Annotated in this window: 56 protein-coding genes (2 of these 56 running past the window's edge); 26 read left to right on the top strand and 30 right to left on the bottom strand. The window is 69.3% G+C overall.

Features of this window, described 5'->3' with window-relative positions:
* Together QZH52_RS20945 and QZH52_RS20940 are read left to right on the top strand one after the other, a co-directional pair.
* Positions 1-480: the 3' portion of a HEAT repeat domain-containing protein gene (locus QZH52_RS20945; RefSeq protein WP_301812523.1), read on the top strand. Its footprint begins 165 nt before the window's first position; 480 of the gene's 645 nt are visible here — the last part of the coding sequence; its start codon lies beyond the left edge, outside the window; it ends in the stop codon at positions 478-480.
* A 66-nt stretch (positions 481-546) separates the two neighbouring features.
* Positions 547-2,889: a fatty acid cis/trans isomerase gene (locus tag QZH52_RS20940; RefSeq protein WP_301812522.1), complete on the top strand. Its 2,343-nt coding sequence runs from the start codon at positions 547-549 to the stop codon at positions 2,887-2,889.
* On the opposite strand, the gene cueR is transcribed toward QZH52_RS20940, so the two are convergent.
* The 4 genes from cueR to QZH52_RS20920 all read right to left on the bottom strand — a co-directional run bounded on the left by cueR (position 2,867) and on the right by QZH52_RS20920 (position 7,612).
* Positions 2,867-3,280, bottom strand: coding sequence for a Cu(I)-responsive transcriptional regulator (gene cueR / locus QZH52_RS20935; RefSeq protein ID WP_301812521.1), 414 nt, complete (start codon positions 3,278-3,280; stop codon positions 2,867-2,869). The two genes, QZH52_RS20940 and cueR, sit on opposite strands and share 23 nt — an antisense overlap.
* A gap of 2 nt (positions 3,281-3,282) precedes the next feature.
* A complete protein-coding gene (locus QZH52_RS20930) occupies positions 3,283-5,520 on the bottom strand; it encodes a heavy metal translocating P-type ATPase (protein WP_301812520.1) in 2,238 nt (745 codons plus the stop codon).
* Between the two features lie 104 nt (positions 5,521-5,624).
* A complete protein-coding gene (locus tag QZH52_RS20925) occupies positions 5,625-6,899 on the bottom strand; it encodes a c-type cytochrome (RefSeq protein WP_301812519.1) in 1,275 nt (424 codons plus the stop codon).
* An 8-nt stretch (positions 6,900-6,907) separates the two neighbouring features.
* A complete protein-coding gene (locus tag QZH52_RS20920; protein WP_286536451.1) occupies positions 6,908-7,612 on the bottom strand; it encodes a c-type cytochrome in 705 nt (234 codons plus the stop codon).
* Between the two features lie 108 nt (positions 7,613-7,720).
* Between QZH52_RS20920 and QZH52_RS20915 the strand changes: the two genes are divergently transcribed.
* Positions 7,721-8,404 (top strand): DUF1345 domain-containing protein, encoded by a 684-nt coding sequence (locus QZH52_RS20915; RefSeq protein ID WP_301812518.1) that lies wholly within the window; start codon positions 7,721-7,723, stop codon positions 8,402-8,404.
* Positions 8,405-8,409: 5 nt separating this feature from the next.
* Here the strand turns inward: QZH52_RS20915 and QZH52_RS20910 are convergent, their stop codons facing one another.
* From QZH52_RS20910 to QZH52_RS20900, 3 genes are read right to left on the bottom strand one after another with little or no spacing between them, the layout of a single operon-like run.
* Positions 8,410-9,336 (bottom strand): DMT family transporter, encoded by a 927-nt coding sequence (locus tag QZH52_RS20910; RefSeq protein WP_301812552.1) that lies wholly within the window; start codon positions 9,334-9,336, stop codon positions 8,410-8,412.
* 47 nt (positions 9,337-9,383) lie between these two features.
* Positions 9,384-9,881: a methylated-DNA--[protein]-cysteine S-methyltransferase gene (locus QZH52_RS20905; protein ID WP_301812517.1), complete on the bottom strand. Its 498-nt coding sequence runs from the start codon at positions 9,879-9,881 to the stop codon at positions 9,384-9,386.
* A 5-nt stretch (positions 9,882-9,886) separates the two neighbouring features.
* Positions 9,887-11,440 (bottom strand): DNA-3-methyladenine glycosylase 2 family protein, encoded by a 1,554-nt coding sequence (locus QZH52_RS20900; RefSeq protein ID WP_301812516.1) that lies wholly within the window; start codon positions 11,438-11,440, stop codon positions 9,887-9,889.
* Between the two features lie 112 nt (positions 11,441-11,552).
* Here QZH52_RS20900 and QZH52_RS20895 point away from each other — a divergent pair, with 112 nt between their 5' ends.
* From QZH52_RS20895 to vapC, 6 genes are all read left to right on the top strand, one after another.
* Positions 11,553-12,935 carry a phosphomannomutase/phosphoglucomutase gene (locus QZH52_RS20895; protein WP_301812515.1) on the top strand — a complete coding sequence of 461 codons (1,383 nt, stop codon included), beginning with the start codon at positions 11,553-11,555 and terminating at the stop codon, positions 12,933-12,935.
* 13 nt (positions 12,936-12,948) lie between these two features.
* Positions 12,949-14,304 (top strand): 3-deoxy-D-manno-octulosonic acid transferase, encoded by a 1,356-nt coding sequence (locus QZH52_RS20890; protein WP_301812514.1) that lies wholly within the window; start codon positions 12,949-12,951, stop codon positions 14,302-14,304.
* A 145-nt stretch (positions 14,305-14,449) separates the two neighbouring features.
* Entirely contained in the window at positions 14,450-14,884 is a 435-nt protein-coding gene (locus QZH52_RS20885; protein ID WP_301812513.1) for an NUDIX hydrolase, read from the top strand.
* Between the two features lie 57 nt (positions 14,885-14,941).
* The gene (locus QZH52_RS20880; RefSeq protein WP_301812512.1) at positions 14,942-15,331 is read left to right on the top strand and encodes a VOC family protein; all 390 of its coding nucleotides are present in this window, start codon (positions 14,942-14,944) and stop codon (positions 15,329-15,331) included.
* A gap of 67 nt (positions 15,332-15,398) precedes the next feature.
* The gene (locus QZH52_RS20875) at positions 15,399-15,629 is read left to right on the top strand and encodes an antitoxin (RefSeq protein WP_301812511.1); all 231 of its coding nucleotides are present in this window, start codon (positions 15,399-15,401) and stop codon (positions 15,627-15,629) included.
* Entirely contained in the window at positions 15,629-16,042 is a 414-nt protein-coding gene (gene vapC / locus QZH52_RS20870) for a type II toxin-antitoxin system tRNA(fMet)-specific endonuclease VapC (RefSeq protein WP_301812510.1), read from the top strand. Before QZH52_RS20875 ends, vapC begins: the two co-directional genes overlap by 1 nt.
* A gap of 3 nt (positions 16,043-16,045) precedes the next feature.
* On the opposite strand, the gene QZH52_RS20865 is transcribed toward vapC, so the two are convergent.
* Both QZH52_RS20865 and QZH52_RS20860 read right to left on the bottom strand, forming a co-directional pair.
* Entirely contained in the window at positions 16,046-16,255 is a 210-nt protein-coding gene (locus QZH52_RS20865; protein ID WP_286523014.1) for a hypothetical protein, read from the bottom strand.
* A 56-nt stretch (positions 16,256-16,311) separates the two neighbouring features.
* Positions 16,312-17,142 (bottom strand): isocitrate lyase/PEP mutase family protein, encoded by an 831-nt coding sequence (locus QZH52_RS20860; protein WP_301812509.1) that lies wholly within the window; start codon positions 17,140-17,142, stop codon positions 16,312-16,314.
* A 174-nt stretch (positions 17,143-17,316) separates the two neighbouring features.
* On the opposite strand from QZH52_RS20860, the gene QZH52_RS20855 reads away from it, so the two are divergent.
* The 5 genes from QZH52_RS20855 to QZH52_RS20835 are packed head-to-tail and all read left to right on the top strand — an operon-like array spanning position 17,317 to position 21,852.
* Positions 17,317-18,183, top strand: coding sequence for a branched-chain amino acid ABC transporter permease (locus tag QZH52_RS20855; protein ID WP_286523011.1), 867 nt, complete (start codon positions 17,317-17,319; stop codon positions 18,181-18,183).
* A complete protein-coding gene (locus QZH52_RS20850) occupies positions 18,183-19,190 on the top strand; it encodes a branched-chain amino acid ABC transporter permease (RefSeq protein WP_301812508.1) in 1,008 nt (335 codons plus the stop codon). Before QZH52_RS20855 ends, QZH52_RS20850 begins: the two co-directional genes overlap by 1 nt.
* Entirely contained in the window at positions 19,183-19,947 is a 765-nt protein-coding gene (locus tag QZH52_RS20845; protein ID WP_301812507.1) for an ABC transporter ATP-binding protein, read from the top strand. Before QZH52_RS20850 ends, QZH52_RS20845 begins: the two co-directional genes overlap by 8 nt.
* Positions 19,934-20,641: an ABC transporter ATP-binding protein gene (locus tag QZH52_RS20840; protein WP_301812506.1), complete on the top strand. Its 708-nt coding sequence runs from the start codon at positions 19,934-19,936 to the stop codon at positions 20,639-20,641. Before QZH52_RS20845 ends, QZH52_RS20840 begins: the two co-directional genes overlap by 14 nt.
* A 47-nt stretch (positions 20,642-20,688) precedes the next feature.
* Positions 20,689-21,852, top strand: a complete 1,164-nt coding sequence (locus QZH52_RS20835; protein WP_301812505.1) for an ABC transporter substrate-binding protein — start codon at positions 20,689-20,691, stop codon at positions 21,850-21,852.
* 18 nt (positions 21,853-21,870) lie between these two features.
* Here QZH52_RS20835 and QZH52_RS20830 read toward each other — a convergent pair whose 3' ends face one another.
* From QZH52_RS20830 to QZH52_RS20805, 6 genes are read right to left on the bottom strand one after another with little or no spacing between them, the layout of a single operon-like run.
* A complete protein-coding gene (locus QZH52_RS20830) occupies positions 21,871-23,430 on the bottom strand; it encodes a TolC family outer membrane protein (RefSeq protein WP_301812504.1) in 1,560 nt (519 codons plus the stop codon).
* Between the two features lie 50 nt (positions 23,431-23,480).
* Positions 23,481-23,819, bottom strand: a complete 339-nt coding sequence (locus QZH52_RS20825; RefSeq protein ID WP_286523000.1) for a rhodanese-like domain-containing protein — start codon at positions 23,817-23,819, stop codon at positions 23,481-23,483.
* Positions 23,820-23,832: 13 nt separating this feature from the next.
* Positions 23,833-24,519, bottom strand: a complete 687-nt coding sequence (locus QZH52_RS20820; RefSeq protein ID WP_301812503.1) for a protein-L-isoaspartate O-methyltransferase family protein — start codon at positions 24,517-24,519, stop codon at positions 23,833-23,835.
* Between the two features lie 19 nt (positions 24,520-24,538).
* On the bottom strand, positions 24,539-27,847 hold the full coding sequence (locus QZH52_RS20815) for an efflux RND transporter permease subunit (protein ID WP_301812502.1): 3,309 nt from the start codon (positions 27,845-27,847) through the stop codon (positions 24,539-24,541).
* A gap of 12 nt (positions 27,848-27,859) precedes the next feature.
* Entirely contained in the window at positions 27,860-29,047 is a 1,188-nt protein-coding gene (locus QZH52_RS20810) for an efflux RND transporter periplasmic adaptor subunit (RefSeq protein ID WP_366919310.1), read from the bottom strand.
* A gap of 8 nt (positions 29,048-29,055) precedes the next feature.
* Entirely contained in the window at positions 29,056-29,733 is a 678-nt protein-coding gene (locus tag QZH52_RS20805; RefSeq protein ID WP_286522995.1) for a TetR/AcrR family transcriptional regulator, read from the bottom strand.
* Positions 29,734-29,831: 98 nt separating this feature from the next.
* Between QZH52_RS20805 and msrA the strand changes: the two genes are divergently transcribed.
* From msrA to QZH52_RS20785, 4 genes are all read left to right on the top strand, one after another.
* Positions 29,832-30,383, top strand: coding sequence for a peptide-methionine (S)-S-oxide reductase MsrA (gene msrA, locus QZH52_RS20800; RefSeq protein WP_301812500.1), 552 nt, complete (start codon positions 29,832-29,834; stop codon positions 30,381-30,383).
* A 124-nt stretch (positions 30,384-30,507) separates the two neighbouring features.
* Positions 30,508-30,891 carry a hypothetical protein gene (locus QZH52_RS20795; protein ID WP_286536472.1) on the top strand — a complete coding sequence of 128 codons (384 nt, stop codon included), beginning with the start codon at positions 30,508-30,510 and terminating at the stop codon, positions 30,889-30,891.
* Positions 30,892-30,969: 78 nt separating this feature from the next.
* The gene (locus tag QZH52_RS20790) at positions 30,970-33,081 is read left to right on the top strand and encodes a TonB-dependent receptor (RefSeq protein WP_301812499.1); all 2,112 of its coding nucleotides are present in this window, start codon (positions 30,970-30,972) and stop codon (positions 33,079-33,081) included.
* Positions 33,082-33,262: 181 nt separating this feature from the next.
* Complete coding sequence (locus tag QZH52_RS20785) at positions 33,263-34,219, top strand: AEC family transporter (RefSeq protein WP_301812498.1); 957 nt, start codon at positions 33,263-33,265, stop codon at positions 34,217-34,219.
* 7 nt (positions 34,220-34,226) lie between these two features.
* Here QZH52_RS20785 and pdxH read toward each other — a convergent pair whose 3' ends face one another.
* The gene (gene pdxH, locus QZH52_RS20780) at positions 34,227-34,874 is read right to left on the bottom strand and encodes a pyridoxamine 5'-phosphate oxidase (RefSeq protein ID WP_301812497.1); all 648 of its coding nucleotides are present in this window, start codon (positions 34,872-34,874) and stop codon (positions 34,227-34,229) included.
* Positions 34,875-34,915: 41 nt separating this feature from the next.
* Between pdxH and QZH52_RS20775 the strand changes: the two genes are divergently transcribed.
* Positions 34,916-35,485, top strand: coding sequence for a nucleotidyltransferase family protein (locus QZH52_RS20775; RefSeq protein ID WP_301812496.1), 570 nt, complete (start codon positions 34,916-34,918; stop codon positions 35,483-35,485).
* 2 nt (positions 35,486-35,487) lie between these two features.
* Here QZH52_RS20775 and QZH52_RS20770 read toward each other — a convergent pair whose 3' ends face one another.
* Complete coding sequence (locus tag QZH52_RS20770) at positions 35,488-36,024, bottom strand: superoxide dismutase family protein (protein ID WP_301812495.1); 537 nt, start codon at positions 36,022-36,024, stop codon at positions 35,488-35,490.
* Positions 36,025-36,031: 7 nt separating this feature from the next.
* The gene (locus QZH52_RS20765; RefSeq protein ID WP_301812551.1) at positions 36,032-36,694 is read right to left on the bottom strand and encodes a gamma-glutamylcyclotransferase; all 663 of its coding nucleotides are present in this window, start codon (positions 36,692-36,694) and stop codon (positions 36,032-36,034) included.
* Positions 36,695-36,814: 120 nt separating this feature from the next.
* Between QZH52_RS20765 and QZH52_RS20760 the strand changes: the two genes are divergently transcribed.
* The 5 genes from QZH52_RS20760 to QZH52_RS20740 all read left to right on the top strand — a co-directional run bounded on the left by QZH52_RS20760 (position 36,815) and on the right by QZH52_RS20740 (position 41,877).
* Complete coding sequence (locus QZH52_RS20760) at positions 36,815-37,354, top strand: OmpA family protein (RefSeq protein ID WP_301812494.1); 540 nt, start codon at positions 36,815-36,817, stop codon at positions 37,352-37,354.
* Positions 37,355-37,469: 115 nt separating this feature from the next.
* The gene (gene edd, locus QZH52_RS20755) at positions 37,470-39,308 is read left to right on the top strand and encodes a phosphogluconate dehydratase (protein WP_301812493.1); all 1,839 of its coding nucleotides are present in this window, start codon (positions 37,470-37,472) and stop codon (positions 39,306-39,308) included.
* Positions 39,299-39,940, top strand: coding sequence for a bifunctional 4-hydroxy-2-oxoglutarate aldolase/2-dehydro-3-deoxy-phosphogluconate aldolase (eda, locus tag QZH52_RS20750; RefSeq protein ID WP_301812492.1), 642 nt, complete (start codon positions 39,299-39,301; stop codon positions 39,938-39,940). The genes edd and eda overlap by 10 nt, the downstream gene beginning before the upstream one ends.
* Positions 39,941-39,951: 11 nt before the next feature.
* The gene (locus QZH52_RS20745; protein ID WP_301812491.1) at positions 39,952-40,677 is read left to right on the top strand and encodes a haloacid dehalogenase type II; all 726 of its coding nucleotides are present in this window, start codon (positions 39,952-39,954) and stop codon (positions 40,675-40,677) included.
* A gap of 93 nt (positions 40,678-40,770) precedes the next feature.
* The gene (locus QZH52_RS20740) at positions 40,771-41,877 is read left to right on the top strand and encodes a calcium:cation antiporter (RefSeq protein WP_301812490.1); all 1,107 of its coding nucleotides are present in this window, start codon (positions 40,771-40,773) and stop codon (positions 41,875-41,877) included.
* A 19-nt stretch (positions 41,878-41,896) separates the two neighbouring features.
* On the opposite strand, the gene gloA is transcribed toward QZH52_RS20740, so the two are convergent.
* The 12 genes from gloA to QZH52_RS20680 form a co-directional block, all read right to left on the bottom strand.
* A complete protein-coding gene (gene gloA / locus QZH52_RS20735; protein WP_301812489.1) occupies positions 41,897-42,331 on the bottom strand; it encodes a lactoylglutathione lyase in 435 nt (144 codons plus the stop codon).
* Positions 42,332-42,373: 42 nt separating this feature from the next.
* Complete coding sequence (locus QZH52_RS20730) at positions 42,374-43,075, bottom strand: glutathione S-transferase family protein (RefSeq protein WP_301812488.1); 702 nt, start codon at positions 43,073-43,075, stop codon at positions 42,374-42,376.
* A gap of 94 nt (positions 43,076-43,169) precedes the next feature.
* On the bottom strand, positions 43,170-43,856 hold the full coding sequence (locus QZH52_RS20725; protein WP_301812487.1) for an ABC transporter ATP-binding protein: 687 nt from the start codon (positions 43,854-43,856) through the stop codon (positions 43,170-43,172).
* Positions 43,857-43,917: 61 nt separating this feature from the next.
* A complete protein-coding gene (locus QZH52_RS20720; protein WP_301812486.1) occupies positions 43,918-45,510 on the bottom strand; it encodes an ABC transporter permease in 1,593 nt (530 codons plus the stop codon).
* Positions 45,511-45,551: 41 nt separating this feature from the next.
* Positions 45,552-46,601, bottom strand: coding sequence for an extracellular solute-binding protein (locus tag QZH52_RS20715; protein ID WP_301812485.1), 1,050 nt, complete (start codon positions 46,599-46,601; stop codon positions 45,552-45,554).
* 161 nt (positions 46,602-46,762) lie between these two features.
* Positions 46,763-47,569 carry a c-type cytochrome gene (locus tag QZH52_RS20710; protein WP_301812484.1) on the bottom strand — a complete coding sequence of 269 codons (807 nt, stop codon included), beginning with the start codon at positions 47,567-47,569 and terminating at the stop codon, positions 46,763-46,765.
* A complete protein-coding gene (locus tag QZH52_RS20705; RefSeq protein WP_301812550.1) occupies positions 47,569-49,191 on the bottom strand; it encodes a cbb3-type cytochrome c oxidase subunit I in 1,623 nt (540 codons plus the stop codon). Before QZH52_RS20705 ends, QZH52_RS20710 begins: the two co-directional genes overlap by 1 nt.
* Positions 49,178-49,735 (bottom strand): cupredoxin domain-containing protein, encoded by a 558-nt coding sequence (locus QZH52_RS20700; RefSeq protein ID WP_301812483.1) that lies wholly within the window; start codon positions 49,733-49,735, stop codon positions 49,178-49,180. The genes QZH52_RS20705 and QZH52_RS20700 overlap by 14 nt, the downstream gene beginning before the upstream one ends.
* Positions 49,736-49,826: 91 nt before the next feature.
* Positions 49,827-49,991: a hypothetical protein gene (locus tag QZH52_RS20695; protein ID WP_301812482.1), complete on the bottom strand. Its 165-nt coding sequence runs from the start codon at positions 49,989-49,991 to the stop codon at positions 49,827-49,829.
* Positions 49,992-50,002: 11 nt separating this feature from the next.
* Entirely contained in the window at positions 50,003-51,295 is a 1,293-nt protein-coding gene (locus QZH52_RS20690; protein WP_301812481.1) for a c-type cytochrome, read from the bottom strand.
* A 5-nt stretch (positions 51,296-51,300) separates the two neighbouring features.
* Positions 51,301-52,032: a c-type cytochrome gene (locus QZH52_RS20685; protein ID WP_436411613.1), complete on the bottom strand. Its 732-nt coding sequence runs from the start codon at positions 52,030-52,032 to the stop codon at positions 51,301-51,303.
* A gap of 133 nt (positions 52,033-52,165) precedes the next feature.
* Positions 52,166-52,708, bottom strand: coding sequence for a PaaI family thioesterase (locus tag QZH52_RS20680; RefSeq protein ID WP_286522958.1), 543 nt, complete (start codon positions 52,706-52,708; stop codon positions 52,166-52,168).
* Positions 52,709-52,761: 53 nt separating this feature from the next.
* Here QZH52_RS20680 and QZH52_RS20675 point away from each other — a divergent pair, with 53 nt between their 5' ends.
* Together QZH52_RS20675 and QZH52_RS20670 are read left to right on the top strand one after the other, a co-directional pair.
* Positions 52,762-53,226 (top strand): MarR family winged helix-turn-helix transcriptional regulator, encoded by a 465-nt coding sequence (locus QZH52_RS20675; RefSeq protein WP_301812480.1) that lies wholly within the window; start codon positions 52,762-52,764, stop codon positions 53,224-53,226.
* Positions 53,219-54,365, top strand: partial view of an MFS transporter gene (locus QZH52_RS20670; protein WP_301812479.1) — the 5' portion only. The gene runs 110 nt beyond the window's last position; 1,147 of the gene's 1,257 nt are visible here — the first part of the coding sequence; it begins with the start codon at positions 53,219-53,221; its stop codon lies beyond the right edge, outside the window. Before QZH52_RS20675 ends, QZH52_RS20670 begins: the two co-directional genes overlap by 8 nt.

The following is a 54,365-nucleotide window of genomic DNA, read 5'->3' as shown; positions in this document are numbered from 1 at the left end:
CGAAACGGCGATGCCCGGATCCGCGAGAAGGCGGCGCAGGGCCTCGCCGAGATCGCCGACCCGCGGGCCGCCGACGCCCTGCGCGCCGCGCTCGCCGACAGCGATCCGCTGGTGCGCGGTCGCGCCGCCCAGGCGCTGGCCGCGATCGGCACGCCCGATTCGCTCGACGCGCTCGCCCGGACCTTCGACGACCATCCCGACGAACTGCGGACCCCGCACACGCTCGCCACCTACGTGCTGATGGCGCGCGGCGCCGATGCGCTGCCGGTGATCGCCCCGCTGCTGGATGCGCCTGCGCCGCTGACCCGCCAGCGCGCCTTCGCGGTGCTGCAGGCGGTGGTCCCCATGCTGCCCGGCGTCGATGAATGGGGCCCGCTCTGGCGCTCGCTCGGCGCCTTCGACCCGGACGACCCCGACGCCGCCGCGCGCAGCGCCGCCGCGGCGCAGTGGCGGCGATGGATCGAGGCCCGCGAACCCTAGCGCCGCCCAAGCAGCAGGGGTGGCGGGTACATTGCGTGATCCACCATCGAAGCCGAAGGCCAACGCATGCGTCGTGTCGCGTCCCTGATCCTGGTCGTCCTGCTCGCCGCCTGCACGACCGTCGCGCTCCAGCGCTTCGACGAACTCTACGGGCCGGCCGACCCGACGCGCTTCGACCACCCGTTGGCCCCGCCGCCCGGCGAGTCCTATGCGCAGACCGTGCAGCCGATCCTCGACCGCCGCTGCGTGGTCTGCCATGCCTGCTACGACGGCCCCTGCCAACTCAAGGCGACGGCCTGGGAGGGGCTGGCGCGCGGTGCCAGCAAGACCCCGGTGTATGACGCCTCGCGTCTGCTGGCGGCGCAGCCGACGCGGCTCTTCGTCGATGCGCAGCAGCCCTCCGAGTGGCGCGACCTGGGCTTTTTCCCGGTGCTCAACGAGCACACGCCCACGCCGGAGGTCAATCGCACGGCGGGCCTGATGCACCGCCTGCTGATGCTGAAGGAAAGGCACCCGCTGCCGACCCGGGGCACGGTGGGCGGCGGGCTCGATTTCTCGATCGATCGCGCCGCGATGTGCCCGGCGGGCGCCGAGATCGACGACTACGAGCGCAAGGCGCCGCTCGGCGGCATGCCCTTCGGCCTGCCGGGGCTGAGCCCGTCCGAGCTCGGCGTGCTGACCCGCTGGATCGAGCGCGGCGCGCCCTTCGAGGGCGCGCCGGCGCTGCCGCCGCTGGCTCGGCAGGGGATCGCGATGTGGGAGCGCTTCTTGAACGGCGATTCGCTGAAGGAGCGGCTCTTCAGCCGCTACGCCTACGAGCACCTGTTTCTCGCCCACCTGTATTTCGACGACGATCCGCAACGGCAGTACTTCAAGATGGTGCGATCGGCGACGCCGCCGGGCGAGCCGGTGCAGTTGATCGGGAGCCGCCGCCCGGTCGACGCCCCGGGCGTCGAGCGCGTCTACTACCGCCTCGTGCCCGAGCGCGAGACCATCGTCGCCAAGACCCACATGCCCTACGCGCTCGGCGCGGCGCGCATGGCCCGCTGGCGCTCGCTGTTCCTCGACGCGCCCTACACGGTCGATCGGCTCCCGGGCTACAGCGCCGACACCGCTGCCAATCCCTTTTCGACCTTCGCCGCGTTGCCGGTGAACGCGCGCTATCGCTTCATGCTCGACGAGGCGGAGTTCACGATCATGGGTTTCATCAAGGGTCCGGTGTGCCGCGGCCAGATGGCGCTCGATGTGATCGAGGATCGCTTCTGGGTGACCTTCCTCGCGCCCTCGGAGGGCAACGACCAGGCACAGGCGGACCTGCTCGCGCAAGACGCCAACCTGCTGCGGCTGCCGACCGGCCGCAGCACCGAAGAGGTGGTCACGCCGTGGCTGCACTATGCGCGGCTCGAGAACGAGTACCTGCGCGCCAAGTCGGCGTTCCTGGCCCGCAGCCTGGGCAGCCCGCAGAACCTCGACCTGCGCCTGCTGTGGGATGGCGATGGCCGCAATGACAACGCCGCGCTCACCGTGTTCCGGCACTTCGACAGCGCCAGCGTGGTCAAGGGGCTGGTCGGCGAGGCGCCGAAGACCGCCTGGGTCATCGGCTATCCGCTGCTCGAACGCATCCACTACCTGCTGGTCGCCGACTACGACGTCTTCGGCAACGTCGGGCACCAGCTCAACTCGCGCCTCTACATGGATTTCCTGCGGATGGAGGGCGAGTTCAATTTCCTGGTCCTGCTGCCGCAGGCGCAGCGGATCGCGACCCGCGACCTCTGGTATCGCGCCGACAGCCAGGCCACGCGCGAACAGGTCTATGGCGGGCCGTCGACCACGCTGGCGCTTGACAGCGGCATCCGCTACCAGAGCGCCGATGCCCGGCTCGAACTGCTCGGCATGATCAAGGCGCGGCTGGCGCCGGTGCTGGACCGGGGCTTCGAACTCGACCGCGCGCCGCCGGACTGGCGGGCGCCGCTGCAGGAACTCGGCGCGGTACGCGGCGCTTCGCTGCAATGGCTGCCGGAGGACGCCGCACTGGTGGTCGAGGCGCCCGGCGGCGCGCCGGCCACCTTCAGCCTGCTGCGCGACACCGGGCATGCAAGCGTGTCGCACCTGCTCGGCGAGCGCAAGGAGCTTCGCCCCGACGAGAACGCGTTGACGCTGGTGCCCGGCGTGATCGGTGCCTATCCGAACGTGTTCCTGCGCGCCAGCCCGGCGCAGCTGCCGGCCATGGCCGAGGCGATCCGCGGCCTGAAGTCCGAGGCGGACTATGCGGCCTTCGCCGAGCGCTTCGCGGTGCGGCGCACCAACCCCGGCTTCTGGACCGTCAGCGATGGGCTGGTCGAGCGCTACCGGCGCGACCAGCCGCTGCAGGCGGGCGTGCTCGACCTCAACCGCTACGAGAACCGCTAGCGCCCAGTTCGTCGAGGATCGGGCAGTCGGGCCGATGGTCGCCATGGCAGCAGTCCGCAAGGCGCTCCAGCGTCCGCTTCATCGCCGTCATCTCCTCGATCCGCCGGTGCAGGTCGGCCGCATGGTCCAGGGCGATGCGCTTGACGTCGGCGCTGGCGCGGCCCTTGTTCTGCCACAGCTTCAGCAGCTCGGCGATCTCGGCCATGCTGAAGCCCAGGTCGCGCGCCCGCCGGATGAAGCGCAGCGTGTGCACGTTGCTGTCGGTGTACTGCCGGTAGCCGGCATCGGTGCGGGCCACGTCGGGCAGCAGGCCGAGCGATTCGTAGTGCCGCACCATCTTGGCCGACACCCCCGAGCGGGCCGCCGCCTCGCCGATGTTGAAGGGTTCCATGGCTACCCGACCTGTCCTTTCCAGCGCCGCAGCAGCAGCGCATTGCCGACCACGCTGACGCTGCTGAAGGCCATCGCGGCGCCGGCGATGACCGGGTTCAGCAGCCCGAAGGCCGCCAGCGGAATGCCGACCACGTTGTAGGCGAAGGCCCAGAACAGGTTCTGGCGGATCTTGGCGTAGGTGCGGCGCGAGATGTCGATCGCATCGCTGACCAGCGCCGGGTCGCCGCGCATCAGCGTGATGCCGGCGGCGTGCATCGCGACATCGGTGCCGGTCGACATCGCGATGCCGACGTCCGCCGCGGCCAGTGCCGGCGCGTCGTTGATGCCGTCACCCACCATGGCGACGCGCATGCCTTCGGCCTTCAACTGTTCGATGATGGCGGCCTTGTCCTCCGGCAGCACCTCGGCGCGCACCGTGTCGATCTTCAGCAGCCGGGCCACCGCCTCGGCGCTGCCGCGGTTGTCGCCCGACACCAGCGCGGTGCGGATGCCTTGCGCATGCAGCCGCGCGATGGCGGCCGCGGCGCTGGCCTTGGGTTGGTCGCCGAAGGCCAGCAGGCCGACCAGGGTGGGGCGGTCGCCCAGGTCGGCCAGCCAGGACACGGTCCGGCCTTCGGACTGCAGCTGCTGCGCCCGCTCGCCGAGCCTGCCCAGCGGCACCGAGAGCTCGCGCATGTAGCGGCCGCTGCCCAGCCGCAGTTCGCGCCCGCCGACCTCGGCCGCGACGCCGCGCCCGGCCACTGCGCGCACCGCGTTCGCGCGCCCCGGTTCGATGCCGGCCTCGCGAGCCGCCGCCAGCACCGCGCGGGCGAGCGGATGCTCGCTGCCCGACTGCAGCGCTGCGCTGGCCCGCAGCAGGCCATCGCGATCGCCGTCGACCGCCTCGCAGGCCACGAGTTCGGGTCGGCCCTCGGTCAGCGTGCCGGTCTTGTCGAAGGCGACGACGCCGACCCCGTGCGCCACTTCCAGCGCCTCGGCGTCCTTGATCAGCACGCCATGGCGGGCGGCGACGCCGGTGCCGGCCATGATCGCGGTCGGCGTCGCCAGCCCGAGCGCGCAAGGACAGGCGATGACCAGCACCGCCACCGCGTTGAGGATGGCGCTTTCCCACGCGCCGGTGCCGAGGCCCCAGGCCAGGAAGGTCAGCAGCGCGATGCCGATCACCACCGGCACGAAGACGCTGCTCACGCGGTCGACCAGGCGCTGGATCGGCGCCTTCTTCGCCTGCGCCGACTCGACCAGCCGGACGATCCGCGACAGCGTCGTCTCGGCGCCGATCGCGGTGGTTCGCACCAGCAGCAGCCCTTCGCCGTTGACCGAGCCGCCGGTCACGGTGTCGTCCACCTGCTTGGCGACCGGCAGCCCTTCGCCCGTGATCAGCGATTCGTCGACGTCGCTCCGGCCTTCGACCACGCGGGCGTCGACCGGCACGCGCTCGCCCGGCCGGATGACCACCAGGTCGTCGATGCGCACTTGCGCCAGCGCCACGTCCTGCTCGACGCCGCCGCGGCGCACGCGCGCATGCTCGGGGCGCAGCGCGTGCAGCGCGCGGATCGCCTCGGTGGTCTGGCGCTTGGCCCGCGTCTCGAGCCACTTGCCGAGCAGGACCAGGGTGACGACCACCGCCGAGGCCTCGAAGTACAGGTGCGGCGGCATGCCATGGCCGGCATGGGCGAAGAGCAGGTACACGCTGAGCCCGTAGGCGGCGCTGGTGCCGAGGGCCACCAGCAGGTCCATGTTGCCGGCGCCGGCCTTCAGCGCCTTCCAGCCGGCGCGGTAGAAGCGGGCGCCGAGCCAGAACTGGACCGGTGTCGCGAGCACCAGCTGCATCCAGGCGGGCAGCATCCAGTCGCCGCCGAAGAGCAGCCCGGCCATCGGCAGCACCAGCGGCGTCGACAGGATCGCCGCGGTGGCGACCCGCCAGCCTTCGTTGCTGCGGCGTGGCGGCGCGGCCGCGGCCGCGTCTGATGTCGGCGCTTCACCCTCGAGATGCGCCTGTCCGACGCCATAGCCGGCTTTCTCGATGGCGGCACGCAGGCTGGCGAGCGCCACCGAGCCGTCGGTGTGCACGCTCGCCTCCTCGGTCGCCAGGTTGACGCTGGCCTCGGTGACGCCGGTCACGGCGCCCAGGGCCTTCTCGACCCGTGCCACGCAGGATGCGCAGCTCATGCCCTCGATCGGCAGCGACCATGCCTGCAGGCCGGTCGCGGCGGCCGGCATCGCCAGGGTGGTGTTCATTCGGAAATCCTGTCCTTCACAAGCCGCCTTCGCGGGATGAAAGGAAGTGTCAACCTTACCATGATGGAAAGGTCAAGCGGGCGGCCGTCGCTTTCCGAGAGGGCTCAGCGGCGCATCATTTCGCGCGCGCCGACCGCCGGCGCGTCGTTGCCCCACGAGCCGCGCACGAAGGTCAGCACCGCGGCGACCTCGTCGTCGTCCAGCGCTTGGTTGAAGGGCGGCATGCCGTAGGGGCGTGGGTTGCCCGCGGTGGCCGGCAGGAAGCCGCCGTGGCGAACCACCTGGATCAGGTTGGCGGTCGATGCCATGAGCACGGCCCGGTTGCCGGCCAGCGGGGGATAGGCGCCCAGGGCGCCCTGGCCGACATCGCCGTGGCAGTAGGCGCAGCGCTGGTCGTAGATCTTGCCGCCGCGTTCCATCACGCGGGCATCGCGGCGGATGGGCGCGCCGCCCGCCGTTGCCGCCTCCGACGCCGGCAGCTCCTTCAGGTAGACGGCCATCGCCTGCAGATCCGCTTCGTCGAGGTACTGGGTGCTGCGGAAGACCACGTCGGCCATCGGCCCCATGACCGAGCCGCGCGGCGAGGTCCCGGTCTTGAGCAGCGCCACGATGTCGCGCGGATCCCAGTTGGCGACGCCGGCTTCGCGTTTCGAGGTGAGCGAGGGCGCATACCAGTTCTCGACCGGGATCAGCCCGCCAGAGAGGCCGAGCTTTTCTTCGGTTGCGCCGAGCACGTTGCGCGTGCCGTGGCAGGCGATGCAATGGCCCAGGCCCTCGACCAGGTAGGCGCCGCGGTTCCATTCGGCCGGCCGCGCCGGATCGGCGACGAAGCCGCCCGGCGTGAAGGACAGCGCCCGCCAGACCGCCAGCGCGGCCTGGGTGTCGTAGGGGAATCGCAGCTGGTGCGCCAGGTTGGGCGTCGGGGCGGGCGCGACGCTTCGGAGGTAGGCGAAGAGGGCGTCGGAATCCTCCCGCGTGACCCGTGTGAAGTTCGGGTAGGGGAAGGCGGGGTAGAGCAGGCGCCCGTCCTTCGAGCGGCCGTTGTGCATCGCGCGCCAGAAGTGCGCGGCATTCCAGCTGCCGATGCCGGCCTGGGGGTCGGGCGTGAGATTGCTCGAGAACACCGTGCCGAACGGCGTCTCGATGCCGACGCCGCCGGCATAGGCGGCGCCGCCGCGGGTCGTGTGGCAGCCGGCGCAGTTGCCGGCCAGGGCCAGGTAGCGGCCGCGCTCGACCTGCGCCGCGCTTGGCGTGACCGGGGCGGCGGCCATATCGGCGGGCAGCGGATCCTCGCCGCGCGTGTTGAGTGCCACCACGGCCACCACGCACAGCAGGGCGAGGCTCGCCAGGACGGCCAGCAGGATGAGGAGACGTCGCATGGCGGGCTTCATCGGTCCAGGGCGCTGCAAGGGATCGGCAGGGGGCCCGGGAGGGTGGCCGCCGGATGGCTGTCGGCCGGCACCGGCTGCAGCGCCAGCCAACTGGTCACGGCATTGATGTCGGCGGTCGTGAGTTTCCTGCCGACCTCGGCCATGCAATCGGGCGCCAGCGCGTGGCGGTCGTTGGTGAGCCAGGCGCCGAGCTGGGACGAAAGATAAAGGCGCGGCAGGCCGAGCAGGCCGGGGATGCCCGGCAGGACGCCGGTCAGTGCCTGGCCGTGGCATTGCGCGCAGGCCGGGATGCCGCGCGTCGCGTCGCCCTGGTAGGCCAGCGCCAGCCCGCGCGCCAGCATCGCGGGGGTGGCGTCGGTCGCGGCCGGCGTCGGCGGGTAGGGCAGGTCGAGCCCGGCGAAGTAGGCCGCGAGCTCGCGCAGGTAGGCGTCCGACAGGTGCTGCACCATGTGCGTCATGTCGGTGTTGAAACGGCGGCCGTCCCGAAAGCTGCGCAGTTGGTTGAACAGGTAGACCTCGGGCTTGCCCGACAGGCGCGGGAAATAGCCGTCGGCGCTGGCGCCCTCGCGGCCGTGGCAGGCGATGCAGGCCGCGGCCCGCTGGGCGATGGTGTCGGGAACCTGCATCGGGGGCGTGGCGGCGGATGCCGCCAGGCTCCAGGCGGCAAGCAGCAGGCTTTGCAGGAGGCGGGGGATTTTCATGCGTGGCGCTTTGATTCTCAGCCCCCGACTGTCGGCGATCGGCGCCCAAAAGAACAGGCTCAGTGCGACGCCAATCGATCGGATCAGTTGAGCCGCTACAGTCGGTGCATGCAATGGCGATACCTTCAGATGCCGGGGTGGCTGCGGCTGCTGTGCGGCGCCGCGGTGGGCGTGGCGGTCGGCTTCGGGCTCGGCCTGCTGCCGAAGCCGATCGATGGTGTCGCGCGAGGGCTGCTGGGCTGGTGCGTCGGGGCCGCGGCCTACCTGCTGCCCGCCTGGTGGCTGGCCGAGACCTGCGACCCCGATCGCACCCGCGCGCGGGCCCAGGCGCAGGACCAGCCCAGCGCCCTGATCCTGGCCATCATGGTGAGCGTGATCGGCGTCAGCATGGTGGTGATCGCCATGCTGCTGCAGAGCGTGCCGCAGCTGAGCGGCGCCCAGCGCGTCGGCCACATCGCGCTCGGCCTGGTGGCGCTGACCGGCTCGTGGCTGATGATCCATACGATCTACGCCTTTCACTACGCGCACCGCTACTACCAGGCGGAACTCACGCCGAAGCCGCAGGGGCCGGGCCTCAAGTTCCCGGGCAAGCTGCCCCCCGACTATTTCGACTTCCTCTATCACTCCTTCGTGGTCGGCATGACCTCGCAGGTGTCGGACGTGCAGGTGACCTCGCACGAGATGCGCCGCATCACGCTGGTGCACGGCGTGCTGTCGTTCGGCTTCAACATGCTGGTGCTGGCGCTGTCCATCAACGTCGTGGCCTCGTCGATGCAGGCCGGCGCGGGGTGACGCTGTCAACCGGCGGCCACGCGGCGACGGCCCAGCTTGACCAGTCCAGTCGATAGCGCGACGCCGCAGACGATCACCAGCGCGCAGACCAGCATCCACTGCGTGATCCGCTCGCCCAGGAACACCGCGCCGTAGAACAGCGCGAACACCGGCACCAGGAAGGTCACGGTCAGGGCGCGTGCCGGGCCGGCCCGCTCGATCAGCCGGAAGAACAGGACGTAGGCCAGGCCGGTGCAGGCCGTGCCGACCGCCACCAGCGCCAACCAGGCCTTGACGCTTGGCATCTGAGCCGGCCACAGCCAGGCGGCGGGCAGGGCCAGCGCCAGGGTGGCGCCGACCTGGCTGCCGGCGGCGGTCGCCATCACCGGCACGCCGCTCAGGTACTTGCGCGTCAGGTTGGCCGAGAAGGCATAGCAGATGCAGGCCGCGAGGCAGGCCGCGATGGCCCAGCGCGCGGCGCCCTCGTCGGCGCCGGAATGGAAGCCGGCGGTGCGGCCGGCCAGCATCGCCACCCCGGCGAAGCCGATCACCAAGCCGAGGATGCGCGAGCCGTCGGGCCGGTCCTTGAACCAGCCCCAGGCCACCAGCGCGCCGAACATCGGCACCGTGGCGTTGATGACCGCCGCCAGCCCGCTGTTGAGGGTCAGCAGTCCGAAGGCGAAGAAGGCGAAGGGCAGGCCGGAATTGAGGACGCCGATGCCGAGCGCGGGCTTCCAGTGCTGCTTGAAGGCCGGCCACTGGCCGCGCAGGAACATCAGCGGCAACAGGCATAGCATCGCGATACCGACCCGCACCGCGGCGGTCGGCAGCGCGCCGAACTCGGCCGCGCCGATGCGCATGAACAGGAACGATGCGCCCCACAGCGCGCCGAGCAGCAGCAGGTCGACCAGCCAGGCGCGGCTGGCGGTCGGGGGGCTGGTGGTCTGGGTGATCGTGGGAGTCGCCGCGGTCGTTCCGCCTGCCGTGCATTCGCCTTCGCTCACAAAGCCCTTTCCAGTTCCAGCAGCGCGGTCTTGCGCTCGAGCCCGCCAGCATAGCCGGTGAGCGAACCGTCGGCGCCGAGCACCCGGTGACAGGGCACGATGACGCTGATCGGGTTGCGCCCGACCGCCGCGCCGACCGCGCGCACCGCGGCCGGCTTGCCGACGCCGGCGCTCAGCGCGCCGTAGCTGGTGGTCTGGCCGGGCGGGATCGCGCGCAGCGCCTGCCACACCGACTGCTGGAAGGCGGTGCCGTGCGACAGGTCCAGCGGGAGCTCGAAATTGTCGCGGCGGCCGGCGAAATAGTCGTCGAGCTGGGCCGCGGCCTGACGCAGCGCCGGGTGGGCATCGTCGGTCACCCAGCCGCGGGTGTCGGGCCAGTGGCGCTGGTGGTCGAACCAGGCGCCGGCCAGGCCCTGGTCGGTGGCTGCCAGCGTGATGCCGCCGAGCGGGCTGTCGATGTGGGTGGTGTAAAGAGTCGATGTCTTGAACTTCATGGCAGTCAGGCGATGGCGCCGGTGCGGGTTCGGGGTTCTTCTGCGGGCGCAGCGGCTGCCGGGGCGGGCGTGGGGCGGTGCCAGGCGCGCAGCACGGCATAGCCGCGCCACGGCCGCCAGGCCTGGGAGGCGTCGGCCGCGGCGCGCGCCGAGTCGACGCCGAGGGCTTTCTGCAGCGCCACGTCGCCGGCCGGGAAAGCGTCGGGCCAGCGAAGCGCCCGCATCGCGATGTATTGCGCGGTCCAGTCGCCGATGCCCGGCAGCGCCTGCAGCGCCGCCAGCGTGGTCGGCACGTCGGCGCCGGCGTGGAGCGTGAGCCGGCCGGCGAGCATCTCTTGCGCCAGCGCGAGCAGCGCGGCCTGCCGCTGGCGCACGATGCCGAGCCGGCCGAGTGCGTCGCCGCTGGCGCCGGCGATGGCCGCCGCCGTGGGGAACAGGCGGTCGAGGCCGTCGATCGGCGTCGCGATCGGCTCGCCGAAGGCCTCGACCACGCGCGAGCCCAGCGTGCGCGCGGCAGCCACCGTGACTTGCTGCCCCAGCACCGCGCGCACCGCGAGTTCGAAGCCATCGACCGTGCCGGGGACGCGCAGTCCGTCGCCGTCGGGAAAGCAGGCGTGCAGCACGCTGTTGATCACCATCGGCTCGGCATCGAGGTCGAACAGCGCGCGGACCCGGGTGATGACCGTCGGCAGCACCGCGGCGAGCGACTCGCCGACCTGCAGCAGGACCTGCTCGCGCGCGGGGTCGAAGCGCAGCTGCAGCCAGCCCGCGTGGCTGCGGCCGCCCTGGGCGACGCGCAGGGTCCGCGCGAACTGCGGCTGGCCGGCGCGCTCGGTCATCTGCTCGACGCCGCGCAACGCCCGGCGGCCGAAAAAGCCGAGCATCGCCTCGCTGTCGCAGGGCGGCCGGTAGCCGAGCCGCACGCTGACCGAATCGCCTTCGCGCCCGCCGCTGGCGGCGCCGGCGCGGCGCAGGGCGCTCGGGTTCAGGCCGTAGTGGGCGACGAAGGCGGCGTTGAAGCGGCGCACGCTGGCAAAGCCGCTGGACATCGCCACCTGCGTCATCGGCAGGCGGGTGTCGGCGATCAGCTGCTTGGCGGCCAGCAGGCGGCGGGTCTGCAGGTATTGCAGCGGCGAGACGCCGAACTGGGTCTCGAAGATGCGGCGCAGGTGGCGATCGCTGACGCCGAGCCGGGCCGCGATGCGCGCGGCGCCCGGTCCGTCGTCGCTCCAGGCGTCAGGCTCGTCGATCAGGCGCGCGGCCTGCAGCGCCAGGATGCGCGAGGCGTCCTCGGTCGACCAGCTCGCGGCCCGCGGCGCCAGCTCGGGACGGCAGCGCAGGCAGGGCCTGAAGCCGGCCGCCTCGGCCTGCGCGGCATGCCTGAAGAAGCAGCAGTTCTCGCGTCGCGGCAGCTTGACCCGGCAGACCGGCCGGCAATAGACGCCGGTCGAGGTCACGCCGGTGAAGAAAGAACCGTCGAAGCGTGCATCGTGGGCCTTCATGGCCAGGTAGCAGGCATCGCTTTCGAGGCCGGCGGAAGAGGCGGGGGCGGCTGGCATGCGGTGATGATAGTGCTGCGCTTCCGCAAGAGTAGCCGTTTCCGGACATCTGGCTCGTTGGGGCCATGCCTACAATGTTCGACGTTTTAGGAACTTTCAGGGGATACCTTTCATGCAACTCAGCGCGTCGATCTTCAAGGCCTATGACATCCGCGGCGTCGTGCCCGCCACGCTCGACGCGGAGGTCGCCGAGGCCCTCGGCAGGGCCTTCGGCAGTGCGGCGCGCGCGGCCGGCGAGACGACGGTGGCGGTGGGCCGGGACGGACGCCTGTCGGGGCCGGCGCTGGCCCAGGCACTGATCCGCGGCCTGGTCGCCACGGGCATCGAAGTCATCGATGTCGGTGCGGTGACCACGCCGATGCTTTATTTCGCGGCCCATACGCTGTGCCGCAGCGGCATCCAGGTGACCGGCAGCCACAACCCGAAGGACTACAACGGCTTCAAGATGGTGCTGGCCGGCCGTGCCATCTATGGCGACGAGATCCAGGGCCTGCGCCAGGTCATGGAGGCGGGCAGCGCGGTACTGGCCGATGGCGGCAGGGTGCGCAAGGTCGACGTCACCGAGGCCTACACCCGGCGCATCGTGGGCGATATCAAGCTCGCGCGGCCGCTGAAGATCGTGGTCGATTCGGGCAACGGCATCGCCGGCGCGTCGGCACCGGCGATCCTGCGTGCCATCGGCTGCGAGGTCACCGAGTTGTTCAGCGAAGTCGACGGCAATTTCCCCAACCACCATCCCGACCCGAGCAAGCCAGAGAACCTCAAGGACCTGATCGCCGCGCTGAAGGCGGGAGACGCCGAGCTCGGCCTGGCCTTCGACGGCGACGGCGATCGCCTGGGCATCGTCACCAAGGACGGCAGCAACATCTACCCCGACCGCCAGATGATGCTGTTCGCGCAGGACGTGCTGTCGCGGGTGCCGGGCGGGACCATCGTCTACGACGTCAAGTGCTCGCAGCGCCTGGGCCCGGCGATCGCCGCCGCGGGCGGCCAGCCGCTGATCTACAAGACCGGCCACTCGCTGATCAAGGCCAAGATGAAAGAGATCGATTCGCCGCTGGGCGGCGAGATGAGCGGCCACATCTTCTTCAAGGAGCGCTGGTTCGGCTTCGACGACGGCACCTATGCCGGCTGCCGGCTGCTGGAGATCCTCAGCAAGAGCCCGAACGCGAGCGACGTGCTCAATGCGCTGGCGACCAGCTTCTCGACGCCCGAGCTCAACGTCGCCTGCGCCGAGGGCGAGCCGCATGCCGTGGTCGCCCAACTGGTCGAGAGCGCGAAGTTCGCGCCGCCGGCGCAGGTCTCGACCATCGACGGCGTGCGGGTCGACTGGCCCGACGGCTTCGGCCTGGTCCGGGCATCGAACACGACGCCGGTGCTGGTGCTGCGTTTCGAGGGCCAGACCGAGGCCGCGCTGCACCGCATCGAGGGCGAGATGCTGGCGCTGCTGCGCAGTGTCAAGCCCGACGCGAAGCTGGCCGAGGCCGCGCACTGAGGCCGGCCCGAGCGTGCGTTCGCTGCTGCTGCGCCTTTATGGCGCCTTCACCACCCTGGCCCAGCCGCTGGTGCGGCGCAAGCTGCGGCGCCGCGCCGCGGCCGAGCCCGGCTACGCGCACGCCGTCGAGGAGCGCTTCGGCCACTACGACGCCGAGGCCGTCGGCACCGGCTGGTGCTGGATCCACGCGGTGTCGCTGGGCGAGGCGCGGGCCGCCGGCATCCTGATCGAGGAACTGCGCCGCCAGTACCCGGGCATTCCGATCCTGCTCACCAACGGCACCGCCACCGGTCGCGAGGAGGCTGCCAAGCTGCTGCAGCCCGGTGACCTGCAGGTCTGGCAGCCCTGGGATTCGCCGGGCGCGGTGGCCCGCTTTCTCGATCGCTTCCGGCCGCGCATCGGCGTGCTGATGGAAACCGAGGTCTGGCCCGAGATGACCGCCGCCTGCACCGAACGCGGCATCCCGCTGGTGCTGGCCAATGCGCGCCTGAACGAGAAGTCGCTGGCCGGGGCCGAGCGGCTCGCCTGGCTGGCGCGGCCCGCCTACTCGGCGCTGGCCGCCGTGTGGGCCCAGACCGAGGCCGATTCGCATCGCCTGGTGTCGCTGGGCGCCAAGGTCGCGGGCGTCTACGGCAACCTCAAGTTCGACGCCACGCCGGACATGCGGCAGCTGGCCGCGGCGGCCAAGCTTCGCGGGCAGCTGCCCAAGCCGATCGTGGTCTTCGCAAGCTCGCGCGATGGCGAGGAGCGGCAGCTGCTCGAGGTACTCAAGCGCTTCGGCGCGCTGGCGCCGGTACCGCCCGAGCAGGAGGCCGTTCGTTCGATCGCCCGCCGCGTGCACGACGTGCAGTGGATGATCGTGCCGCGGCACCCGCAGCGCTTCGACGAAGTCGCGGCGCTGGTTGAGTCGCATGGCTTCGCGGTGGCGCGGCGCAGCGCCGCCGGCGCCCCGGCCGAGTCCGAGATCTGGCTCGGCGATTCGCTTGGCGAGATGGCGCTCTACTACGGCCTGGCCGATGTCGCGCTGCTTGGCGGCAGCTTCGAGGCGCTGGGCGGCCAGAACCTGATCGAGGCCGCGGCCTGCGGCTGCCCCGTCATCATGGGTCCGTCGACCTTCAACTTCGCGGAAGCGGCCGAGCTGTCGCTGGCGGCCGGTGCCTCGCAGCGGGTGCCCGACATGGAGCACGCCGTGACGGCGGCGCTCAAGCTGACCGAGAACCCCGAGCGCCGCGAGGCGATGTCGCAGGCCGCGCTGGCCTTCGCCAACGCGAACCGCGGGGCGGCCGAACGCACCGCCAGTGCGCTGCTGGCGATCGCGGAGGCGGCCTCGCCGGTGGGTGAGGAGCGGGCGGAGCCGCGGCTGGAGTAGGGCGCCGACGCGCCACGATCATGAATCTTTCGGCGCGGCGGGATTTTTCCGATGCGTTGACGGCGCCATCGAAGCGGCCTCCATGGCATTCTGTTGAAGGTGGCAGCGCGGCTGAATTGGGTCGCACCGACGGAACCTCAGCAAGATGACCATCGACTTTCACGGCGCAAAGATCGCCCTTCTCTTTGGCAAGGAACGCTTGCTGGCCTACCAGCGAGACGACAAGGCAGGCATTCCGTTTCCTGGCCGCTGGGACCTGCCGGGCGGCGGGCGTGAAGGCGACGAGTCGCCGGTCGAATGCGTATTGCGGGAGGTTGATGAAGAGTTCGGCCTGTCGCTGGCGCCCGAGGTCGTGCACTGGATGCGTGCGTACCCGAGCGAGCGTCGCCCGGGCGCAGCGAGCTACTTCATGGTGGGCGCGCTGACGCCTGAGCAGTGCGCCGTGATCCGCTTTGGCGAGGAGGGCCAGCAATGGGCATTGATGAAGGTCGAGGCCTTCCTGAATCACGCGAATGCGGTGCCCCACCTCCAGCGGCGACTGCGCGACTACCTCGATCAGGCCGGCGTGGTGAAATCCTGACTCCAACGCAGCGAGTCCTCATCGCTCGCCGCGATCAGCACCCCGCCGGACGCCGTCATGCGCATCGAACACATCGCCCTCTGGACCCAGGACCTCGAGCGTTTCAAGCGCTTCTACGTCGACTACTTCGGCGCCCTGGCGGGCAGCGGATATGTCAATCGGGCCAAGGGCTTCGCATCCTGCTTCCTGAGCTTCGGCGACGGTGCGCGGATCGAGGCGATGACGACCACCACGCTGAATCCGATGGTCATCGAGCCGGGCGCCCAGCGCATGGGCCTGACGCATTTCGCGGTGTCGCTGGGTTCCGAGGAAGCGGTCGACGAATTGACGCAACGCCTGAAGGCCGACGGCTATCCGGTGCTCGACGGGCCGCGCCGAACCGGCGACGGCTACTACGAGAGCGTGGTGCTGGATCCGGATGGCAACCGGGTGGAGATCACCGCCTGATTCGAGCTGGGCAATTGACAAGACTTCGCAAAAGTATATACTTTTTGTATATACAAAAGGAGCCCGCATGACCTATGCCCGTGTCTTCCAATCCGGCAACAGCCAGGCGGTGCGGTTGCCCAAGGAGTTCCGCTTCAACGCGGAGCAGGTGGAGATTTTTCGTCAGGGCAACGACGTCGTCTTGCGCGAGCGGCCCGTGAGCGCGGTCACGATCCTCGATGCTCTGGTCCGCATGCCGGCCGGTTTCATGGCCGGAGGCCGCGGTGACGGTCCACCCCAGGAACGCGAGACCTTCTGATGGCCATCCGCTTCCTGCTTGACACCAACATCTGCATCTACATTGCCAAGCACAATCCACCGGCCGTGCGGGCGCGCTTCGAGCAACTGGCGCCTGATGTGCTGGCCATGTCGGCCATCACCTTCGGTGAACTGCAAAACGGTGCCGAAAAGAGCCAGGCCCGCAGCAAGGCATTGGTGGCGTTGGAGCAACTGCAACACGCCATCCGGATCGCGCCGCTGACCGAAGCGGCGAGCCAGCACTACGGCGAAATTCGCAGCCGCCTCGAGCGCATCGGCCAGCCTATCGGCAACAACGACCTCTGGATCGCGGCGCATGCGCGCGCCGAAGGCTGGGTGCTCGTCACCAACAACGAGCGTGAGTTTCGCCGTGTGGAGGGGCTGTCGGTCGAGAACTGGTTGACAGCGCCCTGACCCTCAGCGCCCCGGAAGCTCGACCCGATGCGCCGGCGGCAACAGGTAGCCGTCGCGGTAGACCCCCTGGATCAGTCCGCTGACCCGGTCGTTCGAGCGGGCCGTGACGAACTCCCTTTCCGAGGTCTGGTAGACCACGATCGTGCAGGGGATGCGCTTGCTGAGCGTGCGGGCGACACCGGTCGCCTGGCTGGAGGTAGGGTAGGTGTTCATGAGAACCATATCGGCAGCGCATCTGAATGCTGAAGGGCTGCGCTGCCGTATCGATCTCAGGGGCCGCGACCCTTGAAGAACGCGTTCAACTCGTTCCCCGAAGCGGCCTCCGCGAAGCCGTCGAAGCGCCCCTCGTCGGCGAGGCCGCGCGCGGCCCGGATGAACCCGCCCCACGCCGCGCGCGCGAGTGCGCCGCCGACGCTGACCCGCCGCACACCCAGCGCCTCGATGTCCTTCATCGTCAGCTCGCTGCTCGAACCGACCAGCAGGTTGACCGGCTTCGGCGCCACCGCGGCGACCACGGCCGCGATCTGCTCGCGGGTGCGGATGCCCGGCGCATAGAGGCAGTCGGCGCCGGCCTCCGAATAGGCCTTCAGGCGTGCGATGGCGTCGTCCAGGTCGGGCCGGCCGGCGAAGAAGTTCTCGGCCCGCCCGACCAGCAGCACGTCGCCGCCGGCTTCGTCGATGGCGGCGCGGGCGGCGCGCATGCGCGCCACCGCAACATCGATGTCATACAGCGGATGCGCGGGATCGCCGGTCGAATCCTCGATCGACAGACCGGCCACGCCGGTGTCGATCGCCAGCCGGACGCTCTGCGCGACGCCTGTGGGATCGGCGGCAAAGCCGCTCTCGAAGTCGGCATTCACCGGCAGGTCGGTGGCCGCCACGATGGTGCGCAAGTGAGCCAGCACGGTCTCGCGCGACAGCGCGCCGTCGGGCCGCCCGAGCGACCAGGCGCAGCCCGAGCTGGTGGTGGCCAGGGCCTTGAAGCCGAGGCCTTCGAGGTAGCGCGCGCTGCCGATGTCCCAGGGGTTCGGGAGCACGAAGGAGCCCGCCGCGTGGAGCGAGCGGAAGTCGGCGCGTTTCTGAGCAACGGTGCGTGTCATGGGGGACCTCCAGGAGCCGCATTCTGCACCCTACCGCCCGGTAGGAGCGCGAGTCTCCAAGGCGACGCCGTCTCCGGAGAAACCTTAGTCGGCGCCGCCGCGCCTGCTTCCACAATGGCCCGGCGCGTTCGATGCAGCCGCGGCTGCATTGCCTGGGTCACACCGAGGAATCATGTGGAAATGTTCTTTCAGCAACTCCTGAACGGCCTGACCGTCGGGGGTGTCTACAGCCTGGTGGCGCTGGGCCTGACACTGGTCTACGGCATCCTGCACGTGCCGAACTTCGCCCATGGCGCGTTCTACATGGCGGGCGCCTTCGCGGGCTACTACCTGATGGCCAAGCTGGGCCTCAACTACTGGCTCGCGATGGCCGGCGCCGCCGCGATCGTGGCGGCGATCTCGATGCTGACGCAGCGGTTGGTGTTCCACCCGCTGCGCAACGCGCCCGAGCTGCACGACATGATTGCCGCCATCGGCGTGCTGCTGTTCCTCGAGGCCGGCGCCCAGGCGCTGTTCGGCGCCGACTTCCATCGCATGCCGACGCCCTACGGCCAGGTGGTCGAGGTCTTCGGGCTGACGGCGCCGCTGCAGCGGCTCCTGATCATCGCCGGCGCCTTCGGCCTGATGGTGCTGCTGCACCTGTTCCTGAACCATACGGTGATCGGCTCGACCATCATCGCGATGGCCCAGAACCGCGACGGCGCCGCCCTCGTGGGCATCGACGCCACGCGCGTGACCCTGCTGGTGTTCGCGATCTCGGGCGCGCTGGCGGCGGTCGCGGCGGTGCTCTATGCGCCCATCAACCTGGTCTACCCGGCGATGGGCAACCTGGTCATCACCAAGGCCTTTGTGATCATCATCCTGGGCGGCATGGGCAGTTTCCCGGGGGCGATCGTGGGCGGGCTGATCATCGGCATGGCCGAGAGCTTCGGCGGCTTCTACTTCTCGACCGACTACAAGGACATCATCGCCTTCGTGCTGCTGGTGGTGATCCTGTCGTTCCGCCCACAGGGCCTGTTCACCGCCAAGGGAGCGCGCTGATGAACTGGCTGCAAGGCAAGACCGGCTGGGCGCTGCTGGCCGCGGCGGCGCTGGTGTTCCCGCTGTTCGCGCAGAACAACTACCTGATCTCGGTGGCGACACAGGCCTTCATCATGGCCATCGCCGCGCTCGGGCTGAACCTGATCACCGGCTACACCGGGCAGTTCAACCTCGCGCACGGCGCCTTCATGGCGGTGGGGGCCTATACGGTCGGCATCCTCACGGTCGACCACCAGGTGCCGTTCTGGATCGCCTTCCTGGCGGCCGGCGTGGTGACCGCGGTGCTGGGCTACTTCATCGGCCTGCTGTCGCTGCGCCTGCGCGGCCACTACTTCTCGATCTTCACGCTGTGCGTGAGCTACATCATGTTCCTGCTGATCGAGAAGTGGGAAAGCCTGACCCACGGACCGGTCGGCATCATGGGCATCCCGGCGCCGACCGGCATCGGCCCGCTGCAGTTCGGAACGCCCCTGTCGCAGTACTACCTGGTGCTGGCCTTCCTGGTGCTCGGCCTGTGGATCATGGCGCGCATCGTGCGCTCGCTGCTGGGCCGCAGCTTCATGGCGGTGCGCAACAGCGACGACCTGGCCGAGGCGCTCGGCATCGACCTGATGCGCACCAAGACGCTGTCCTTCGTGCTGTCGGTGGTCTACGCCGGCTTCGCGGGCGCGCTCTATGCGGGACAGGTGCGCTTTCTCGGTCCCGACCTGGCGAGCGAGGCCGTGACCTTCGACCTCGTGATGTTCGTGCTGGTCGGCGGCATCGGCACCTTGCTGGGGCCGCTGCTCGGCACCTTCATCGTGACCTGGCTGACGCAGAGCCTGCAGTTCCTGCAGGACTACCGCATGGTGGTGTTCGGCCCGGTCCTGATCGCGTTGATCATCTTCCTGCCGGACGGCATCGTCGGCACCTGGCTCAAGCGGCGGGCCCAGCGCGCGGACGCGGCGCAGGCCGAGAAGGCGGCCACCCCGGGCGCCGCGGCGCAGGAGGCGCGAAACAATGCTTGAAATCGAATCGCTGACCAAGCAGTTCTTCGGCCTCACCGCGGTCGACGACATCTCGACGCGCTTCGAGCGCGGGCAGGTGAGCGCGATCATCGGGCCCAACGGCGCCGGCAAGACCACCTTCTTCAACCTCGTGGCCGGCACGCACAAGCCGAGTTCGGGGTGCATCCGCTTCAACGGGCAGGATGTCACCGGCCTCAGGCCCGACCACGTGGCCAAGCTCGGCATCGCGCGCACCTTCCAGACCACGCACCTGTTCGACAACGCCACCGTGCTCGACAACCTGATCGTCGGGCACCGCCTGCGCACCAGGTCGGGCCTGTGGGACGTGCTCGCCAACACCCGCCGGCTGCAGGAAGAAGAGCGGCTGTGCCGCGAGAAGGCGCGCGAGGCGCTCGACTTCGTCGGCCTGTCGCATGTGGCCCATCGCATTGCCGCCGACATCACGCAGGAGGAGCGCAAGCGCGTCGCCTTCGCGCTGGCGCTGGCGACCGACCCCGAGCTGCTGCTGCTCGACGAGCCGGCCGGCGGCGTAAACCCCGAAGAGACCGTGGGCCTCGCGGCCCTGATCCGCAAGCTGGTGGACCATGGCAAGACCGTCTGCCTGATCGAGCACAAGATGGACATGATCATGCGACTGGCCGACAAGATCGTCGTCCTGAACAACGGCGCCAAGATCGCCGAGGGCACGCCGGAGCAGATCCGCCGCGACCCGCAGGTGATCGAAGCCTACCTGGGAGCCGACCATGTTGCAGTTTGATGGCGTCGACCTGCACTACGGCAGCTTCCGCGCGCTCTCGGGCGTGACGCTGCATGCGGCGCCGGGCGAACTGGTGGTGCTGCTCGGCGCCAACGGCGCCGGCAAGACATCGATCTTCATGGCCGCCAGCGGCATCCACAAGCCGAGCGCCGGCAGCATCCGCTTCGGCGAGCGCGAACTGGTGGGCCAGCGGCCGGCCCAGATCGTCGCCTCCGGCCTGGTGCACTGCCCCGAGGGACGCAAGCTGTTTCCGATGATGTCGGTCAAGAAGAACCTCACGCTCGGCGCCTACGTGCACCGGCGCGATGCGGCCGGCATCCAGCGCTCGCTCGACGAGGTGTTCGCGCTGTTTCCGGTGCTGGCGCAGAAGCAGGACCATCCGGCCGGCTCGCTGTCGGGCGGCCAGCAGCAGATGGTGGCGATCGGCCGCGCCTTGCTCGGCCGGCCCAGGCTGCTGCTGCTCGACGAGCCCTCGCTCGGCCTCGCGCCGCTGATCGTCAAGCAGGTGTTCGAGGTCATCCAGCGCATCAACAAGGCCGGCACCACGGTGCTGCTGGCCGAGCAGAACGCCTATTCGGCCCTGGCGATCGCCGACCGCGCCTATGTCATCGAGCGCGGGCGCATCGCGCTCGAGGGTGACCGCGATTCGCTGCTGCACAACGAGGCGGTGCGTGCCGCCTATATCGGCGCCTGAGACCGCATTCTTTTCCTGCATCGTTCAAACCACCTGGAGACTCCCGCATGAGCATCAGAACAACAACCTTGCCTCTCGTCGCCGCGCTCGCCGCGGCCTTCGGCGCCAGCGCCGCCTTCGCACAGGAAACGGTCAAGATCGGCTTCACCGGCCCCTTGAGCGGCGGTGCTGCCCTCTACGGCAAGAACGTCGTCAACGGCATGGAGATGGCCATCAAGGAGATCAATGCCGCGGGCCTCGAGGTCGCCGGCAAGAAGGTCAAGCTCGAACTGGTGGCGCTCGACGACAAGTACGCGCCGGCCGAGGCGGCGATCAATGCGCGCCGCCTGGTGCAGCAGTACCAGAGCCCGGCGGTGTTCGTGCCGCACTCGGGCGGTATCTACGCGATGCAGGCCTTCAACGAGCAGGAGAAGTTCATCGTGATGGCGTACTCGAGCACGCCCAAGATCACCGAGACTGGCAACAAGCTCACCATCCGCATCCCGCCGACCTTCAACTCCTACATCGAGCCCTTCACCAGCTACGAGATGAAGAAGTTCGGCAAGAAGGTCGGCATGCTGCCGGGCGACCACGAGTACGCGAAGAACTGGACCCAGCTCTTCGGCCCGGCCTGGGAGAAGGCGGGCGGCACGATCGCCTCGAACAACCCGATGTCCTACAACCGCTCAGCCGACTTCTACAGCGGCGTGAGCCGGGTGCTGGCCGAGAAGCCCGACGTGCTGTTCGTCGGCGGCCCGTCGGAGCCGACCGCGCTGGTCGTCAAGCAGGCGCGCGAGCTGGGCTTCAAGGGCGGCTTCCTGATCATGGACCAGGCCAAGCTCGACGAGATGGCCAAGGTCACGGGTGGCCTGGCGCCGCTGGAAGGCTCGATCGGCGTGCTGCCGGTGTCCTATGACGAACGCCTCGGGCCCAAGACCTTCGCCGCCGCCTACCGCAAGGCCTACGGCGCCGACAAGGACCCGACCACCGAGTCTTCCTACAACTACACGCTGACGCACGCACTGGCCAGTGCGATGAAGCTCGCCGGCAGCACCACCGACGCGGCCGCGATCCGGGCCAAGATCGGCGAGGCGCTGACCAAGATGCCGAAGGAAACCAACGCCGGCGAATTCAAGGGTGTCGACGCGGTCGGCGGCACCATCGTCGATCCGCTGGTCGCCACGGTCGAAGGCGGCAAGATCAAGCCGGTCAACCTGAGCGAACTCAAGTAGGCCGGGGCCCGCGGCCTTTCAGCGGGTCGGCAGCTGCTCGATCACCGGCGGCGGGGGCGGCACCGGCATCGTCGGCGGCTGCGGATTGAAGGGCGGCGTGACCACCGGCGGCACCACCGGGGCGGCCGAGGTGCCCGGGCGCGGCAGCGAGGCCGGCGGCACCGGAACCGGGCTTTGGGTGGCGGCCGAGGGCTGGGTCGGCGACGCTTCGCTCTGGACGCTCGCGCGGCCGCCGATCGCCAGCGTGTCGTTGATGGCCTGCAGGTCGTCGGCGCTCAGCGTGCCGTTGGCCTGGCGCAGCTTCAGGTTGCCCACCAGCACGTTGTAGCGCGCCACCGCGAGGTCGCGCTTGGTCTGGAACAGCTGCGCCTGCGAGTTCAGGACGTCGATGTTGATGCGCACGCCCACCTGGTAGCCGAGTCGGTTGGCGTCGAGGGCGCTCTGGCTGGAGGCTTCGGCGGCTTCGAGCGCCTTCACCTGGCCGGCGCCCGAGATCAGTCCGAGGTAGGCCGAGCGGGTGGCCTGCGAAACGCTGCGGCGGGTCGCCTCCAGCGTCTGGCGCGAGTTCTCCTCGAGTGCCAGCGTCTCCTTGACCCGGTTCTCGGTCGCGAAGCCCGCGAACAGCGGCATGTTGAAGACCAGCGCGATGCTCGCGGCATTGACGCGTACCTTGCCGGTGGTTGTGCTGGTGGTGGTGCCGTTCGGGTTGTTCGTGACGTTGTAGCCCAGCTGCGCATCGAGCGTGGGCTTGTGGCCGGCCTGGGCCTTCTCGACCTCGAGCTTCGCGACCTCCAGACCCAGCCGTGCCTGGTCGATCGCGGGATGGATGTCGTCGGCCTGCGTGACCCAGGCGTTGATATCGGCCGGCTGGACCGGCGGCAGCGCCACCGGCGCGGCCAGCGGGATCGGCTGGGTGCCGGTGCGGCCGACCAGCTGGTCGAGCACGATCTTCTTGACCTGCAGGTCGTTCTCGGCCGCGATTTCCTGCGCCAGCACCAGGTCGTAGCGGGCCTGCGCCTCGCGCGTGTCGGTGATGGTCGAGGTGCCGACCTCGAAATTGCGCTTGGCCGAGGCCAGCTGCTCGGCCACGCCGATCTTCTGCGCCCGCACCAGCGCAAGGCTGTCCTGGCTCGACAGCACGTCGAAATACGCCTGGCTGACGCGCACCACGAGATCCTGCTCGGCGATCTTGAGGGTGTCCTCGGCAATGCCGAGCTGCCGCTTGCTCTGCTCCCAGACCGCCCAGTTGGCCGGCCGGTAGAGCGGCTGCGTGGCGTTGATGCCGGCGGCCTGTGTCGGGATGCCGCGGGTCAGCGACGCGTTGTCGGTCGAGAGCTCCTGGTGGGTGGCGGTGGCGTTGGCCGACAGCCCGACCGCCGGCAGGATGCCGGCCTTGGCCTGCGCTGCCCGCGCCAGATTGGCGTCGTACTGCGCCCGTGCACCCTGGTAGGTGGCGTCGAAGCCGCGCGCGGCATCGTAGAGTTCGATCAGGCTCTGGCCATGGGCCGGCAGCGCGATCGCCGCTGCGAACACGGTCGCGAGCGCTGCCGAAAGAGGAAGAGGCCTGGGCACGGGCATGAAGCGTCCTTGGGGATACGAAAATCGGGGAGGGCGGCGGCGCGGGCCGCTCAGTAGCGCGGCACGGAAGGGTCGTGCTGGGCCGACCAGGCATCGATGCCGCCGGCGATGTTCGCCACCTCGTCGAAACCGTTCTGGGCCAGGAAGGCGGCCACCCGCTGGCTGCGTGCGCCGTGGTGGCAGAGGCAGGCGATGCGCTGGCCCGGATCGAGTTCGCTGACGCGGGCCGGGATCTCGTTCATCGGGATCGTCGCCAGCGTGAAGCCCATCGGCGCCACGCTCGCGGTCTGCAGCTCCCAGGGTTCGCGCACGTCGAGCACCACCGGCCTCGCGTTCGGATTCCTGGCGAACCAGTCGGCAAGCTCGGTCGGGCGGATTTGATCGATCATGAAGGGCAGGGGGTCAGAAGTTGAAGCGCGAGGGCGCGGGGAAGTTCAGGAGCCGCGGCGCCACCGTGTCCCAGGGCTGCAGCACGTCCCACTTGCCTTCGCCGGTACGGGTCACGAAATGGGCGCGCATCATCGGTTCGTCGCCGACCACGGCCGCCAGCCGGCCGCCGATGTTCAGCGAGCCCAGCAGGCCCTGCGGGATGCGCGCCACCGAGCCGCTCAGCACGATGACGTCGAAGGTCGGGCCGCTGGCCAGCGGCGTGGCGCCATCGGCATGGCGCACCTCGACGTTCGTGACGCCGTTGCGGCGCAGGTTGGCGGCAGCGAAGGCGGCCAGGCCGGGGTCGATCTCCAGGCTCAGCACCTGGGCCGCGCGATGGGCCAGCAGGGCGGCCATGAAGCCGGAGCCGGCGCCGATCTCGAGCACGGTTTCGTGCTTCTTGACGTGCAGGTCCTGCAGCATGCGGGCCTCGACCTTGGGCGAGAGCATGCACTGGCCCGGCTCCCAGGCCGTGCTGACGCCCTCGAGGGGGATCTCCATGTCGAAGAAGGCCAGCGCACGGTGCGCCTCGGGCACGTAGTCCTCGCGCCGGATCTGGGCCAGCAGGTCGAGGATCTCGAGATCGAGCACGTCCCAGGGACGGATCTGCTGTTCGATCATGTTGAAGCGCAGGCGCTCGAGCGTGGGGGTGGGGTTCATGGGGTTTCTCCTCGCGGACTCAGGACAAACTTTCGATTTTAGGCGCCGCCACGGGCGTGGCTTCGGCGGCCGGCTTCGGCTGGCCGGTCCAGCGGCGGCGGGCCCAGTTGGCCAGGTCGTCCATGTAGCAATAGACCACCGGCACCACCACCAGCGTCAGCAGCGACGAGGTGATGACCCCGCCGATCACGGCCTGGCCCATCGGCGCGCGCTGCTCCGAGCCTTCGCTGATCGCGAAGGCCAGCGGCACCATGCCGAAGATCATGGCCAGGGTGGTCATCAGGATCGGGCGCAGCCGCACGCGGGCCGCCAGCAGCAGGGCCTCGGCGCGCGGCAGGCCCGGTACCGGCGTGCCGTCCTCGGCGACGCCAGGCTCGCGCGAGCGGATCGCGAAGTCGACCAGCAGGATCGCGTTCTTGGTCACCAGTCCCATCAGCATGACCACGCCGATGATCGAGAACATCGACAGCGTCGAGCGGAAGATCAGCAGCGCCAGCACGACGCCGATCAGGGTCAGCGGCAGCGCGGTCATCAGCGCCAGCGGCTGCAGGAAGCTCTTGAACTGGCTGGCCAGGATCATGTAGATGAAGATCACCGCCAGCGCCAGCGCCGAGACCGCGTAGCCGAAGGACTCCTGCATGTTCTTGGTCGAGCCGCTGAACTGCCAGCCGTAGCCCGGCGGAAAGGCGATGCCGGCCAGGGCCGCGCGGACGTCGGCCGAGACCTCGCCGGCCGAGCGGCCGTCGACGTTGGCGTTGATGCTCACCTCGCGCGCCAGGGCGCGGCGGTTGATCTGGTTCGGGCCGGTCGATTCGCGCACCTCGGCCACTTGCGCCAGCCGCACGATGCGGCTCGAGCCGTCGGCATTGGCGCCGACCGCGGTGCTCAGGAAGGGCAGGCGGGCCAGGTCGGCGGGCGAGTTGCGCACCTCGGGCGCCAGGCGCACGTTGACGTCGTAGGTCTGGTCGTCGGGCGCGCGCCAGTTGCCCACCGTGGTGCCGGCCACCAGCGTCCGCAGCGCGGCCGCGATCGGCGCCACGCCGAGGCCGAGGTCGGAGGCGGCATCGCGCCGGATCACCACGCTGACGGTCGGCTTGTCGGGCTTCAGGCTGGAGTCGAGGTCGACCAGGCCGGGGATCGGGCGGATCTTGTCCATCACGCGAACGGTCAGTCGCTCGAGTTCCTTCAGGTCGGGCCCCTGCAGCGAGAACTCGATCGGCTTGTTGCCGCCCACCGAGTCGCGCAGGCCGACGTGCGTGACCGTGATGCCCGGAATGGCGCGCAGCCGCTCGCGCAGCACGGTCGACATCTGGTCGACGCTGCGGCTGCGCGCGCGCCGGTCGACGAGCCGCACGTAGATGCTGGCGTAGATCTTGCCCTGGGCGTCGCCGCTGTTGATGGTGGTGAGCGTGTAGCGCACCTCGGGCATCTCGCGCAGGACCGCCTCGACCTGCCGCGCCTTGGCCTCGGTCACTTCGAGCGAGGAGCCGACCGGGGTGTAGAAGCTGATCGAGGTCTCGGAGAAGTCGGCCTTGGGCACGAACTCGGTGCCCAGCAGCGGCACCATGAAGATGCTGCCAACGAAGATGCCGATGGCCGCGAACACGGTGGCCAGCTTGTGCACCAGCGCCCAGCGCAGGATGCCCTGGTAGCCCTCGGCCAGCCGCTCGGTGGCGCGGTCGAACCAGCCGGTGACGCGGCCGATGGTCTTGTCGTAGAAGGTGACGGGCGCTTCGTTCTTGCCGTGCTGGTCGATCGCCGGGTCGTGCCAGATGCTCGACAGCATCGGGTCGAGCGTGAAGCTCACGAACATCGAGATCATCACGGCCGCCACGATCGTGATGCCGAACTCGTGGAAGAACTTGCCGATGATGCCTTCCATGAAGCCGATCGGCAGGAACACCGCGACGATCGACAGCGTGGTCGCCAGCACCGCCAGGCCGATCTCCTGGGTGCCGTCCAGCGAGGCCTGGTAGGGCTCCTTGCCCATCTGCACGTGGCGCACGATGTTCTCGCGCACCACGATCGCGTCGTCGATCAAGAGGCCCACGCACAGCGACAGCGCCATCAGCGTGATCATGTTGATGGTGAAGCCGAACATCGCCATGAACCAGAAGGTGCCGATCAGCGCGATCGGCAGGGTCAGGCCGGTGATCACGGTCGAGCGCCAGGAGTTCAGGAACAGGAAGACGATGAGCACCGTGAGCAGGGCGCCCTCGATCAGCGTCTGGCGCACGTTGTCGACCGCCACCCGGATCGGCCGCGAGGCATCGGCGATCGGCTCCAGCCGCACGCCCGGCGGCAGCTGCGGCTTGATCTCGGCGATCGCCTTGACCAGCCCGTCGACCACCTGGATGGTGTTCTCGTCCTGTGCCTTCTGCACCGACAGCAGCAAGGTGCGCTGGCCGTTGTAGAGCGCCAGGCTGTCGATCTCCTGGGCGCCGTCGCGCACCGTCGCGACCTGGTCGACCCGGATCGGCGCGCCGCCCTTGCGGGCCACGATGATGCGGCCGAAATCCTCGGGCCGCTCCATGCGGGCGTCGATCTGGACCACGCGGTCTTGTTCGAGCGAGCGCACCGAGCCGACCGGCAGCGCCTGGTTCTCGCTGCGCACCGCATCGACCACCTGGCTGGCGCTGACGCCGAAGGCTTCCATCGCCTGCGGATTGAGGTAGATGTTGATCTCGCGCTTGGTGCCGCCGACCAGCGTCACGGAGCCGACGCCGCGCACGTTCTCCAGCCGCTTCTTGAGCACCTGGTCGGCCCAGTTGGTGAGCTCCACCGCGCTGGGCTGCGTGAATGTGGCCCCCACGCTTGCCGCTGCGCGTGCTGCGCTGCCCCCCGAGGGGGTGCTCGCGCCTTGGGGCGGCCCGGCGGCGCTCGTGTCGCCCTCGGGCAGCACCGCCACCGACCAGACGGCGCGCGAGGCCGGGTCGAAGCGCAGCACGCGCGGGTCCTTCACTTCGTCGCGGAACAGGGGCCGCACGCCGGCCACCTTCTCGCGCACGTCGTCGGCGGCCTTGCGGCCATCGACATAGAGCTGGAACTCGATGATGACGACCGACTGGCCCTCATAGCTGCGCGAGGTCAGGGCGTTGATGCCGGCGATCGAGTTGACGCCTTCCTCGATCTTCTTGGTGACTTCGCTCTCGACGATCTCGGGCGAGGCGCCCGGGTACTCGGTGATCACCACCACCACCGGGAAGTCGATGTTCGGGAACTGGTCGACCTGCAGGCGCTGGTAGGAGAAGGCGCCCAGCACCACCAGGGCGAGCATGAGCATGGTCGCGAAGACCGGATTCTTGAGACTGACGCGGGTGAACCACATGCCGTGCCCGCCTCAGGGTGCGCTGCGTGCCGAAGCGGCGGGGGCCGGCGCGGCACTGGCCGACACCGGCGACAGGCGCACGGCCGTGCCCTGGCGCAGCGGGCCGAGGCTGCCGGCCACCACCACCGCGCCTTCTTCGATGCCGCGCACCGCGACCATCGTCTGGCCGTCGAGCTGGCCGCGCAGGCCGGTCTCGACCGGCCGATGCGCGATGCGCCCGTCGATCACCACCTGCACGTAGGGCGCCGGCTTGTCGGTGCGCACCGCGGTCAGCGGCAGGGCCAGCGTCTCGGTGCGGCCGACGTCGATCGTGCCCTGCGCGAACAGGCCCTGGCGGAAGCCGGTGCTGCGGTCGAGCCGCAGGTAGACCAGCACGCTGCGGCTGCCGGCCTGGGCGCTCGGATTGACCCGCACCACGCTGGCGCCGACCGTGCGCTCGCCGCTCTTCGGGTCGGCGACGCCGCCGCCCTCGATCTGCAGGGTGGCGCGCTGGCCCACGCGCACCGCCACCGAATCGGCCGCGGCCAGCGTGGCCTCGACTTCGATGCGGCTCAGGTCGACCACTTCGATGATCTTGGCGTCGATGGCGACGCGCTCGCCGGACTGGGCGAGGCGCTGCGCCACCTGGCCGGCGATCGGGCTCTTGAGCACGGTGTCGTCGAGCGACTTGCGGGTCATCTCGACCGCCGCCAGCGCCGCGCGGTGCGTCGACAGCGCCGAATTGAGGTTCGATTGCGAAGTTTCGAGCGCGGTGCGCGAGATGAAGCCCTGCTCGACCAGGGCCTTGTTGTTGTCGAAGGTGCGCTGCGCCACCTCGGCCTGGGCGCGGGACGATTCGGCCTGCTCCTGGGCCTGCCGCATGCGCGACTGGTATTCGACCGGATCGATGCGTGCGATGACCTGGCCGGCCGCGACCGTGTCGCCTTCGCGCACCGTGAGGCCGATCAGCTCGCCGGCGACGCGGGCCTTGACCTGCGCCGAATCGACCGCCCGCAAGGTGCCCGAGACCGGCAGCGTCTCGGCCAGCTCGCGGCGGGCGACGCGCACCACGTCGGTGGCCGACAGCTCCACCACCGTTTCGATCGCCGCCGAGCCGGTGCCGGCCGCCAGCTTGGCCTGCTGGGCCTTGCGCGCGCCGATGGCACGCAGCGCGCCGGCGGCGAGCAGCACCAGGACCAGGGCCGCGATGGCCCATTTCATCGTTCTTTTCATTCGGCAGCCTTCGGCGTGCGGCAAAGGCCGTGCAGCACGGTCTCGGCCTGGAGCGCCAGGTATTTCTCGGGGTCGATCGTGGAGGTGTGATCGAAGCAGATCGCAGGCGAATGCTTGGTCAGCATCAGGAAGATCATCGGCGCGATGACGGTGTAGATCGCCAGGTCGACCTCGACCGGCGCGAACTCGCCGCGGTCGATGCCGCGCTGGACGATGCGCCGGAGCAGTTCGTGCCCCGGCTTCACGACTTCGCGGCGATAGAACTCGGCCAACTCGGGAAAGTTGCGCCCTTCGCTCATCATCAGCTTGGTCAGGCCGGAGGCCTTGGTCGCGCCGACCCGCTCCCACCAGACCCGCATGCAATAGCGCAGCATGTCGGCGGTGCTGCCTTCGTATTCGTCGAACTCGCGGTTCCACTCGGTGAAGCGGCCGGCCAGGTTCTCGATCACCACCGCCTTGAACAGCTCTTCCTTGCTCTGGAAATACAGGAAGAGGGTGCCCTTGGAGACGCCGGCACGGGCCGCGACTTCTTCCGAACGGGTGGCGGCGAAGCCTTTCTCGACGAACAGGTCCAGCGCCGCCTCCAGCAGTTCGCCCGGACGGGCTTCCTTGCGCCGCTCGCGCTTGGCGCTCACGGGACACAGCTTGTCCTTGAGGAATCGGGAGGCGGGCATGGTATTAATGACTGGCGGGTTAGTAATGTAGTGAGGGTGTTGCAGTGCGTCAAGCCGGCACAATGTGCAGTTCGTCTCGAAACTTCGCCGGAGTTGCCATGTCATCCCCATCCTCGCCCACCGAAACCATCGTCCTCGGCGGTGGCTGCTTCTGGTGCACGGAAGCCGTGTTCGACCGCGTCCAGGGGGTGCTCGACGTCGAATCGGGCTACAGCAACGGCCAGACCGTGAATCCGAGCTACGAGCAGGTCTGCACTGGCCGCACCGGGCACGCCGAGGTGGTCAAGGTGACATTCGACCCGGCCGAGATCTCGCTGCACGAGATCCTCGAGATCTTTTTTGTCGTGCACGATCCGACGACGCTCAATCGCCAGGGCAACGATGTCGGCACCCAGTACCGCAGCGGCATCTACTACCTCGATGCGGCGCAGAAGCAGGTCGCCGAGGACGTGATCCGCGAGATCGGCGAGAGCAAGACCTACCGCTCGCCGATCGTGACCGAGGTCGAGCCGCTGGCCAACTACTCGGCCGCCGAGGCCTACCACCAGGACTACTTCCTGAACAACCCGAACCAGGGCTACTGCGCCTTCGTGGTCGGTCCCAAGGTCGAGAAGTTCCAGAAGACTTTTGCTGCTCGGGTGAAGGGCTGAGACCTTGCGCGACAGACCAAGAAACTGCGTAGCAGTTTTTGCTCTGTCCTCGACCATCCTGATACCTTGCGGGACAGACCAAGAAACTGCGTCAGCAGTTTTTGCTCTGTCCTCAACTGATTAAATGCCTTCCCCCCAGCGCTCCCCAAGCACCCGCACCCTCTTGTGCGTGCTCGCGTTCGCGCTCTGGGCCGCGACCACGCTGGGCCTGCTGCACGGCACGCTGCACGGCGCGGCGGCACATGCACATCCCCATGCCGATGCCGCCACCGCTGCGGTGGCCGGCAAGGCGGCCGCCTCGCGCGGCTTGTCGGCGCTGTTCGGCGTCCACACCGAGGCCGAGTGCAGGCTCTACGACCAGTTGTCCCACGGAGCGGCCGCGCCTTGCGTGCCGCCGGTTCTCCTGCCGGTACTTCTCCCGGCCGCCAGCTTCGTCTGGCTCGAGGGCGAGGTCTTCGCCCGCTGGATCGCGCTGTTCGACGCGCGCGGTCCGCCTTCCACTCGCTGAATCCCCCGTGTTTCCCGGTTGCCGACCCTGCCTGGCGGGGCGCGGCCGGCTGTCCATCGATTCAACGAGTGTTCCTTCATGTCTATTGTTTTTCCACGCCACCGCGTCGGCGTCGCGGTGCTGTCCGTCCTGTCCTGCGCGTCCCCGGGTGCCTGGGCGCAAGCTGCGCCTGAGGCGCCTGCCCCCTCGCTCGGCGAGATCACCGTCACCGGCAACCCGTTGGGCGCCACCGACCTGATCGCGCCGACCACCTCGCTGTCGAACGAGGCGCTGCTGCTGCGTTCGCAATCCACCCTCGGCGAGACGCTCAACGGCCTGCCGGGCGTCGGCAGCACCTATTTCGGCCCCAATGCCAGCCGGCCGACGATCCGCGGGCAGGACGGCGACCGCATCCGCATCCTGCAGAACGGCGGCAGCGCGCCCGACGCCTCGGCGCTGAGCTACGACCATGCGGTGCCGGTCGATGCGCTGGTCACCGAGCGGCTCGAGGTGCTGCGCGGGCCGGCCGCGCTGCAATACGGTGGCAGCGCGGTGGGCGGCGTGGTCAACGTGATCGACAACCGCATCCCGACCGAGCCGATCGAAGGCTTCGGCGGCCGCGCCGACCTGGGCTACGCAACCGGCAACCGCGAGAAGTCCGGCGGCGCGCTGCTCGAGGGCGGCACCGACCGCTATGCGCTGCACGTCGATGCCTTCCGGCGCGATTCGAGCGACGTCTCGGTGCCGATCGAGCTGCCCTGCGCGAACCCGAAGCGCCCGGGTTTCGCACGCAAGATGTGCAATTCGGCCAACGAGGCCGACGGCGGCGCCTTCGGCGGCACGCTGTTCTTCGACCAGGGCTGGATCGGTGCCTCGGCCAGCACCTACCGCAGCAACTACGGCACGGTGGCCGAAGACGACGTCACGATCGGCATGCGGTCCGACCGCTACGCGCTCGAGGGTGAATGGCGGCCGGGTGGATTCTTCAGCAGCGTGCATGCGAAGCTGAGCCGCACCGAGTACCGCCACACGGAGTACGAAGGCCCGGCGCCCGGCACCACCTTCACCAACGACAGCAACGACCTGCGGATCGAGGCGAGGCACCGCCCGATCGGCGGCTTCGAAGGCCTGGTCGGCTTCACGAGCGAGAGCGGGCGTTTCTCGGCCAACGGCGAGGAGGCTTTTGCCCCGAACAGCCGCACCACGTCGAATGCCTTGTTCCTGCACGAAGAGTTCGGCACCTCGTGGGGTCGGCTGAGCTTCGGTGCCCGCACCGAGGAGGTCAAGGTGCGCTCGCTGGGTGATCCGTCCGACCCGGAGATCACGCGCTTCTTCGTTGGCAAGCGCGACTTCAGTCCGAGCAGCGCCGCTTTCGGCGGGCTGGTCAACCTGTCGCCGCAGTGGCAGCTGACCTCGAACCTGGCCTACACCGAGCGGGCGCCGAAAGACTACGAACTGTTCGCCAACGGCCCGCACGTGGCGACTGCGGCCTGGGAGACCGGCGATCCGAACCTGAAGGTCGAGAAGTCGACCGGGCTGGACCTTGGCGCCCAATGGAAGTCGGGCGCCAACACGGCGAGGCTCAACGCCTACCTGACCCGCTTCAGCAACTACATCGGACTCAGCGCCACGGGCAATGTGCGCAGCGCGGACGGCGAGCTGAATCCGCCGCCGGTCGAGACGGCCGAGGGGCTGCTGTTCCCCGAAGTGTTCGCGGACTATGTCTACCACGGGGTGCGGGCGCGCTTCACCGGCCTCGAGGCCGGCGGCAACCTGCAATTGATCGGCGCCGATGGCTTTTCGCGGGCTGAGGACGGCGGCACGCTCGACCTCGAATGGCGCGGCGACCTGGTGCGGGCCACCAACACCGACACCGGGGAGCCGCTGCCGCGGATCGCGCCATGGCGCGTCGGCAGCACGCTGGCCTACGGCCGCGGCCCGTGGACCGCGCGCCTGGGCTTCGACTACAACGCGGCACAGAACCGCGTGCCACCGATGGGCGACCGCCCGACCGAGGCCTACACCCTGTGGAACGCGTCGCTCAGCTACAGGCAGCGGGTCCAGAGCGCCAACCTCACGTGGTACGCGCGGGTCGACAACATCGGAAACACGCTGGCCTACAGCGCGACTTCGATCCTGACGACGACGGTGTATCCGGCTGCGCCGCTGCCGGGGCGCAGCTTGAAGGTGGGGTTGAGGGCTACGTTCTAGGGAGCGTTCGGTTCGGCTTTATGTCGGGGTGCTGGGGGCGTCGGGGTGGCGGCGGTGGTACGTTGGGGTTGCATCGGCGTTGGTGACGTCACTGCGCCTTGAACCCCCGCACCGCTTGCCGGGCCCGCACCGAGGGCCAGCGAATGGCCCAAAAGATCACGTCGGCTATTCTCGAAAGCTCATGAATGGTCTAGTCGTTTCCTCACTGCTGCCCGTGGTCATCCTCATCGCGGTCGGCTGGCTGGCAGGGAGGATGCGCTGGATCCGGGGCGACTCGGTCGAGGACCTGTCGAACCTGGTGTTCCTGCTGCTGGCGCCGCCCTTGCTGTTCCGTTCGATGAGCACGGTGCGGATCGAGCAGCTGAGCCTGAAGCCGGTGGCGGCCTATTTCGTCGCCGCCGGCCTGATCTTCGCGGCCACGCTGGTCTGGCGCGGCTTCAATCGCACGGGCGTCGTGCTGGCGCTGGCCAACACCTACAGCAACACCGTGATGATCGGCATCGCGCTCGTGGGCCTGGCCTACGGACCGCAGGGCATGGTGGTGCTGCTGACGCTGATCTCGCTGCACTCGCTGGTGCTGCTGACCAGCGCCACCGTGTTCCTCGAGCTCGCGCTGGCGCAGGAGGATGCGCCACGCATCGAGCCCGGCGCGGCAGGGCGGCGCCCGATGGCGCGGACCGTGTTGCGCGCCCTGCGCAACGCGATCGTCCATCCGGTGCAGGCACCGATCCTGCTGGGCTTGCTGTTCGCACAGACCGGGCTCGAGATTCCGGCCGCGGTCGACAAGCCGATCGCCTTGCTCGGCCAGGCATTCAGCCCGGTGGCGCTGATGCTGGTGGGCATCACGCTGGCGTTGACGCCGGTCGGCCAGCACTGGCGCGCCGCGCTCCTCCATGCCTCGATCAAGAACCTGGTGCATCCGGCGCTGGTCGCGGCGTTCGGACTCGCCTTCGGCCTGCGCGGCCTGCCGCTGACCGTGATGGTGGTGGCGGCATCGCTGCCGATCGGCGCCAACGTGTTCCTGTTCGCGCAGCGCTACCGGACCTCGGAAGGATTGATCACCGCCAGCGTCGTGGTCTCGACGGTGATGGCGCTGGTCTCGCTGTCGATCGTGATGGCGCTCGCCGGGCGCCTTTGAAGCCGGCTCAGGGCGCCAGCCGCTCGCGCACCCAGGCGCCGCCCTCGGCGCGATAGCGCAGCCGGTCGTGCAGGCGGCTCTTGCGGCCCTGCCAGAACTCCCAGCGGTCGGGCACCAGCCGGAAGCCGCCCCAGTGCGGCGGCCGCGGCGGGGACAGCAGGTGCTTCGCGGCCTGCACCGCGGCGTTCTTCACCAGCACGTCGCGGCCGCTGATGACCTCGCTCTGCGGGCTGGCCCAGGCGCCGATGCGGGAGTCGAGGGGCCGACTGGCGAAGTAGGCGTCGCTCTCGGCGTCGTCGACCTTGAAGACCCGGCCCTCGATGCGCACCACGCGCTCGAGTTCGACCCAATGGAACTGAAGCGCCGCATAGGGGTTGCCGGCCAGCTCCTGGCCCTTGCGGCTCTGGTAGTTGGTGTACCAGACGATGCCGCGGGCGTCGTAGCCCTTGACCAGCACGATCCGCGTCGAGGGGCGCAGGTCGCCGCCCACCGTCGCCAGCGTCATCGCATTGGGTTCGGGTACCTGGGCGTCGATGGCCTCGGCCAGCCAGCGCTCGAACTGGTCGAGCGGATCGGCGGCACTGCGGGTTTCGTCGAGCTCGGCGCGCTCGTAGCTCTTGCGCAGGGCGGCCAGTGATTCATTGGGAGAAGGCATGGCGCCATTGTTGCGCAAGCCAAGCGTGGATACTCCGTCGCATGACTCCCGCCGCCGAACCGTCCCCGCCGACCGTCATCGTGCTCGCCTCCGGCCGCGGCGAGCGCTTTCGTGCCGCCGGCGGCAGCGGCCACAAGCTGCAGGCCGCGCTGGCCGGCGCCACGGTGCTCGACCACACGCTGGCCGCGGTGCGCGCCAGCGGGCTGCCCTGGCATCTCGAGGATGTCGGCCACCCGGGCATGGGCGACTCGATCGCCGCCGCCGTGCGGGCCACGCCCGGCGCCGCGGGCTGGTTGATCCTGCCGGCCGACCTGCCGCTGGTCCAGCCGGCGACCTTGCAGGCCGTGGCGTCGGCGCTGGCCGGGTCGGTGCGGGCGGCGCAGCCGCACTACCGTGGCCAGCGCGGCCATCCGGTGGGCTTCGCCGCCGGCTGCTTCGATGCGCTTTCCCGGCTGTCGGGAAACCAGGGCGCCGCCCCCGTGCTGCGTGCGCTCAAGGAGGCCGGGCAAGTGGCCGACATCGAGGTCGACGACATCGGCATCGTGACCGACATCGACACCCCGGAGGAACTCGCGAGCGCCGAGGCCCTGATGCAGGCGCGGCTGGGTTAGGGCTAGCTCCGGGCGATGATCCCGCAGGCGATCCGCGGGCCCGAATTGCCCGCCGGCTGGGTCGTGAAGTCGTCGCGGTCGCGGTGCACCACCAGCGCGCGGCCGATGATGTTGTTGGCCGCACCCTCGGTCATCGAGATGGTGTGGACGTCGACGCTGAAGCGGGCCACTCCGTTGGCGTCGGCCACCAAGCTGGGCAGTTCGCCTGCGTGGCTTCCTGGTGCGGCGAACTTCCCGTGGGTGCCGCCAGCCGGGTTGAAATGGCCGCCCGACGCGTTGCCGTTGTCGCCGCAGTCGCCCTTCTCGTGGATGTGGAACCCATGCTCCGTGCCCGGCGCGAAGCCGCGCACTTCGCCCTTCACGCGCACACCGTGTTCGAGCGCCGTGAAGCTCACCTTGCCCACGGTCGGGTTCGGCGTGATCGCGCCGGTCGGTGTCAGTTCGGCGGTAGCGCCGGCTTTGGGCCCCAGCGTGCCGCAGGCCGCGAGCAGGCTGGCCGCGGCCATGGCGATGGCAGGGGCGATGAGGCAAGGGCGCATGGTCGAACTACTCCTTTATTTGATCGATGGATGCTGAACTCAGAGGGTATACCGAAGGCTCCGGCTCGGCGCTGTCGGCCGGGGCCGACAGCCGCGTCTGGGCCAGCTTGACCAGGCGCGCCAGCGCGGCATCGTGGATTGCATGGCGCCGCAGTTCGAGCAAGGTCTGCTCGGCATAGTCGAGCGAGCTGCCGTAGCGGCCCACCGCGTTGGCGAAGATGTGGGCATAGCGCTCGTCGCTGAGCTCGCCGGTGAAATTGGGACTGCGCCGCGACAGCGTGAAGGCCAGCGCCCGGACCTTCGAATGCGGCGTCGTGCAGTCGAGCCAGCGCGGGTCGTACACCCCGGTGGGCATTTCGCGCAGCCAGAGCCGGCCGAGGGTCTCCAGCCCTTCGGCGGCCGGCACCCTGAACACCATGCCGCGGCAGCTGCCGCCCGAGAGCAGCCCGAACACCAGCCCCGGGTTCTCGACCGTGCCGCGGTTGATCCGGCTCCACATCTTGAGCGCGCGGTGCCAGCCATGGACCCGGGCCGGATGTCTTTCGACGAAGCCGAAGTCGGGCCGCCAGATCAGCGAGCCGTAGCCGAACAGCCACAGGTCCTCGTGCCCGCCCCATTCGTCGATCACGCGATCGAGCATCGGCTTGGGGTCGCGCAGCGGCGTGGGCAGGGGGTCCAGGCCGGGCGGCCCGGGGTCGCCGCCGGGGGACCGGGCAGCGACGCCTACAATTTGGCGGTCATGGTTCACCGCACCATTATTTACCGACCCCTCAACTACGGAGCACCGCCCATGTCCGCCCATAGTGACGACGAGAGCCAGCAGAACTTCATCCTCGCCTTCGTGCTGGGCCTGATCGCGCTGGTGATCCTGTTCGTGATCGGCATCGTGCTCTACACGCGGGGACATGCGGCGGGTCCGTCGGTCGCGCCGGTGGCCGCTGCCGCGCCGGCGACCACGCTGGCGGTGGTCACCGAGACGGTCACTGTCGTGATTCCCGACGGCGCCAGCATCCGCGTCGTCGGCGGTGTCGTGAACTTCTATTTCGCCACCGCCAGCGCCGACCTGGCGCCGGGCGCGGCAGAGGCCCTGGCGGTCGTGATCAAGGGGATCGAAAGCGGGCACAAGGCGGTCATTTCCGGCTTCCACGACACCACCGGCGACGCCGCCATCAACGAGGCCCTGGCGAAGAAGCGCGCCGAGATGGTGCGCGACGTGCTGACCGGCCTGGGCGTGCCGGCCGACAAGGTCGACCTGCAGAAGCCGGCCGTGACGGCCGGCAGCGGCAACAACGCCGAGGCGCGCCGGGTCGAAGTCAAGCTGGTGGACTGAAGCCGCAGCGCGCCTCTCAGAAAAAGCCCGGCCTGTCCGGGCTTTTTCATGAGGGCTTGTTACCATGCACTTCCGAGCCGCCCCACGCTGGCTCATCGGCAGAGCGACACAGCCCATGAACACCCATCCCACCGTCCGCGCTGTCACCGAGCGCATTCGTGCGCGCAGCCTGAGCCTGCGCAGTGCCTATCTTCAAGACCTGGCCGACACCCGCGTTCGCGACCGGGGCTCCGACCGGATGGGCTGCGCCAACGTGGCGCATGCCGTCGCCGGCATCCCGGCCAACGACAAGTTCAGGGTGGTGAGCGAGCGCGCGCCCAACATCGGCATCGTCACCGCCTACAACGACATGCTCTCGGCCCACGCCCCATACCAGGGCTATCCGGACATCGTCAAGCACGAGGCCCGCCGACTCGGGGCCACGGCGCAGGTGGCGGGCGGTGTGCCGGCCATGTGCGACGGCGTCACCCAGGGCACGCCCGGCATGGAGCTGAGCCTGTTCAGCCGAGACGTGATCGCCATGGGCACCGCGGTGGCGCTCACGCACGACATGTTCGATGCGGCGCTGATGCTCGGCGTCTGCGACAAGATCGTGCCGGGCCTGCTGATCGGCGCGCTGCATTTCGGCCATCTGCCGACGGTCTTCGTGCCGGCCGGGCCGATGCCCTCGGGTCTGTCGAACACGGCCAAGTCCAAGGTCCGCGAACAGGCGGCGCAGGGCCTGGTGGGCCGCCAGGGCCTGCTCGAAGCCGAGATGCAGGCCTACCACGCGCAAGGCACCTGCACCTTCTACGGCACCGCCAACAGCAACCAGATGCTGCTCGAGGCCATGGGCCTGCATGTGCCGGGTTCGGCCTTCATCCAGCCCGGCGACGCGATGCGCGAGGCGCTCACGCGCGAGGCGGTGCGCACGGTGCTGGGCCGGGCCTCAGACGCGGCCTTCGCGGTGCCGCCGATCGGCGAACTGGTGGACGAGCGCGTGATCGTCAACGCGATGGCGGCGCTGCTGGCCACCGGCGGCTCGACCAATCACCTGATCCACTGGGTGGCGGTGGCGCGTGCCGCCGGCATCCTGATCGACTGGAACGACTTCGCCGAACTGTCGGAGGTGGTGCCGCTGCTCACGCGGGTCTATCCGAACGGCACCGCCGACGTCAACGGCTTCCAGGAGGCGGGCGGCCCGGGCTTCGTCATCGGCGAACTGCTCGATGCCGGCCTGATGCATGCCGACGTGCTCAGCGTGCGCGCCGGAGGCATCCGCGAGTTCGCCGGCGTCCCGGTGTTGGCCGGCACGCCCTCGGACGAGCGGCCTCTCACCTGGAAGTCGGCCGCGCCGTCCAAGGACGACACCATCGCCCGTCCGGTCTCGGCGCCGTTCAGCGCCACCGGGGGGCTCAAGCTGCTGCAGGGCAACCTGGGACGCAGCGTGATCAAGATCTCGTCGGTGCCCGGCGACCGCCACGTGATCGAGGCGCCGGCCCGTGTCTTCGACTCGCAAGCCGCGCTGCAGCAGGCCTTCACGGCCGGCGAGCTCGAGCGCGACGTGGTCTGCGTGGTGCGCTGGCAGGGCCCGCAGGCCAATGGCATGCCCGAGCTGCACAAGCTCACGCCGCCGCTGTCGGTACTGCAGGGCAAGGGCTTCCGGGTGGCGCTGGTGACCGACGGCCGCATGAGCGGTGCCTCGGGCAAGGTGCCGGCGGCCATCCACGTCTCGCCCGAGGCCGCGGCCGGCGGCCCGCTGGCCAAGGTGCGCGACGGCGACCTGATCCGGCTCGACGGCGTGGCCGGCACGCTCACCGTGCTGCTGCCCGAGGACGAATGGGCGGCCCGAGAAATCTCGAAGATGCCCGACGAAGCACGCGCCGCCAACGGCCGCGGGCTGGGCCGCGACCTGTTCGCCGGCATGCGGCGCAATGCATTGACTGCTGAAGAAGGAGCCTGCTCATGGCTGTGAACGACAAGATTTCCGCGCTCGACGTGATGCGCGACGCCCCGGTGATTCCGGTCATCGTGCTGCACGACGTCAAGGACGCGGTGCCGCTGGCGCGGGCGCTGGTGGCCGGCGGCATCCGGATGCTCGAAGTGACCTTGCGCACCCGCGAGGCGCTCGAATGCATCGAGCTCATCTCGAAGGAGGTGCCCGAGGCCGTGGCCGGCGCCGGCACCATCCGCAGCGCCGCCGACGCCCAGGCCTCGGCGCTGGCCGGGGCCCGTTTCGGCGTCAGCCCGGGCTATACGAGGGCGGTCGGCAAGGCCTGCCACGACCTCGGCCTGCCGCTCCTGCCCGGCGTCGCGACCGGAAGCGAGATCATGATGGCCCAGGAAGACGGCCTGACCGAGCTCAAGTTCTTCCCGGCCGTGCAGGCCGGCGGCCTGGCGATGCTGAAGGCCTGGCAAGGGCCCTTCGGCGACGTCAAATTCTGCCCTACCGGCGGCGTCCACGCCGGCAACGCGCACGAGTTTCTCGCGCTTTCCAACGTGGCCTGCGTGGGCGGCTCCTGGATCGTGCCGACCGACGCCATCGCCGCGGGCGACTGGGGCCGCATCGAGGCGCTGGCGCGCGAGGCCTGCCAACTGGCACGTTGAGAGGTCGCGGGATGGCGGAAGTCCTGGAAGGCAGCGAGCTGAAGGTCATCGCCTTCGACGTCTTCGGCACCGTGGTCGATTGGCATTCGGGCATTGCGGCCGAGGCCGAGCGCCTGCTGCCGGGCATCGATGGCGGCGCCTTCGCGCTGGCCTGGCGTGCCGGCTACCAGCCCGCGATGAAGGGCGTGATGGAGCGCCTAGCGGCCGGCGAGGGCGGCTTCACCCTGCTCGACGAACTGCACATGGGCATCCTCGGCGATGTGCTGCGTGATTTCGGCGTGGCCGATCTGGACGCGGACACCAAGCGCGAGCTCAACCGCGCCTGGCACCGGCTGCCGGCCTGGCCCGATGCGGTCGAGGGCCTGGCCCGGCTCAAGCGCAGGTACACGATCTGCACGCTGTCCAACGGCAACATCGGCCTGCTCACCGAGATGGCCAAGCGGGCCGGGCTGCCGTGGGACTGCGTGCTGTCGGCTGAGGTTTTCAAGGCCTACAAGCCCGATCCGCGCACCTACCTCGGTGTCGCGGCGGTGTTCGACGTCACGCCGGGGCAGGTGATGCTGGCGGCGGCGCACCACGACGACCTGGCGGCGGCGCGGGCCTGCGGACTGCGCACCGGCTACATCGAGCGGCCCCTGGAGTTCGGCCCCGGACGGCCGAAGGATGTCTCGCCGCAGCCCGACAACACGCTGCATGCGCGGGATATCGGGGCACTGGCGGATCTGCTGGGCTGCTGATCGCATCCGGCGCGGTCGGATCGCAGAATCGTTCAGGTTTACAAGCGCGCGCCGTCCCGGTAGAAAAGGCCCCGGTCCAGCCCGGAGCCCATCATGATCCTCATCGGACGTCTTGCTGTTGCGTGGACTACGGTGGCGCTGTTCCTCCTGTTCGGAGACGCGTGGCTTGCCGATCTCACTTCGGGCTTGCGCGCCGCGCTGTTCTTTTTGTGGCTGTTCGTCATCATCCTGTGGTGCGCCTTCGGCGTCGTCGAACAGGCCGACCATCTCGCCGACATGCTCGGCGACCCGCTGGGCTCGCTGGTGCTCACGCTGTCGATCGTCATCATCGAGGTCGTGCTGATCGCCGCCGTCGCGATCGGCAGCGATGCCACGCCGACGCTGGGCCGCGACACGATGTTCGGCGTGCTGATGATCGCGCTGAACGGCGGCGTCGGACTGGCCCTGCTGCTGGGCGGGCTGCACCATGGCGAGCAGGCCTACAACCTGCAGGGCGCCGTCGCGTATCTCGCGGTGATCATCCCGCTGTCATCGGTCGCGCTCATCCTGCCCAACTTCACGCAAGCGGTTCCGGCCGGCAGCCTGACGGTCATCCAGGCGGCCTTCTTCTCTCTCTTCACCATCCTGCTGTATGCGATCTTCCTGCTGATCCAGACGCGCCGTCACCAGGAATTCTTCGTCGACGCTCAGGCCGGCAGGTCCGCGGGGGCCGGCGCAGGCATGCATGCCGGGCACGGTCCATCCGCTGCCGCGATGGTCCGCCACACGGGGCTGCTGCTTGTCACCTTGCTGCCCATCGTGCTGCTGTCCGGGCGGCTCGCCACGCTCATCGACCACGGCACCGCAGCGCTAGCGGCGCCTTCGGCCCTGGGCGGCGTGCTCATTGCCGTCATCGTCTTCGCGCCGGAGGGAATCAGCGCGCTGGCCGCGGCGCGGGCGAATCAACTGCAGCGCTCGATCAACCTGTGCCTCGGCGCCGCGGCCTCCACCATCGGGCTCACCGTGCCGGCGATCCTCATCATCGGCCTCGTGACGGGCAAGACCGTCATCCTGGGCCTGGATCCGACCGGCATGACCTTGCTGGCCCTCACGCTGATCCTGAGCACGCTCACGTTCTCAGGGCCGCGCACGACAGTCCTCGAAGGCGCCGTGCATCTGGTCGTGTTCCTCGTCTACGTGGTCCTGATCTTCAGTCCCTGACGCAGGCATCGGGGCTCGATCAGGCGCGCAGTGGATCGCTTTTGGCGTCTGATGGGCGGCTGCCTGCGGTTGATTCTCTCTGGATCAATTCAATCTTGTACCCATCCGGATCCGTCACGAATGCGATCACCGTCGAGCCGCCCTTGACCGGCCCGGCCTCTCGCGTGACATTGCCGCCGGCCGCCTTGATCTTCTCGCAGGCCGCGCAGGCGTCGGGCACGCCGAGCGCGATGTGGCCGTAGGCGGTGCCCATCTCGTAGCTTTCGGTGCCCCAGTTGTAGGTCAGCTCGATCTCGGCTTGGGCCGGGTTGCCTTCGTAGCCGACGAAAGCCAGGCTGTACTTGTACTCGGGGTTCTCCGAAGTGCGCAGCAGCTGCATGCCCAGCACCTGGGTGTAGAAGTCGATCGAGCGCTGCAGGTTGCCGACGCGCAGCATGGTGTGGAGGAGTCGCATATCGTGGGGCGCGAAGAGTTGTCGTTCAGCTATTGTCGCGCTTCAGGCGCGCGCGGCGGTGCCGGCCAGTGTCAGCAGATGCGCTTCATGCCGGCGCAGGAAGCCCCACAGGTGCTGCGCGTACTCGGGCACCACGGCGGCGCGCACGCTCGGTCGCGCCCTCAGTGCCGCGCGCCAGTCGCGCACCCGCGGCGTCGCATCGAAGACGCGCGAGGGGCTGATTTCGTCGAAGACCTCGAAATAGCGAAAGATCGGCGCGAAGACAGCATCGACCAAGCTGAAGCGTTCGCCCGCGAAGTAAGGGCCGTTCTTCAGCACCGCCTCGACGCGCTCGAACTTGGCTGCGAGCGCGCGGCGCTTCTGCTCGAACACGTCGGCATCGCGCGTGGTCTCGTAGCCCCACAGGTCGGCGAGGATTGCGGAGCCGAACTCCATCCAGGCCCGGTGCCCGGCACGCGCGAGTGGATCTTCGGGGTGCAGGCGCACGCCGGACTGCGTCTCTTCCAGGTACTCGCAGATCACATTGCTTTCGAACAGGATCGCCTCGCCGCCGCCCTCCCGCGGCACCCGCAGGAGGGGCACCTTGCCTAGCGGCGAAATGGCGGTGAACCAGTCCGGCCTGTCGGCCAGGTCGATGACGACGCGCTCGAAGGCGACGCCCTTTTCGTGCAGGACGATCGCGGCGCGCTGCACGTAGGGGCAGAGCAGGTGGCTGACCAGGGTGAGCGGCTTGAAGTGCGACATGAGGCTTTCTCTCTCTTGTTCGGCGTGGGTCGGGAAGCGGGATTCTTCCGCGCCGTGAAAACCTTGTCTAAAAAAGCCCTCTTGGCGTCTTCAGCTAGCCGCGGCGGCTGCCGCCCCAGTCGGTCAGCCGGCCCTCGTGCATCACGCCGACGCGGTCGGCCATGGCCCGTGCCTCGGCCTCATTGTGCGTCACCAGCACCGCGGTCTGGCCGGCGGCCTTGAGGATCTCGCGCACCTCGGTGGTCAGCCGCTCGCGGGTGGCGCCGTCGAGGTTCGAGAAAGGCTCGTCGAGCAGCAGCAGCGCCGGCTCGGGCGCCAGCGCACGGGCCAATGCGATGCGCTGCTGCTGGCCGCCCGAGAGCTGGTGGGGATGGCGCTCGCCGGCATCCGGCAGGCCGACCAGCGCCAGCATCTTCGCGACGCGCCGATGCTGCTCGGCGTGGGGCAGGCGGCGCAGCCCGAAGGCCACGTTGCGCGCCGCGTCCAGGTGCGGAAACAGCGCGTACTCCTGGAACATCATGCCAACCCGGCGCCGCTCGGGCGGCAGGTGGACTTCCGGCGAGGACAAGGTGACGCCGCCCAGCCGGATGCGGCCGGCGCGCACCGGTTCGAAGCCGGCGATCGCGCGCAGCACCGTGGACTTGCCGCAGCCCGAAGGGCCGAGCAGGCAGCCGATGTCGCCGGCGTCGAGGGCCAGCGAGAAGTCCTCGACCACCGTGTGCAGCCCGCCTGGGCCTTCGTAGCCGAGGCGCAGCGCCTCGAGGGACAACGCGGCGCTCATTGGGTAACCTCCGTGCTTCGCACTGCGGTGCGAGCCCCCTTCGGAACGGCCAGGCGGGGGCTCATGCGGTGGCCTCCGACAGACCATGGCGCGCCAGCAGCACCACCGGCAGCAGCCCGGCGACCACGATCGCCAGCGCCGCGATCGCGCCTTCCTCGTAGGTGCCGCGCGCCGCCTCGGCGTAGAGCCGGGTGGCCAGCGTGTCGAAGTTGGCCGGGCGCAGCAGCAGGGTGGCCGGCAACTCCTTCATCGCGTCGACGAACACCAGCAGCGCGCTGGCTGCGATCGCCGGCCGCAGCAGCGGAAGGTGGACCCGGCGCAAGGTGCCGCCGGTGTTTTCGCCGAGCAGGCGGGCGGCCTGCTCGAGTGCCGGCGGGATGCGTGCGAGACCGGCCTCGATGCCGCCCACCGGCATCGCCAGGAAGCGGATCGCGCAGGCCACCACCAACACCACGCCGGCGCCCATCAGCGGCAGACCCGGGTGGCCGATCAGCGCGGCCAGGGCGGCATCGGCGGCCAGCGCCGGGGTCAGCAGGCCGATCGCCAGCACGGTGCCCGGCACCGCATAGCCCAGCGTGGCGGCCCGGCCTTGCCAGCGTGCACCGTCGCGCGCCGAGCCTTGGGCCCGGACCGCCCAGGCGACCACCAGTCCGGCCGCCACCGCGACCACTGTGACGCCCGTCGCGACGCCGAGCGTGTTGAGCAGGCTGTCGATCAACGCGCCGGAAATGCCATTGCCCTGGCGCAGCCGCTTGACGGTCTCCCACACCAGATGGAGCGCCGGCGCCGCGAAGCCGACCAGCACCGGCAGCGCCGCGGCGGCGCTGGCCAGCCAGGCGGCCGTGCCGTGCAGGCGCCGCGGCTGGATGGCGCGCATGCGCTGGGCCGAGCCGAAGCGCTGGCGGCGCCGTCCGTGGCGCTCCAGCAGCACCAGCGCGATCACGACCAGCAGCATCGCCGACGCGATCTGTGCCGCGCCGGCGAGGTCGGAGCGCGTGATCCAGGTCGTGTAGACCGCAACCGTGAGGGTCCGGATGCCGAGGAATTCGGAGGCGCCGATGTCGTTGAGCGTCTCCAGCAGCGCCAGGCTGAGGCCGACGGCCAGCGCCGGGCGGGCCAGCGGCAGCGCGACCCGGAAGAAGGCACCGGCGCGGCTCTCGCCGAGCGAGCGGGCCGCCTCCATCAGGTGGGCCGGCTGGGTCATGAACATGGCGCGAGCGGTCATGTAGACGTAGGGGTAGAGCACGAAGCCGAGCACGAAGATGGCGCCCGGCATCGAACGCAGGTCGGGCAGGCGGAACTGGCGCGGGCTGTCGAAACCCAGCAGCCAGCGCAGCGCGCCCTGCACCGGGCCGAGCGGGTGCAGCAGGTCGAGATAGGCGAAGGCCACGATGTAGGTCGGCATCGCGAGCGGCAGCAGCAAGGCCCAGTGCAGCACGCCGCGGCCGGGGAAGTCGCAGGTGCTCACCAGCCAGGCACAGCCGGTGCCGATCACCAGCACCAGCAGGCCGACGCCGGCCAGCAGCACGGCGGTGTCGAGCGCCGCTTGCGGCAGCACGTCGCGCACCAGCCGGGCCCAGTGGCCGAGGCCCGAACCGAAGGCCAGCCACAGCAGGCTCAGCAGCGGCGCCAGCACGCCGAGCGCGATCGTCATCGAAGCGGTCCGCCAGACCGGGCCGACCTGCCGCAGCCGGATCACTGGTCGAACGCGACCTTGTCGACCAGCGCGCTGGCCTGCTTTCGGTACTTGGCGATCTCGGCGACCGGCAGCGGATCGACCTTGAGCTCGCCGATGCTGCTGGCGATGATCGGATCGAGCGCGACGCCCTGGCGGACCGGGAACTCGTAGTTGGCTTCGGCGTAGAGCACTTGCGCCGGCGGCGAGACCAGGAACTCGAGCAGCTTGACCGCATTGGCGCGCTGCGGCGCGTGCTTCGCGACCGCGGCGCCGCTGATGTTGACGTGGGTGCCGCCGCCCTGGGCGAAGGTGGGCTTGACCACCTTGATCGCATCGCCCCACTTGCGGGCGTCCGTGCCTTCCTTGGCGCCCTTGAGCTGGCCGACGTAGTAGGAGTTGGCCAGGCCGACGTCGCAGATGCCGCCGAGGATGTCGCGCGCCACGTCGCGGTCGCCGCCGGTGGCCTTGCGTCCCAGGTTGGCCTTGACGCCGCGCAGCCACTGCTCGGCCTTGGCTTCGCCGTCGTGGGCGATCATGGCCGACACCAGCGCCACGTTATAGGGATGCTGGCCCGAGCGGATGCAGACCTTGCCCTTGTACTTGGGGTTGGCGAGGTCCTCGTAGCGGAAGGCCGTCAGCGGCAGGCTCTTGTCGGCATACAGCACGCGGGCCCGCAGCGACAGCGCGAACCACTGGCCGTCGCTGCCGCGCAGGTTCGACGGAATCGCCGTCTGGAGCGCGGCCGATTGCACCGGCTGGGTGACCCCGCCATCGACCAGGTCGACCAGGTTGCCGATGTCGACCGTCATCAGCAAGTCGGCCGGCGAGCGCGCGCCTTCGGCCTTGACTCTTTCGAGCAGGCCGTCCTTCACGAAGACGGTGTTGACCTTGATGTCGTTCTGGGCAGTGAAGGCCGCCAGCAGCGGCTGCACCAGGCCGGGCTCGCGCGTGGTGTAGAGCGTGACTTCGCCGGCAGCGTGCGCCGGCAGGGCGGCGGCCAGCAGGGTGAGGGCGGTCGCGCCCAGCGCGAGGGTCGCGCGGGCGGGCGCGCGAGGGCGTGCGGTCATGTGGCTTCTCCAGGGGGCAGTGACAAGGGGCACCGGCGGGCGGTGGGTGCGCGCCAATGCGAATAATTATCACTGCCGTCTTTGGGGGTGCTGGGCCGATTCACCCACAAATTCGAAGTGTTCTCCGCGACGCCGGCGCAGGACCCGCCAGGAGCGACCGGTCATTCGGTCCGAGGACCGGCCTTGCGTGCATAGAAGGCCGAGACGTCCTCGATTTCCGCGTCCGTCATCGTGCGGGCCACGTTGCGCATCTGCGCCTCGGAATCATTGCCGCGCTCACCCGAGCGGAATGCCTTGAGCTGCAGCGCGAGATAGCCCTTGGGCATGCCTTCCAGCCACGGCGCGCCGAACTTCTGGTCGATGCCGCCATGGCACGAGACGCAGGGTGCGATATTGCGCAACGGCGCGCCGACCCGCACCAGCGCCGGGAGTTCCTCGTCATAGGTCGTCGGCGCGGTTCGCGCCTTCGGCAGTTGGGCGTAGTAGGCCGCCAGGTCGGCGATGTCCTCGTCCGACAGGTTCCTGGACAGCGCCACCATGATGGGGCTGCCCCGCTTGCCGCCGCGGTAGTCCATCAGTTGCTTGATGATCACTTCAGGGTACTGGCCGGAGAGGTTGGGCGCATCGGACGTGCTCATTCCCTGCGCGCCATGGCACATGGTGCAGTTGAGCGCCAGCGTGGCGCCGCGTCCGACCGCCTGGCGCGAGCCCTCCTTGCCCATCGATCGATCCAGCACGACATCCGTGGCGGTCGCGGCCTGCCGGGGCGCCGTGCCGAAGGACCAGTCGGCCGGCACCCCGGCCGCCCTGCAGATGCTCGCCCACACCCCCTTGGCGCTGAAGTCGCTGTGCACCGAAGGCAGCAGCACGAAGCCCGCCAGGAATGCGCCCACGGTCAGGACGATCAGCCACAAGATGCTCTTGCGGAACCAGGGGTTGCGCCAGCCCGTCGTGTCGTGCGCCTTCATCACCGGCTCCCGATCGGTATCACCGGCACATAGGCTTCCTTCAGCGAAGCCAGCTGCACGATGGGGTAGCCGTAGTTGACGATCGTGAGGCCGATCATCATCGCGACCCAGAGGCCGAAGCCGTTCAGCGCGACCGGCGTATGCGCCGACGGATGCGCCGTGCGGCTGAAGGTGAAGGGCGCCACGACCGTGCCTTCCTTCTTGCGGGCAGTGGCGAGCGTATACACCAGCAGGATGCCGGACGCGAGGAGGATGAAGCCGCCGATCGCCGACACGGTCACGGTCCAGGCCTGCGGCTGCAACTCGGGATGCGTGAAGTCGTAGTAGGCCATGCGCCGCGGCATGCCGAGCAGGCCGACCAGGTGCCACGGCATCGACAGGATCATCATCCCGACGAACCACAGCCAGATCTGCCACTTGACGAGCGCGGCCGACAGCGGCGCGCATCCCGTGAGCTGCGGCCACAGCTCGTAGGCGATCATGAAGTACATCAGCACGATCGCACCGGCGAAGATCAGGTGGAAGTGCCCCGTCACCCACTGCGTGTTGTGGATGGTCTCGTTGAGCTGGTAGCTCATGTTGATGATGCCGCCCGCGCCGCCGAAGCCGAGCATGATGAAGGAAAACGTCACCGCCAGCATCATCGGGTTGTCCCACGGCAGCGTCCTGAGCCAGCCGAACATTCCCTGGCCGCCGCGCAGCCTGCCGGCGATCTCGACCGACGCCACGATGGTGAACACCGTGAGCAATGTCGGCACCGACACCATCGCCGTCATCACGGCATGCACGAACTTGAAGCCCGCGCCCACCTGCGGGTCCGCGAAGAGGTGATGGATGCCGATCGGCATCGAGAACACGAGGAAGAGCACGAAGGCCACGCGCCCCATGGTGTCGCTGTACAGCCTGCCACCGATGGCGCGCGGCACGATCGTGTAGAACGCGATGTACGAGGGCATCAGCCAGAAGTACACGATGGCATGCAGCGTCCACGAGAAGAAGACGCGCGCGAGTCCGGCATTGATCGTGTCGGTGAGCCCCAGCGAGGCCGGCAGGATCAACACCAGCACTTCGATCGCCGCGCCGAGCGAGGTCCACGCCCACAGGTACGCACCGGCCACGTTGCCGAACATCGCGAGCGGGACGGGCTCGCCGGGGTTCTGCGTCTTCCATGCGCGCAGGTTGATGGCCATGAGCGCGACCCAGATCCACGAGCCCACGACCACCAGCACCACACCCAGGTAGTAGAACGGGCTTGCGAGCATGGGCGGGTAGAAGGTGTAGAGCACCGACGCCTTGCCCGATGCCATCGTCACGGCCGCCACCGCCGTGCCGATCACCACGAGCCAGAAGCCGGCCCACGCCCAGCGCATGCCGATCAGCGGCTTCTTCAGCGCAAGCTCGGAGATGGCATAGCCGAAGCCCATCGCGACCAGCGTGGGCAGCACATAGGCCATGACCGTGCCGTGCGCGGTGACCGAGCGGTAGTAGTGTTCCGGGTTGTTGATCCAGGTCGAAAGCGGGCTGCGGATGTACATCTGCCAGGCACCCAGCACCAGCGCGCCCAGAAAGGCGACGAAGGCCACCCAGAAGTGGGCCAGAACGAGTTTTCTAGCGTGCAACACAACTGAGCCTTTCACCTGGCCGGGCCTTGGCCATGAATTCGTCGCGCGGCAGCACCTGCACGCGCCCCCACATCGCCTCGTGGCCTGTGCCGCAGTACTCGTGGCATGGCATCAACTGTTCGCCGGTCCGGCTGAATGATGTCGTGAAGGTCGCCACGAAGCCCGGCACGACCATCGTGTTGGCATTGGTGCGGCCGATGATGAATCCGTGGATGGCGTCCGTCGCCGTTGCGCGAAAGGTCACGGGCGTGTCGGCCGGGACCGCGATGCATTGCGGCTCGAACGAATACTGCTGCGCGATCAGGCGCACGACCACCCGGCCGTCCGACTCGATGGCCGTGCCGAGATTGCTCTCGATGAACTCGCCCCGCAGATGCAGCGTCTTCACGTCGATCGTTTCCACGCGCGATGGCGGCATGGAGGCCCAGTGCACGCCGGTGACGACCATCATCAGGATCAGCACCGCGATGATCGCGCCGACGATCCAGGTCCAGCGTCGCTCGGCCGCGACGGCAATCGCTTCGGACTCATGCGAGGGCATCATGGCGCTCATAGACGCCCCCACGCTCGGCACTTCGTGTCCTCGCTGCCCCCCGAGGGGGTGCGAGCTTGCTTGGGGCGGCCCGGCGCTGCGCTCATTGCACCGCCCCGCGCGGCAGGTACACCGCGAAATAGAAGATGAAGTAGATCGCCACGACGATGGCCGTCGCGATGCCCGCCACCGCGAACGCGCCCGTGGGCCCTCGGCGCACGATGTCGTCGACTCGGAGGTCTTCTTCTTGTTCGCTGATGCTGGACATGGCTGGCTTCCTCACTCGGGCAGCAACTTGCGCAGTTCGCTGATCTGGGATGCGTCGACCGGGGTGCCGCTGTTGTCCCATGCCACGCGGATGTAGGTGACGACGGCGGCCGCTTCTTCATCGTCGAGGATGTGGCTGAAAGGCGGCATGCCATGCGGGCGCGGGTTCTTGCGGGTGCCGGGCGCGTAGCCGCCGTTGAGCACCATGCGGATCGAGTTGACCGGCGATGCCATCGTGATGGACTGGTTCCCGGCCAGCGGCGGGAACGACGGTGGATGCCCCTTGCCCTCTTCGCCATGGCACATGGCGCATTGCGTGCTGTAGATCTTGCGCCCCGTTTCCATGACGCTGGGGCTCACGAGCCGGGCCTGGCTCGTCGGCGGCGGCTCGGAGTCGCGCTGGGGCAAGGCCCTGAGGTAGACGGCCATCGCCTTGACGTCCTCGTCGCTGAGGTACTGCAGGCTGTTGTAGACCACCTCCGCCATCGGACCGTAGGTGGTGCCGCGGTGCGAGACGCCGACTTGCAGCAGGTCGGCGATTTCCTGGATCTCCCAGTTGCCGAGCCCCGCCTCGCGGTTGGAAGTGAGCGATGGGGCGTACCAGTTCTGGTTCGGGATCATGCCGCCTTCGAAGGCCTTCGATTCGCTCGATCCGCCCAGCGCATTGATGGCCGTGTGGCACATCGCGCAGTGGCCGAGACCCTGGACAAGGTACGCGCCACGGTTCCATTCGGCATTCTGCTTCGGGTCGGGGATGAACTCGCCTTCCTTGAAGTAGAGCGTTCGCCATCCGATCAGGAGGTCCCGGTTGTTGAAAGGGAACTTGAGCTCGTGCGGCCGGTTCTGCTGGCGCACCGGCGTGACCGACATCAGGTAGGCAAAGATGGCGTCGCTGTCGGCCCGCGTGACCTTGGTGTACGAGGCGAACGGCATGGCCGGATACAGCAGCGTGCCGTCCTTGGAAACGCCCGTGTGCATCATCCGGTAGAAGTCATCGGGGTTCCATCGGCCGATGCCGGTCTCGTCGTCCGGCGTGATGTTGGGCACGAAGAGTGCGCCGAAAGGCGTGGGCATCGCGCGGCCGCCCGCGAATGGCTTGCCCGTGGGCTCCGTGTGGCATGCCACGCAGTCGCCGGCACGCGCCAGGTACTCGCCGCGGGTGATGACCTCGGTGGTCGCATCCTTCGGGGCCGTGCTGGCGCGGCCGGGCTCGGGCAATGCGGAAGGCCGCAACCACCACAGGACGGCGGCACCCGCCACCGCCAGCACCACGAGCGCGAGGAGGATCTTGAATGCCAGTTTCATGACCGTCACTTCTGGCTGCCGCATGCCAGGGGCATGCGAACGACATTGGCCGGTTCCGGCGATGGGTCCTTGGGCGCGGCCTGTTGTGACAGAAAGGCCGCGACGGCGTTCATGTCCGCATCGGACAAGCGTGTGGCCACGCGCTTCATGCAGTCGGGTTCGGCCGCGTGGCGCTCGCCGACGCGCCAGCGCGTGAGCTGGGCCACCACATAGGTCGGCCGCAGGCCGACGAGGCCGGGAATGCCTGGTTCCATCCCCGTCAGCGCGATGCCGTGGCAGGCGACGCACGCGGGGATGCCCTTGCCGGCATCTCCGCCCGCCACCAGCGCGCCGCCCCTGCGCATGGTTTCCAGGTCCGCCTTCATCGGGTCCGCCGGCGCGAACGGGGGCCGCTGGCTCGCGAAGTGCTGGGCAATCTCCTTCAGGTAGGCATCCGGCAGATAGGCGACGAGGTAGTTCATCGGCGCGTAGTGCCGCGTGCCGTCGCGAAAGGCCACCAGCTGGTTGTACAGATAGCCCGCGGGCTTGCCGGCAATGCGGGGGAAGTAGCCGTTGCTCGTGCCTTGGCCGCTCTGTCCGTGGCAGGTCACGCAGCCCTGGACTCGGGCCTCCATGGAGTCGACTTCCCGAAACGAAGGAATCGCCTCTGATTGGGCGAGCACTGGGAGGCTGGCGCAGCCCCCTGCGATCGTCGCGCAGGCGCCGATCGTTCGCCAGCGAAGGCATCGGGGCTTCATCGTGGCTTCCTTTCGTATTCCACGGCAGCTCGGGCCGTACCGCTCAACTGGCAGAGACGCGGACTTGGATCGTAGCGATGCCCACCATGCCTTGCAAGAAGATCATTTTCGGTCCCGGAATGCGGGAGCCGGGTCAGCGGTTCGGCATCTCGAACACCAGGCAGGTGGTGGTGGCGTGGGCGTAGAGCGTGCCGTCGGCGCCGACCAGGCGGGCCTCGGCGGTGGCCAGCTGGCGGCCGCAATGCAGCACCTTGCCCTCGGCGCGCACGCGCTGCACCTTCGGCGACAGCGCTTTGACCAGGTTCACGCCGAGTTCGGCAGTGGTGTAGCCCCGGCCGGCCGGCATCATGGTGTGGACCGCGCAGCCCAGCGCCGAGTCGAGCAGGGTGGCGAACCAGCCGCCGTGGATGGTGCCGAGCGGATTCAGGTGCTCGGCCAGTGGCCGGCCCTGGAACACCGCGCGCCCGGGCCCGACCTCGATGATCTGGAACGACAGCGTCTTGGCGATCGCCGCATAGGGGATTTCGGCCCGCAGCATGGCCTCCATCATTTCGAGGCCGGTCTTGCCGGCGAGCTGCTCGGGACGCGCCACGCCGGGGCCAGGCCCGGCGTTCAGGCGTTCGGAAATGGCGTCTTCCTCGGCGATCCAGGCTGCCAGTCGATCGGTGGCTGTCATTCGTATTCCTCGTCAAAGTTGCATATACAATGATTGTAGCTACAATCATCGCCATGAATGCCATCGCCAAGCCCCAGGGCTGCACCAATTTCCGGCTCAGGCACCTGGCGCGCCAGGTCTCGCGCCACTACGACGCCGAGGTCGCCCACAGCGGCCTCAAGACCTCGCAGTACTCGCTGCTGTCGCACGTGATGCACCTCGGGCCGATCCGCCCGGGCGAGCTCGCGAAGGCGATGGGCGTCGACGCCTCGACGCTGACGCGCAACCTCAAGCCGATGGTGGCGGCCGGCTGGCTCACGCAGGGCGAGGGGTCCGATGCGCGCAGCCGGCTGGTCGAGATCACCGAGGCCGGCCGCGGCAAGCGTGCCGAGGCGCAGCGCCACTGGCGCACCGCCCAGGAAAAGCTCAACGCGCTGCTGGGCATCGACAGGGTGCTGGCGCTGCATGCCGTGGTCGACGAAAGCATCGCACTGCTGAGCGGCCTGGACGAAACAACCGAGGGAGAGTGCGATGAATGACAAGACCACTGCGGGCCCGGCGCCCGTCGCCCGCTACGCCGTCTGGCTGGTGCTGCTGGCCGCGGCCGGCACTTTCGCCCTGACCATGGGGGTGCGCCAGACGATGGGGCTCTTCCTGTCGTCGCTGAACACCGCCACCGGCCTGGGCATCGGCAGCATCAGCCTCGCCTTCGCCTTCGGCCAGCTCTGGTGGGGCCTGACGCAGCCATTCGCGGGCGCGGTGGCCGACCGCATCGGCACCGGCCGCGTGATCTTCATCGGCGTGCTGCTGGTGGCACTGGGCACCTTCCTCACGCCGCTGATGACCACCACCGGCGGCCTGATCTTCGCGATCGGCGTGCTGGCCGCGGGCGGCGCGGGCATGGCCGGCCCCTCGGTGCTGATGGCCGCGACCACGCGGCTGGTGCCGGCCCACAAGCGCGGCCTGGCCACCGGCGTGGTGAACGCGGGCGGCTCCTTCGGCCAGTTCGCGATGGCGCCGATCGCGATCGGCCTGATGGCGACCGTCGGCTGGGCCAGCGCGATGCAGTGGCTGGCGATCCTGATCCTGCTGGCGCTGCCGGCGGTGTGGGTGCTGAAGGGCAACTCGAAGCAGCTGGCGGCGCAGTCGGCCGCCGCCAGCGGCACCAGGCCGTTGACCGCGCGCCAGGCCATCGGGCAGGCGCTGGCGACACCGAGCTACCGCTACCTGAGCCTGGGCTTCCTGGTCTGCGGCTTCCACGTCGCCTTCCTGGCCACCCACCTGCCCGGCGTGGTCGCGGCCTGCGGCCTGCCGCCCGAGATCGGCGGCTGGGCGCTCGGCATGATCGGCCTGTTCAACATCGTCGGCAGCCTGGCGATGGGCTGGGCCGTCGGCCGCTGGCGCATGAAGTCGCTGCTGGCACTGCTCTATGCGGTCCGCGGCCTGGCGGTGCTGGTGTTCCTGCTGGCGCCCAAGACGCCCGCCGTGATGCTGGTCTTCGCGGCCGTGATGGGCATCACCTTCCTGTCGACCGTGCCGCCGACCGCCGGCCTGGTCGCCAAGATGTTCGGCCCGGCCAACATGGCGATGCTGTTCGGCATCGTGATGCTGGCGCACCAGGTCGGCGGCTTCCTCGGCGCCTTCCTTGGCGGCTATGTGTTCCAGGCCACCGGCAGCT

This window comes from Variovorax ginsengisoli (assembly GCF_030486595.1).
GTDB lineage: Bacteria > Pseudomonadota > Gammaproteobacteria > Burkholderiales > Burkholderiaceae_C > Variovorax > Variovorax ginsengisoli_B.
Note: the sequence above shows the minus strand (reverse complement) of the source record. Positions and strands in the feature narration are given on the sequence as shown.

Excerpts from the sequence above, each read along its gene's own strand:
- QZH52_RS20690 (WP_301812481.1), bottom strand. The coding sequence starts at position 51,295 with ATGAAACTGGCATTCAAGATCCTCCTCGCGCTCGTGGTGCTGGCGGTG.
- QZH52_RS20830 (WP_301812504.1), bottom strand. The coding sequence starts at position 23,430 with ATGCCCGTGCCCAGGCCTCTTCCTCTTTCGGCAGCGCTCGCGACCGTG.
- QZH52_RS20915 (WP_301812518.1), top strand. The coding sequence starts at position 7,721 with ATGCAATGGCGATACCTTCAGATGCCGGGGTGGCTGCGGCTGCTGTGC.
- QZH52_RS20865 (WP_286523014.1), bottom strand. The coding sequence starts at position 16,255 with ATGAACACCTACCCTACCTCCAGCCAGGCGACCGGTGTCGCCCGCACG.
- QZH52_RS20885 (WP_301812513.1), top strand. The coding sequence starts at position 14,450 with ATGACCATCGACTTTCACGGCGCAAAGATCGCCCTTCTCTTTGGCAAG.
- cueR (WP_301812521.1), bottom strand. The coding sequence starts at position 3,280 with ATGGAACCCTTCAACATCGGCGAGGCGGCGGCCCGCTCGGGGGTGTCG.
- QZH52_RS20840 (WP_301812506.1), top strand. The coding sequence starts at position 19,934 with ATGTTGCAGTTTGATGGCGTCGACCTGCACTACGGCAGCTTCCGCGCG.
- msrA (WP_301812500.1), top strand. The coding sequence starts at position 29,832 with ATGTCATCCCCATCCTCGCCCACCGAAACCATCGTCCTCGGCGGTGGC.
- QZH52_RS20795 (WP_286536472.1), top strand. The coding sequence starts at position 30,508 with ATGCCTTCCCCCCAGCGCTCCCCAAGCACCCGCACCCTCTTGTGCGTG.
- QZH52_RS20920 (WP_286536451.1), bottom strand. The coding sequence starts at position 7,612 with ATGAAAATCCCCCGCCTCCTGCAAAGCCTGCTGCTTGCCGCCTGGAGC.
- QZH52_RS20880 (WP_301812512.1), top strand. The coding sequence starts at position 14,942 with ATGCGCATCGAACACATCGCCCTCTGGACCCAGGACCTCGAGCGTTTC.
- QZH52_RS20720 (WP_301812486.1), bottom strand. The coding sequence starts at position 45,510 with ATGACGATCGCGCTCGGCGTGCTGGCGCCGCTGCTGAGCCTGCTGTGG.
- edd (WP_301812493.1), top strand. The coding sequence starts at position 37,470 with ATGAACACCCATCCCACCGTCCGCGCTGTCACCGAGCGCATTCGTGCG.
- QZH52_RS20685 (WP_436411613.1), bottom strand. The coding sequence starts at position 52,032 with ATGAAGCCCCGATGCCTTCGCTGGCGAACGATCGGCGCCTGCGCGACG.
- QZH52_RS20895 (WP_301812515.1), top strand. The coding sequence starts at position 11,553 with ATGCAACTCAGCGCGTCGATCTTCAAGGCCTATGACATCCGCGGCGTC.
- QZH52_RS20740 (WP_301812490.1), top strand. The coding sequence starts at position 40,771 with ATGATCCTCATCGGACGTCTTGCTGTTGCGTGGACTACGGTGGCGCTG.
- QZH52_RS20760 (WP_301812494.1), top strand. The coding sequence starts at position 36,815 with ATGTCCGCCCATAGTGACGACGAGAGCCAGCAGAACTTCATCCTCGCC.
- vapC (WP_301812510.1), top strand. The coding sequence starts at position 15,629 with ATGGCCATCCGCTTCCTGCTTGACACCAACATCTGCATCTACATTGCC.
- QZH52_RS20715 (WP_301812485.1), bottom strand. The coding sequence starts at position 46,601 with ATGACCGCACGCCCTCGCGCGCCCGCCCGCGCGACCCTCGCGCTGGGC.
- QZH52_RS20745 (WP_301812491.1), top strand. The coding sequence starts at position 39,952 with ATGGCGGAAGTCCTGGAAGGCAGCGAGCTGAAGGTCATCGCCTTCGAC.
- QZH52_RS20820 (WP_301812503.1), bottom strand. The coding sequence starts at position 24,519 with ATGAACCCCACCCCCACGCTCGAGCGCCTGCGCTTCAACATGATCGAA.
- QZH52_RS20845 (WP_301812507.1), top strand. The coding sequence starts at position 19,183 with ATGCTTGAAATCGAATCGCTGACCAAGCAGTTCTTCGGCCTCACCGCG.
- QZH52_RS20770 (WP_301812495.1), bottom strand. The coding sequence starts at position 36,024 with ATGCGCCCTTGCCTCATCGCCCCTGCCATCGCCATGGCCGCGGCCAGC.
- gloA (WP_301812489.1), bottom strand. The coding sequence starts at position 42,331 with ATGCGACTCCTCCACACCATGCTGCGCGTCGGCAACCTGCAGCGCTCG.
- QZH52_RS20810 (WP_366919310.1), bottom strand. The coding sequence starts at position 29,047 with ATGAAATGGGCCATCGCGGCCCTGGTCCTGGTGCTGCTCGCCGCCGGC.
- QZH52_RS20785 (WP_301812498.1), top strand. The coding sequence starts at position 33,263 with ATGAATGGTCTAGTCGTTTCCTCACTGCTGCCCGTGGTCATCCTCATC.
- QZH52_RS20825 (WP_286523000.1), bottom strand. The coding sequence starts at position 23,819 with ATGATCGATCAAATCCGCCCGACCGAGCTTGCCGACTGGTTCGCCAGG.
- QZH52_RS20775 (WP_301812496.1), top strand. The coding sequence starts at position 34,916 with ATGACTCCCGCCGCCGAACCGTCCCCGCCGACCGTCATCGTGCTCGCC.
- pdxH (WP_301812497.1), bottom strand. The coding sequence starts at position 34,874 with ATGCCTTCTCCCAATGAATCACTGGCCGCCCTGCGCAAGAGCTACGAG.
- QZH52_RS20710 (WP_301812484.1), bottom strand. The coding sequence starts at position 47,569 with ATGAAGGCGCACGACACGACGGGCTGGCGCAACCCCTGGTTCCGCAAG.
- QZH52_RS20695 (WP_301812482.1), bottom strand. The coding sequence starts at position 49,991 with ATGTCCAGCATCAGCGAACAAGAAGAAGACCTCCGAGTCGACGACATC.
- QZH52_RS20835 (WP_301812505.1), top strand. The coding sequence starts at position 20,689 with ATGAGCATCAGAACAACAACCTTGCCTCTCGTCGCCGCGCTCGCCGCG.
- QZH52_RS20900 (WP_301812516.1), bottom strand. The coding sequence starts at position 11,440 with ATGCCAGCCGCCCCCGCCTCTTCCGCCGGCCTCGAAAGCGATGCCTGC.
- QZH52_RS20815 (WP_301812502.1), bottom strand. The coding sequence starts at position 27,847 with ATGTGGTTCACCCGCGTCAGTCTCAAGAATCCGGTCTTCGCGACCATG.
- QZH52_RS20860 (WP_301812509.1), bottom strand. The coding sequence starts at position 17,142 with ATGACACGCACCGTTGCTCAGAAACGCGCCGACTTCCGCTCGCTCCAC.
- QZH52_RS20930 (WP_301812520.1), bottom strand. The coding sequence starts at position 5,520 with ATGAACACCACCCTGGCGATGCCGGCCGCCGCGACCGGCCTGCAGGCA.
- QZH52_RS20905 (WP_301812517.1), bottom strand. The coding sequence starts at position 9,881 with ATGAAGTTCAAGACATCGACTCTTTACACCACCCACATCGACAGCCCG.
- eda (WP_301812492.1), top strand. The coding sequence starts at position 39,299 with ATGGCTGTGAACGACAAGATTTCCGCGCTCGACGTGATGCGCGACGCC.
- QZH52_RS20700 (WP_301812483.1), bottom strand. The coding sequence starts at position 49,735 with ATGATGCCCTCGCATGAGTCCGAAGCGATTGCCGTCGCGGCCGAGCGA.
- QZH52_RS20925 (WP_301812519.1), bottom strand. The coding sequence starts at position 6,899 with ATGCGACGTCTCCTCATCCTGCTGGCCGTCCTGGCGAGCCTCGCCCTG.
- QZH52_RS20850 (WP_301812508.1), top strand. The coding sequence starts at position 18,183 with ATGAACTGGCTGCAAGGCAAGACCGGCTGGGCGCTGCTGGCCGCGGCG.
- QZH52_RS20725 (WP_301812487.1), bottom strand. The coding sequence starts at position 43,856 with ATGAGCGCCGCGTTGTCCCTCGAGGCGCTGCGCCTCGGCTACGAAGGC.
- QZH52_RS20875 (WP_301812511.1), top strand. The coding sequence starts at position 15,399 with ATGACCTATGCCCGTGTCTTCCAATCCGGCAACAGCCAGGCGGTGCGG.
- QZH52_RS20940 (WP_301812522.1), top strand. The coding sequence starts at position 547 with ATGCGTCGTGTCGCGTCCCTGATCCTGGTCGTCCTGCTCGCCGCCTGC.
- QZH52_RS20805 (WP_286522995.1), bottom strand. The coding sequence starts at position 29,733 with ATGCCCGCCTCCCGATTCCTCAAGGACAAGCTGTGTCCCGTGAGCGCC.
- QZH52_RS20730 (WP_301812488.1), bottom strand. The coding sequence starts at position 43,075 with ATGTCGCACTTCAAGCCGCTCACCCTGGTCAGCCACCTGCTCTGCCCC.
- QZH52_RS20675 (WP_301812480.1), top strand. The coding sequence starts at position 52,762 with ATGAATGCCATCGCCAAGCCCCAGGGCTGCACCAATTTCCGGCTCAGG.
- QZH52_RS20790 (WP_301812499.1), top strand. The coding sequence starts at position 30,970 with ATGTCTATTGTTTTTCCACGCCACCGCGTCGGCGTCGCGGTGCTGTCC.
- QZH52_RS20680 (WP_286522958.1), bottom strand. The coding sequence starts at position 52,708 with ATGACAGCCACCGATCGACTGGCAGCCTGGATCGCCGAGGAAGACGCC.